Origin of the sequence: Oribacterium sp. FC2011 (assembly GCF_000701645.1) — a bacterium.
Taxonomy (GTDB): domain Bacteria; phylum Bacillota; class Clostridia; order Lachnospirales; family Lachnospiraceae; genus Oribacterium.
On record NZ_JNJM01000015.1, the window covers coordinates 57,672 to 115,342 of the forward strand.

A 57,671-nucleotide genomic window follows, 5' to 3' on the forward strand; every position below is an offset into this window, starting at 1 on the left:
TAATAGCATCAAGTTCTTCTTGCCCTAAAGTAGGCTGCATTACGTTAATCATTATTTTCTAACCTCCAAAATTCACAAAATAACTACAAAATTATTCAAAACACATTTATGTGCAAACACTGTACCCCGTGATATTTCCAAAACGGTCTCCTCCTCACTATGATAGTTCTTTACTGTCTAATGTCTTTGTCGCACACATTCCATAGTACATAGCTGCTAGCGGCAAACTTAACTGTATTCCTGATAACATCACTATTGTGACAGTTATAGTAATTGCTTTTCCCAATCTATGATTCGCATATCCACTGTATATACTTTTCCAAATAGGGATAAAAAAAAGCAAAGAAAACACGCCCAACTCATAAAACACTGATCCAAACCCACTATGAAGAAGATTTCCCCCAGATCCTATTGGTGTAGGTACACCATGTCTAGAAAAAGATCTTATAATGCTATTCAATCTCGAAGAGGCGCTAGCATCTGTCGAGAAGAAAGCCATTGGATCACTTAGTAAACGTAGAATAATTTGCACCATGCGACTGTTCTCCCTAGTTGTCATCAAATAATGTAACAAGATAACAACAACCACTGCCGCAATCAAAACATATAAGATGTGTAATGGTTTTAATTCCAAAACATTTATCGCTGTATATACACCAGCAAATACTACAAAATATAAAAGTGCTGTTGTTGATTGCGAAAACAAAAGTACTTGTATCACTGAAAGTGCACAATATAAATGCTTATGTTCTTTGTAGCTTAATGCAAATATAAAAAAGAAAAAACACATATATCCATAAAACGATGGTTCACTTGCCAGCCCACACACACCTCTATTCGCTGTCGTTCGATGAGAGGGAATCAAAAATAACAGAAAATTACGACTAATAAATGTTTGTACTAAACCCGCAAAAAACCATATCCAATTGTATAATTTTGAAACTCTTTCAAATTGTGTATATTTTTCTCTATCAAACAATGAGGCTGCAACTAAAAAAACAATTATTACACTAACATAACTAAATAATCTCTTTATAATAGCTGCAATAGGTACAAATGCAATACTTATTATTGAAATCATAGTAATGATAATGCTTAAGGAGACTATATATTTTGAGTGAAAAAGTCTCAGTTTTCCTTCAATCAGAATTATCAAAAATGCAAATAGCAACGCAAAAGGCTGCATGTCAGTTCCTTTACCTATGCCTAAGAACGGAAAAAAACAAAAAAATATAAATAAATGATTTACAATAGCGGCATTCTTATACATCTTTTACCTTATTAATCTCTGAAATACTCACATCTTATTTGTTGTATAATTTAATGGTTTTTTCAAACATATCTCTATATTTCTTTTTGATAACGTCCATATGTAGTTTATTTGTATATCTTCTTGTATTATCTACAAGCTGCATATACTGTTCATTATTCATCTGCGCAATCTTTTCTAATGAATCAATAAAGTAACTCTCATCATTAATTGCACAACAATATCCAGCGCCTTCATCCTGCACACTATCCCAAGGAGTGGTTCCCTTTGATATAACAATCGGACAATCATGACATAATGCTTCTACAATTACATGTCCGTAGTTTTCTGAATGGGTGGGATGTAATAAACAATCATACTGAAGATAGACTTTTTCTATTTCTGTAAGAGGAAGAACACCTCGATATGTGTATTTAACATTTTTAGGAGCTTTTTTTATTTCTTTTTCACATTCAGCCCAATAATCCGGATCTTCCTTCGGCCCATAAATATCAAAAAAAATATTCGATTTTAACTGGTTAACAAGCTTTATAGAATAAAGCTGATTATTCTTCTTTTGTATTCTTGATGTTGCAACAATTCTTAAAGTTCCGCTTTTCTTATTAATGTTCTCTTTAAATGCTCTTGTGCATGGAATGTTTTCAACTAAAAAAATATTGCCAGTCTCAACCCCCAACCTATTTATGATATCGTCTCTTTCTGCTTGTGATGTCGCTTGAATCTTAATACCTTTCAACATATTTCTAGTTCTTAGCATCCACAAATATGGTATTTTTTTCCACCACTTGCTCCTGATCCTATCAATGCTCAACTCACCACGAGGAGCTAAGATCATTGGAATTCTTTTTTTCTTTGCTATTGTGAGTAATGGTAAAGTAAGTTCCGCCAAAAAAATGCTTGAAGAGTAAATAACATCAGGCATCTCTGTGTCAATTATCAACTCAAACTCTTTCTTATTAAATCTACTATCATCTAAATAAAGAACTTTCGCTTTTCCAACAGAATTCCATCCATCGTCAATATCTTCATATCTATTTTTTTTCAAGAAATCATGATCTTTACATACTATTTTTACGTCAATCTCTTCGCCAAACATTTCCGAAAAATGATACATACTTGTTACAGGTCCGCCATAACGCTGCCCTGGAATATATCCCATATAAAACAATAATATCTTCATAAATACACCTTTTTACATAACGGATTTACTAACTTAAAATTGCTTTAACTATCTCGATACCAACACACTCAATAAGATATAAAGGACCATACGAATTAACTCTATAACAGTTGTAGCGGTCTCGTACCCTTTCCAGGCTCTTTTTTAAACTCTTGTTATTACTTGTCCCACCCATCATGAAGTTTGCAAGTACCACGTTTTTTATTTTTATCCTCTTACCAGCCCTTCTTACTCTTAAAAAAAATTCAAAGTCATCATGAATCCCTACACATCGATATAATCCTATCTCTTCATATGTTTTTTTCGTCACAAAACTCGTAGGATGATTCCAATGTCGACTCGTAATATATTTGTCTTTTCGGCTATGTTTAACAATTACTTTTCCATCTGCTTTTACTAAATTAATATCCGCATAGAACATATCAAAAGGACTTGAATTATAAGTCAAAGCAACTGTTTTCAACGCATTTTTTTCATACCAATCACCAGAATTTATTATCCCAACAATATCGCCTGTCGATTTTTTAATTCCTTTATTCATAGCATCATATATACCATTATCTGGTTCGGAGGAAATAATATATCTGTACCCCTTTCTTATAAATTGTGATCTATATGATTCCGCTATCTCAACAGTTCTATCCTTAGATGCACCATCAATAATGATATATTCAACATCCCCATAATAATCTTGAGCCAACACCGACTCTATAGTTTTTCTTATTTCAGATTCTGAGTTGAAACAAATCGTAATTATCGAAAACTTAATATTAAAGTCAGATTTTAATTGTTTTTGAAGTTCTTGATACTGATTTAATTCTGTGCGAGCTAAAGAATCTTTCAAACTATACTTTTGATACTTGAAGTCATACTTAGATATCGTCTTGTCGTATGTAAGATTTCCAAATACCTTATTGACCAATCCTCCAATCTTTCCAGATACCCTAGAGGCAATCCTTACACCGAAACCCATAAATTTGCTAAGAACTACTTTGTTACCATGAAGACGCCCTATGTATTTAACCATTTTACTCGTATTCGCGTATGATTCATTCTGCGGCCAAAAAATACCACCTTCACCTCTTATCATCACCTGACATAAAAACTCACAGAGGTTCTCAATGTAGAGCATCGATCTCTCGTTAACCACATCCGGAAACATGAGCACTTTCTGCGCAAATCTAGATAGTTTCGGGTAATTACCTTTACTACCCTTCCCATAAATCATCGGAGGTCTAAGAACTGTAACAATAAAGTCATCTCCTGCAAGTTCTCTCACACCTTTATCAGCTTGCCACTTACTGTCTCCATAGAAGTTGTCTGGGGATGGTTCTGTATCTCTAGTAATCACTTTCTTCTTGCCACATGGAGCAGAGTCGCCATAAATTATAGCAGATGACATAAACACAAACTGTTTCACACCATCTGCTTTTGCCTTCCTGCAAGTTTCTATCGCCAAATTTGTATTAACAGCATAATACATAGCCTTCATAGCCTCATCGACTTTTCCGACATCAACATGAGCCAAACCAGCTACATGAAAAACACAATCATAGGAGCCAAAATCTTCTTCTCTCCATCTCGTATTTGTCATATCTATTGTATCTATTTCGAATTCAGAACTATAATGCTCTTTAACATACTCCTCAAAATTTGTTCCTATATATGAGTTAGCCCCTGTAATGAGCACTTTCTTCATAATATGTCATCTCCAATTTTCGACTTTACATCACTTCTGCCATCAGCAAATAAGAACTATACACGTTTCTAGACAATAACCCTTAATATAAAGGTTGTCAAGTTTTAGCACAAAAAGACAGCATAGCCATTCCGACATGCCATCTTTCTTCTTAAACTATAAGTCCTCATGGTATGTAGGAACTACTTCTTTGACAATTTTTTTTATATCTGTACATTCGCTCTTCGACTCTTCATCAAGCATTCTAAGCTTATCCATAAACTTATCATCATCCATATCTATCGGATGTCCTATATAAATAAGCTCATTCTTTGTTTTCTGCATTCCCTCTTCACCCATAAGGAGTTCTTCATAAAGCTTCTCCCCGGGGCGAAGTCCTGTTATCTTTATAGGAATACCGTTTTCATCAGGAGTAAATCCTGAAAGCTTAATCATATTTCTCGCAAGATCCAGAATCCTCACCGGTTTTCCCATATCAAGAACGAATATTTCCCCCCCATTTGCATAGTGACTTGCCTCAAGGACAAGAGATACCGCTTCCGGTATAGTCATAAAATATCTTATGATGTTTTCATCCGTGACTGTAACCGGTCCTCCTTCTGCTATCTGCTTTTTAAAAAGAGGAATAACAGAACCGTTGGAACCAAGTACGTTGCCAAATCTTACAGCCATAAACACTGTTTCAGGATGCTTTCTACTCATCATCTGTATGATCATTTCGCATATTCTCTTGCTAGCGCCCATGAGGGAGGTGGGGTTAACCGCCTTATCTGTAGAGATGAGAAGAAATCTCTTTACACCATTCTCTGCTGCCGCCTTGGCAGTTTTATAAGTTCCCATAACATTATTCTTGATAGCTTCATTTGGGCTCTTTTCCATAAGAGGAACATGTTTATGTGCCGCCGCGTGGTAAATAACGTCAGGATGATACTCTTTTATGACACTTTCTATCCTTGACTCATTTCTAACTGACCCTATAAGCGTTACCAAGTCAAGTTCAGGATACTTTCTTTTAAGCTCCTGCTCTATAGTATAAGCATTGTTCTCATAGATATCGAATATGATAAGCTGCTTTGGCTTTGCTGCAGCTATCTGTCTACAAAGTTCGGAACCTATAGAGCCCCCTCCACCTGTTACCATGATAACTTTGCCCTTGATAGCCTCAAAAATCTCATCAAGATTGATATGAATCTCATCTCTTCCCAAAAGATCTGTAATCTCAACATCCCTTATCTTAGCTATGGTGACTTCGCCACTTACGAGCTGGCTTATGCCTGGAACAGTCTGTACTTTGCATCCGGTTTCCTTGCATATATTGAGAATATCTGCCTTTTCTTTTGGCTTGGCCGTGGGAATTGAAAAAATTATCCTGTTGATGTCATATTTTTTTACAAGTTCTGGAATATCATTTCTTGTACCTTCTACCTTGTGTCCCTCGAGATACCTTCCCTGTTTAAGAGGGCTGTCATCTACTATAGCTTTAACTATAAACTCCCTCTTGTTGCTTAACTGCTGTTCTTTAAGTATCTCTCTGGCAGCTTGTCCTGCGCCGATAAGAAGTACATTGTCTACACCCATATCTTCCCGAACAAATCTGTCATCATTTACGATATATCTTACAAGCCTATATCCAAAACGTATCATGAAGCAGAAGAATAGACTTATAATATATGCCATAAGAATTACACTTCTTGGAATCCTGATAGGGCCAAATATATCAAACACAGGAAGAATAACCGCAATGACGGCATAAGCTAATATAATATGAGCGACTTCCGATACACTGGCAAATCTCCAGATGCTGTGATACAACCTGAAAATGTAATAAACTACAAAGGTTATGCTTATAGCAAAGGGTATGAAAAGTATTACTTTATTAATCTCCTGTGTAGGTGTATTGGATATAGAAAAGTCAAATCTTATCCATAATGCCAAAAAATAGGAAAGGGCTATAGTAAAAGCGTCTGCAAGAACTATCATAAAGAGTCTCTCTGCGTACTTTCTTTTATTACTGTTTTCTATCATACTATCCATGTTAAACTATCTCTCCCCACAATTTACTAGCCTTAGAAAGGATTTATAAATCGTTATCTTTTTAAACCTAAACAGTATACCATTAACCCAAGTGAATCACAACAAAAATGAGTGTGTTGTTGAGTCTCCTTCAAGATAAGAGCCACCGGAACACATAACTTTTACTTCTATCCCAATGACTTATTACTTACTATCACTCAACAATTTGTTCTTCTGCAAAGTTTCTATCCAAGATTTTTGGATTTTTTTGAAATAATTTCCCTTATCGTTATAGATATACTCTATCATGGCGTACTTTTCCAAAATAATTACAGTATTTCCCTCAGTTCCAAAGTGGTATTTGTGTGTTCTCTTCTTTTTTCTCATTATATATGTAGACTATATCCAGGAAACCACCATCTGGTAATTGGCAGTCTTTCCTCATTAAGGTCATATTGATAATAAAAAATTCTAATAACCAATAATTCTGGTTATTCGCCTGATTATGTATCCTCAATCCTTCAATACCAGATCACTATTAGTAACGCTTTATAGGGTTTTCCATCAATGCATAATACTCTATTCTTATAACTCTGTTTTATCGTTAATTTTTTTCTTTTACATCATCCTCGAGATTCCTCTTATAGGATATTGAACTTATTTCCATTACCACACCTTCTTCAGTTAATACAAGGAATTCATAGTTCTGTCCTCCTCCGCTGAAGGCCACTTCAAAGTCAATGTTTCCCTCATCGTCAAAATCTCTTCTATATAAATCCACAGTAGTCTTCACCTGATTTCCGGAGAAAGCCGATAACCTTAGCGTACAAATCTTGTCATCCTGTAAAAAATCATCCTTTAAAAGCCTCATCCCAAATTTTGCAATAAATCTACCATCGTATAGTTCTATATACGGTCCATGAATAAGTTGATGTTCTGTGCCTTCCAACTTTATATCTCCATCATCCAAGATGTCGACCTCATTCATTTCTGCCAAAGTCATCAAATCAACTTTATATTCATATGAGTTATATTCTTCCAATTTATAACCCTTTTCTTTCAGAGCATTTATAACATTATCATCACTAGTATATATGGCATCTTCCTCCGAAATCTGCAAATATAAAAAGCCTTTTGCTTCTAGGCAATGTGAATTCCAAGAGGCATCTGTTACAACTGTTGCATCATCATATCTTGCAAAGTCTTCGCCACATAAATATGACCTTCTCATGCCCTTAATGTTCCTAATGTATACTTCTGGTAGTTTATCAGCATATACTTTACCAGATGCTACTTTGATTATATATTCTAAAATGTCTCTTTCACTTTCAATCCTCTTCCTGTTATCATTAGTAATTCTAATGATCATTGAATTGCCGGAGATTAGCAAACCAAAGTTAATTACGCAAGTGCAAGCTAGAAGGATAATGTAACTCTTTCTTAACTTCTCATTTGATAATATATCTGTTATTAACCAACTTAAGTTCAAAATAAAAGCAAGAATCATCACAAGTATGAAGGTTTCGACAGCGAACACTATCTTTCCATTTCTATTCCCACCGCCGTATAGTCCATAACTTATAAAAATAGTTCTAAGCCAAGAAAAAATAGTTGGTAATAACAAAAATAATACAAATAGTTGAACCAAACACATCCCGAAAAAAATGAATACACACATTTTGTTTTTCCACCTTTCTCCAATGTTCCTATTTTTTCTTTTAACATCACTTTCTTTTTGCTCAGTGCTTTCGAAAAAGTCAGCAAAAGGAAGAAGTACGAAAACATTGTAACTTAGTTCATACCAATGATGTTCCATAACGAAATCCATTGCAAGTATGGTCATAACAAAAGCTTCACGTCTGTTTCCTGTCTCTAGTGCTTTCCAGATTGTGTATACCCACATTACATTGGCTAATATATAGGTAACAATACCGTATCTTATGAGGATTTGAGGATAGGAAGAATCTATAAAAGTGTATGGATTATCTCCATGAATGGTTGACCCACCGAATCCATGCATTTCAAAGAAGGTTCCAAATGGTTTAAGTCCATGCTCAGCAAGCATGTTAGCTGCTGGCAAAAGTCTATTATGAAAAATAGTGTTTAGAGTTCCAGCAAATGGCACTTCTTTATAATAAGCGTACACCATGGCAATAGTGATGATTCCCAGCACTGGAAACATAAGCATCATAACTACGTCCATAATTTTTTGTCCCCACTTGAGTTTTCCCTTTTTTTTAACAAATTTTTTTTCAAATGCCCTACAAATAAATATCGCTATCAAAAGTACTGTAAGATATCCCGAAGTAGTACATCTGGTCACATAGAAAGAAATAAAAAGAGAAAAAGCGGCAGGTATGACAAAAAGTTCTTCAGGAATATCTTTAAATAAAATCCAAACAAAACATACTATCATCAGAATAGCTGTTCCGAAATCAGTAGGTGATATATGTCCCCAATAGCTTCTGATATTTCTTACACTAGTTGCCATACTATTAATCGCCCCACTAAGTGAAGCCATCATCATAACAAAAATAACAATTGTTGACGGCACAAACGCCGCAATAAATATCTTCCTTATCCTTATTCCTACGCATCCTATGATAAGTGGTGCCAGGAACTGCTGATAAAGGTAGTGCTCTGACGGAAAAGCAAGATAAAATACCAAAGCAACAGGTATGCTAAGAAGGATAAGTTTATTCTCTTTCAATTTCCTTCCCATAATTTCTGTAGTGCTTTGTTTATTACCTGTATCATCGACATCGGATCGGGAATCCTTAGCACTATCGTCCGTCAAAGCCAGTATCACCTTAAAAGCCGCCGCCAAGCAGGCAGCTAGGTACAGTCTTCTATATACACCATAGGGCAGATTAAAGTAAAACGTAGTGAGCCCAATCTGAGTTCCAAAGCACACTACAGCGATAACCATCAAAAAGTAATAATCTATCGCATTTTTCAATACTTCACTTTCACTCATGTGAAAAACCTTCTGTGACATATGTGAAAGCATCTCCAGAAGCTTTGGTAATGCGAAAGCTGCCAGCAGCACTCCTATCACTAAATAACACTTATTGTATGGTAGCTCAATCCCCGCAATTCTCATTGCTATCTTTCTTGCCATAATCATGATAAGGCTCGTTGTTATAACATTACCGGCTATCGCCATACCGAGGTACATAAAGAAATCCCGATTTACAGAAAGCTTCTGTTTTCTCTTTCTGTAGAACAGGATCACTGTCACCATGGGTATAAATATAAATTTTATAAATCTTATCAGTGCATAATACATACTTAGAATCATATAACGTTTTCGTCTTTCATTAATCTCGCATACCTAAGGATAATGCCCTCTGTGGAAGTCACATAATTAAATGATATATACCCAGTTTTCACCCTATCCCAAACTCTTTATTCTTCTCTTCATCCAAAATCAGATTAATGCTGATTCCATCTTCAATGAGTCCATGCCGCCATAATGTATAGGAGAAACGACTTTGTGGCCCCCCGGCATATTTTACTATCGGCCAGTTATCCTCTGTTTCAAACTTCGGAACATGGAGGTCTACCTGTTTAAGCCCCTGATTCTCTGCTTCCACAATTTGTGAAACTATATCTTCTCCCACTCTTTTGCAAATTTCCGGATTAATTGCGATTGTATTGGAAGGCTTGTAAAAGTTTTCGTTATAGGAAGTTAAAGGAATAAGATTTAACAACATTGCCAAAGCCAAGACTGCAAAAACCTTCTTGGAATCAGCAAAGTCTTTCTTCAGACGGATTGTCACTAGACAGAAAACCGACAAAAGCGGGTAGAAAACCAAAACAAGATGTACGTCGGCTCTCCCTATGTACCAGGCTCCGGTTTTTGCACAAACAAGGATGAGAAATAGTGTCACAGGGATAGCGGCAAGCATGATCCAGATAGATTCAGCATTTTCAGATTCCCTTACAGCTTTATTCTTGTTCGAAAGTAGTGGCAATATCAATAGTACTAGCGCAGATGATAGTATTAACTTATTGTAACTAAATACGTTTTTCGTCAGCTCAGTAATGGTTCCTGCCAGGTCGATGGTGTTAAAACCCGCTGCTCTTCCACCGAATATTTCAAATATGATACTTATCAAAAACAGAAGGATGAGATAGAAGCTGTACGCTTTTTGTTTTAACCCTTTAGAAAAACCATACAACACATCCACCCCTGCATAAGCCACAAGGATTATTGCAGGAAACAAATTTGAAAAAACTCCAAAATATCCAAGTATAACCAAGACAACACGACTAATTACCGAAGTTTTCTCATCATTCCGTTTCCTTATCAGGTATAAAACTATGGCTTCGTTCATAATTGCAGGAATAGTGTAATAAAAATAACAGGCTGCAGTGATACTACCAAAAAGCCAGACATTACCTTTATCAGACTTTATCAGCAATGTAAAATGAATAAGTACCCACAGTACAGTTAAAATAAACGAAATCCGCTTGTCGGAATTAAGTGAAATCAAATATTCATACAACTGAACGCACAAAACGGTAAGGAACAACGCCATAACCATGGCATACATAATAACCATAGACCCTATATAGTCACCAGTTATGGGATATAAAGTATATGCTGCCAGAATAGAAACATTTGGCATAAGTATCTCAGGTAGGATCCTGGTAGGATTCCAATCCCCCCAAAGAGGAACAGGGTAACGAAAATATCCCATATAGTACCAGTCATCTGTATCAAATGGCACAATGGGATTTATCACACTGTAAAATATGTAAAACAGTAAAAAAGCGGATAACACTGTTATCGCTTTTTTACTTAATACCCGTTTGCTCATAAAAAGACCTCCCCAGATTAGCTTACATATTACTGCTATATGTATTCTCAGTCATTGGTTTTATCCCTACGATATCTCTTAACTCTATCCACTATTTCCCAAATATTATTTATAAAGAACTCATCCTTCATGATTAGCAACATCCCGAAATAACACAGTGATCCTGAGAAAATCATCAACATCGTATGCGTTACCGATACTGTAAACTTCAGATTTTCCAATCTGAGTACTATAATCATCACTATTCCTGCCAGGAGGTAATTTTTCCCGGATATCATAGCTTCTCTTACATCAAGCTCCTTTCTCACATACCATAACTGAATTCCGGTTATCACTATTTCTGCAATCACTGACGCAATCGCAGCGCCCACCGAATAGAGTTTAGGTATAAGGATGAGATTTATGCAGAAATTGACCGTGGCGCCAATAACAACTGATTTAGTCAGTATATTCTGTCTGTTTGTTGGTATCAGATACTGAATGCCCGTAATCTGACTTATACCAATGATTACCGTCAGAATAGGCAGTATCTTTAGAAGTATGATCACCTTATCATACCCAGTGCCCATAAACCAGGGAACCAGATTGTCCGAAATTCCCATTATTCCAAAAGCAAGCGGTATACTTATAAGCCAGACAAATCGAAAAGCCTTCAACATATATTCCCTGACTTTATCTTGTCTTGACTTTGAAAAATAGTATCCGATTCTCGGAGCCATCACTGCACTAAGGGCAGTTACCACAACTTGTACAACTCTTATTATCTTCATGGCCTGCTCATAGTAGCCATTTTCAAAGTCTGTTTCCGTAAACAATCCAAGCATGGTTTTATCAAAGATAGTATATATTTGGATAGCTATGGTCGGCACAAGGAGGGACAAAATCACTTTTAAATTCCTGAAGGCTCTGATTTCTGTGATTTTTTGTCCGGTGATATACGCCGGAAGGTAACTCCAGAGGGAAACATTACCGGCAATATTCAGTATTGCTGAACCCAATGTATACTTTAAAAGATCTCCCGGGGATTTTATAAATAAAAAAACAAAAAGTAAATACAGTATCTTGAATACTATATTTCTTGTGACTATCTTTTCAAATGCTTCAATTCCCTGAAAAAACCAGCTTACATCAAAAGCCACCGCCAATATGTTTATGGACATAATGGAGAGAAGAACTTTGTTACGCATACATATGATATAAATCATCAGCATCAAAGCCGTAGTTATGAACCTGAAGAGCAGAACCTCAAAAAATACCCTGCTGCGTTTTTCTTTATCATCCTGAACATAGGAAATCTCTCTTGGGGCATAAGTACCTGTACCCAAAATCGCTACCAGCACAAAATATGAAGCAATAGCCTCAGCGTAAGAAAAGGCGCCGATACCATCTGCCCCCAGTACCCTGGAAAGATATGGTGTCGTCGCCAGTGTGCCAAGGATATTCATCAGCTGATTTCCTACATTCAATATGTAGTTTTTCTTTATAGTTCCTTTTGTCACTTATAACGATTCCTTCCTACGCATCATTTTAAATCCAATGGTTAAATGCCCAACATTACTATGCACCATCAACTCACTCTTTTTCAACAGATACCTTTTTTTCATAAGTCCTTTCACTTATGATATATCTTGGTCGCGCTTTTATCTCTATGTATGATTTACCAACATACTCGCCGATTATACCGAGAGCCAGTATGTTTGCTCCACCGAAAAAGCAGATGAGACATATTATACTCGCCCAACCAGCTACGGTGCTGCCGTTGAAGAATCCTATAACCGCCCAAATGATTCCGATGAATGACATAAATGTAACCAGTGAACCAAAACATATGATAAGTCTGATTGGCTTTATAGAGAGACTTGTAATCCCATCAAAGGCCAAGGTAAGCATCTTTGACAAAGGATAATGGCTCTCTCCTGCAATTCTCTCGTGCCTTTCATAGAAAACACTTGTGCTTGGAAATCCAACCAACGGAATGAGCCCCCTAAGAAACAAGTTCACCTCATGAAAGTTGGCAAACTCTTTTAAGACCTTTTTTGAGATAAGTCTATAGTCAGCATGGTTGTATACAATTTCAACTCCACCAATCTTATCAAGCATCCTGTAATAACTCTCCGCTGAGAATCTTTTAAAAAATGTATCTTTTTCTCTGTTCGACCTGACCTCATAAACCACTTCATAACCCTGATAATACTTTTCAATCATCTCATCCATTGCGTTGATGTCATCCTGCCCGTCACAATCAATGGATATAGTTATGTCGCAATAATCCATGGCCTCCATTAGCCCTGCAAGAACAGCATTCTGATGCCCTCTGTTACGACTTAGAGAAATACCTGTAAAATGTTCGTCTTCCTTTGCGTATTCTTTTATTAGATTCCATGTTGCATCTTTAGAACCATCGTTCACAAACATAATCCGGGAGTCATCTCCGACCTTTCCACTGGACACAAGACTGTTTATCTTCTCTAAAAATAATTTTGAAGAAATCGGAAGAACCTGCTCCTCATTGTAGCAGGGTATTATAACATATAGTATTGGCTTTTTATCCGAATTTCTGATATCCATTTATCTGCCTGCTCCCCGGTTATTATGTACCTTTTATATAAACCCCAATATAAATCAGCTGTATACAATATACTTCCTGCCGTTTAAATATATCGCTTTATCTTCTGTTACGTATTGTTTATTATCATATAAATCAAAAAAACTGTCTTGAATTATATACAAGGAATCCCCCTCATTTTCATAGTAATTATCTCTAACCTCAGATAATCTCTCAAAATTTGAGTATAGATCATTTGTAGTCAAATGATCTAAAGAAAACGGGTAATCTTTGGTCGACTGAAAGTCATAAGGTGGTACCGGGAGCGCCCATCTGATCATACAAATAAAATCAGAATCATCCGATGCAAAATATACTCTCTCATAATTTGAAGTATTTAACCGCTCCAATTGCAATTTTGCGTCAGTATTAAATCCAGTATATCTATCTGATGTGAAATATAGTTTTGCAAACCAGGAAAAAAAGATGGTATAGGTTGCCGCGATTGCAATGATGATTTTTTTATCGGAGTTCAACGAAAAATAACATTCTGCAATCCCACATGCGATTATATATAAAACAGGGATATGCAAAAACATCCAGTGATTATAGTTTGGTGTAACTATAATCACAATCGGAATCATGGCAATCAGCTGTGCTAATGTTATCCCATCAAACATGCTTCTTCTTTTAATCAATACGAAAATCCCAATAATAAAAAAAGGGAGAGAGAACATATAATAAGGTCCAAAATTTGCAACACTGTTCCAACTCAAACCGTCAGTTCCGCTTAAGAACATCTTCATGCCGTCATATACATTATGTGCAATATTAAGGATAATGTTCTTATCGAAGACAATAATAGACGCATCTCGCCTTCCTATCGGAAGTTTAGGCGAAGTCCACCATAATATTTGTATGGTCTGATTTAGTGATTCTATGTTGCTTCTGATTGCAAATATAATTATCGGAAGCATTTCTATGAGCATCGTCGTGCCTGTATACATTAATTCCGATATTCTTAATTTCCCGCTCTTTATCAGATATGCGGAAATAACCAGTATATATACCGGCAAAAAAATCCATGATACATTATATGAGTATGTTGAAGCCGCTAAAAAGGAAATTCCAATCATTAAAAGTATTTTTCTTTTTATATGATTTAATTCACTCACACCGGCAAATATAACCATGGAACCTATAGAAATCATATAAATCGCCACATTACAATCCATACTAAATCTTGTCATAGTTAATAAGTAAGGCGATGTGCAGATTGTAAGAATATAAAATAGCTTTTCTCTGACTTTGTATTTACATGATACATAGTAAACCACAACTGTGTTTAATAAAGCAATCATTATAAGCGGAATCCTATACGCCCATATTTTATACCCAAACAGCTTCATAGATAATCCGCCAAGTATTGGATACAGGATACTCTGTCCCTGTCCCCAATAAGATTGTAAGTACACCGGATTCTTTATCAAATGGCTGTCCACACCCCATTGAGCCAGACACCATGCATCATACATTCCGTTTGCTTCATCGATAAATACATTTGGGAACGAGTCGATTTTATATACCAAAAATAACAATTGCACTGATAGTATCATCAGGAATATCATATTGGTTTTATTTCTTATTCTCATTCTTACACCACTTAACGGACAATTATGTCACAGTAATATATTGAAAATCCTTGACTTTTATAGTTACTTTTCATCTTTTCTGTTCCGGATTCATTCCTCACAGAAATACTTCAATTTACTTTTTTTACATTCGTTATATTGCTGTCTGCAATGATATAATGAGGTCTTTTTTTGCACTCCATATAGGTTTTGGCGACATATTTTCCCATGACGCCAAGGCAGAACAACTGAAGGCCTCCAATAAACACAATTATGCATACTGTTGAAGCCCATCCATCAACGGGGTCTCCAAAGCATAGCTTCCTGACAATTATAAATATAAGGAAAACAAAAGAAAAAAATGTCATGACCATCCCAAGCCATGAAGAAATATCCAAAGGAACCTGAGAAAAGTTGATTATTCCATCTACTGCATACTTAAACAGTTTCCAGAAATTCCATTTTGTTTCTCCGGCCACACGCTCTACATTCTTATAGGGGAGCCAATATGTTCTGAAACCTATCCATCCAAAAATACCTTTGGAAAACCGGTTGTACTCACCCATTTCTACCATAGCTTCCACCATTTCACGCTTCATCAGTCTGAAATCACGAGCTCCGTCAACTACATCTGCATCCGATATTTTATTGATGAGTTTATAAAATCTTTTAGCAAACCAGGATCTGATTGGTGGCTCACCGACACGGGTTTCTCTTCTCGTTGCAACACTGTCAAACTCTCCGGTTTCAAGTATTTCAATCATCTGAGGTAACAGCGAAGGCGGATCCTGCATATCTGCATCCATAACAGTAACATAATCACCGGTGGCATTACAAAAACCGGCATACATGGCTGCTTCTTTTCCAAAATTACGGGAAAACGATATGAATCGAACATTTAAATTCTCGCATGCCAGGTTTTTCAATATCTCGAGTGTTTCATCCCGGGAACCGTCGTTTATAAAGATGATCTCATTTTCATAATCCAAAGAAGATAATATTCTATTTGTCTCTTCAAAGAAAATAGGCAGAGCTTCCTGTTCGTTATAACACGGAACTATGATTGATACTTTTTTCATGACACTAACGAGTCCTTTTATTTTTCGCAAACAACAGTTTATAATACTTGTTTCTTTTCCTTCACCATGAATGACCATACGAAAAGAATAATCATTGAGGCAATAGACGCAATCACCCCGGCAGCAAGATATGGTGTATGATACTCCATCCTGATATCATTATCACCATTAACCAAAGGTATAACCGTAAGACAGTCTTCTATCAGCACAGGTTTGATAACCTCACCATTTCTTGTGATGGTCCAGCCTTTAGTATAGGGTATAGATGTGAATAGAGATTCTCCCTCGGATGCACTAACATGGCATGTCATGAGACCATTTTTTACCATAAGGTCATCCGGCTCTGCATTTACGGCATTTTCACTTACTTTCTTAAGAATATCCAGATTCACCAGATATATCTGCGGTTCTCTGAACAGATCCAATACGCCTGAGCTTATTTTTATATAGGCGCCGGTATCCCCTTCTGAAGTAGGAACATAAAAATTCGTCATGCCGTTGACACCAGCATATTTCATACTCAATCTTCCGTTAAGATCAAGTATAGCACCTTCCTTGGGCCACCAGGGTTCTTCTCCTGCCGAAAACCATGGGACATTTCCATAAAGGGCATATCTTCCCTCCGGTATTTCAATATTGAAGATCCTCGAACTTTCACTTTCCTCAGTTACAGAGTAAACGGCTGGAACTATAACACCCTCTGCATCAGAATCGATATATTCCAGTAGTGCATTCTGCCATAGATATGTATTGTCCCCAAAATCTTCAGAGAACTCTTCTACGGAATTTATCTTAAACGCCATGGGCATAAAGTATGGATTTTCATATACTGACTTTCCGTTTCCTTTACCCAAATCTTTTTTATGGATCAAATGCTCATAATCATAAGGTGACAGAACATATTTAACACCAAGAAGCGAATCTATCGGGAGAATAGACATGACCTTTTCTACCAGGATGCTTCTATATACTACATATCCTGACTTTTTCAGAAATTCAACCTGTGTCTTTACAGGCATAGATATATAGTTTTCTATAGCCCAATAACCAAATCCCATGGATTCATTGAGATTAGCAAGCTGGTTTATGGCTCCGGATCTTGCCGCGGTCTGTGTCATTCGATATGCAGAATTATCATTTTCGATGACTCTGTTTACCAGCTTTTCCTGATGGGTCTCATAATCTCTATATGCTTCAGTATCTGTAAGCGATGAATACTGCTCCATAAGAAGTGATGCATTATAGCCCATTTCAAATACTATAAGCAGGCACAACAAAACTGACATCACCTTAGCCCGAATAGTCTTTCCCGCGTTATCAGCTATACCCATCCACAGTGCCAATGCTGCAATCTGAGCAATGACAGTAAAATATATATTTTTTAATTCCGAGTCCGGCTTAATGTAATCAAACAGCAGCAATGTCATACAATATAACACAACAATCACGTATAACAGCTTGTTTTCTTTGTATTTCTTTTCAGAAAAATAATAGCCTGCTATAAAAAGCATCGTCATACAGCAAACATATTCTCCACGGTAATAATAGCTGCTTGCGTCCTGAAATATTGATACCACAAAATATAACGGCTGCCAGTAACAACTGAGTATCCCAATCGTAAGTACTATTCCGACTAACCTTTTTATACTATTCTTTACATGAGTTAATGCAAAAAAACCTATGACTCCCACCAAAATAAGAGCACCACAAAACAGACTTAACTCTCCCCGTCTGCTTGCCATGCCAATAGAATAACCTTTTATTACATTTATAATATTTCCGTGGAAACCCATTCCAAGAGTTCGCCAGTCAACGCTTCCTCTTGTTGCCAGAAGCATCTGAGACAACATGGGGAGGAAAAGTATGCATGATAATCCGACTCCTAAGGCCATTGCGCCACAATAAGATAATGCTTTTTCAAGGAAAGTCTTTGCATTGAATATAGCTTTGTGATTATTTTCAGCTGCAGCATTTTCTCTCTCCAAGGTTTCTGAAAGCCAGATAAAATATTCCATGAGGAACCATAAACCTGAAAACATACAGTCAATGGCAGCGGTATACCAGTTGAAAAGAATCGCAAGACCAACGCTTACCGATAATAACAAAGGTTTTTTCTTCCATACAAGCTTATAAACACCCAATAAAATCAATGGCAGCATATATACTCCATCAAGCCACATTACGCATGCGGCTTTGGAGAAACTATACTGCATGTATGCGAATGATAAAGAAAGAGCTACACTAATGATCGGATCGATTTTTTCCTTAAATCTCTTCTTCAAGAAATAGCAAGCTGTAGCTGCAGAAGTTGCAAACTTAAGGGCTACAATAAGATCAAAGAAATCATGAAAGCTTTCTTTATTAAAAAAAGATATCAACAGATTCCATGGAGAAGAAAGATAATACGCAAAAAAAGCTACTCCCGGCATCCCCAAACCATTACTGAATGAAAATGCCAGATTTTGCTTGCCTTCAAGAAGATCTTTGTAAAATCCAAAGAAATCCATGTACTGCCAGTAACCATCATCCGTTGCCAGCGAACGATTTCCCCATGGAGCATATCCAAACTTGTAATATATAAAATATGTCAAACCTAGTGTCAGCAAGAATGAAAACACTATCGGAATGATACTTTTTAATTTTTTCATTTCTCCCCCAACAATTATCGACCACAGAAAAACCCAGATTTAATACTATTCTGTCCCCTAAAGTCTGGACACTCAACAAAGTGAAAACCTCATTATCGGGCGTCGTAAATTAAATCCCCAAATACTTCTTCCAGCTTTCTTTGGTGGTATACTTTACCAAATCCTGTCTGTAGGACTCCTTCGCCTTATCGAATCTGTCATCTATCGCTTTATTTGCCTTTATCAAAATCATAAAATAATTCCACAGTTCCCTGTAGTCCTTATTGACTACCGCAGCTTTATCATTGGCTAATTCGTAGAATACTACCCTTTTGCTTCTAAAAATTTCAAATAGTTTTTCAGTACATGTATGAGGAACCATATCCTTGTTTGCGGGCAAAATCCAACCGTTTAAGGTAAGAAAATTGAAAATATACTTCTTTTTTTTGTACTTCGCATTGGGACGATAAACATATTCTATTTCATCGATACCATAATTTTTCTTATATTTTTTTATCTCTGCCAATGTTTCCTCAGGAAGTTCCAACTCATCCATCGGCCTCAAAGGAAAGTCTTCTGCATATTCAGCACGAAGCCTGTTATTAAGCTCCTCCGCATTCTGGGTGTATAACCATTCCGGACCTTTGAGAAAGTCTAACAATCCTTTATAAATCAGCTTCACTGCAGCATACTGATAACTGAAAATGTAAACTGTCAGAAGTCTCAATATCTTCTTCTTAACATATGATTTCGTAACTTTACCGGTACTATCTCCTAATACAGCCGTAATCAGTAGATTTCTGGTATCATAGTAGGCATTGGTTCCTATAAAGGTCAGTTCAAAACCCTTGTGCCATACACCGACGCCATTCAAAAATACTGTTCCGGTATCTAAAAACTGTAATTCGAAATTCATGTCATCAGAATGAATAAACAATGGGATAGGCAGTTTATTTCTTTCAATAAGCTGTATTGGATAGCAACAGCACCACCATCCGGAATAATCTGTGTTTTCATTATCTGTACTTAAAATCCCGGGGGTTATACAATTTTCGTATTTACTTATATCAGTAATGAGGTTTTTATTAATAACCTTAAAGTCACCGTAAGACTCCCCACAAGCATGGATAATGTTTTGATAATCCTCTCGTAACAACGTCCCGCCTAGTCTCAGATCCCTGTACTCTTCCTTGACAGTTGCCATAAATCCATAGGCTCTCACGAAAACATCCGGATCAAATACCGCGTCGTCATCCATGAGGAGCACGTGGGTAATCCCGTACTCTTCCTTATGGTTCAGAGCCTCTAGCATGCCTCTTGTAAAGCCTGCTGCACCTCCGTAGTTTTTATTGGGGAAGATGCTGATGATTCCATCGCTCTTCTTCACAAGCTCAGTCATGTCCTGGTGTTGGCTGAGAGTCTGTCCGTTATCCACCAGGAATACTTTGAGATGGTCGGAGACCTCTTTACATCCAAGTGTGTCACCCTCAAGCTTCGCTTTTTTGGCGTCTTCTATCATGGTCATGAGAGACTTCATATTTCTGTATACGTAAGGCTCTCTTCTGAAGGTGCAGATATCCACAACGATATTTACATCTCTCGCAGTAGCGATCTCGCCACCCATGAAGCCTCTTACCTCGAGGTGCTCAGGATCGATGTTGGATTTCTCATCATAGTAAAGCCTGAACCAGAAAACGCCTTCATCATAGTCGGCATAGGGAAAATTGAATACACCAAAAGCTCTGGATCCTGAAGATAAAGCCGTATGATTCTCCTTGGAGCCCCCATTATCCATATTCAGGTTCTGTCCACTCTCAGCTTTTTCATATACCGCCACTTCCTCCCGGTCGTGCATCAAAGCAATCTTTTTAAATCCCGGAGCGGAAAGATACAGCTTAAGCCCAGTGATATCCGTATACTTCTTGTGCTTTTTTATCTGAAAAAGGTTGAAGTAACCGTCAAAATCGATTTGTCCTTCCACATATTTATGGTAGTAAAGGTCACTTATGGGACATATTTCCTTTTGGGGTAACAGTATACTTTGAAGTCTCATTTATTATTTCCTTCCCGGTTCAAACACTCATTGTCTCTACATAATGGCAATCCATTTATCTGTAGGTGGTATCCCAACATCTAAAAATCACCTCCAGAGCTAGCATGTAAGCACTTTTCATTCTATATCCAGATACTTCTTCCAGCTTTCCAGTGTCGTTATGGATTGCTCACCATCCCGATAGCGCTTCGCCACTTGGTCGTAATTTGCTTTTATCCTGCCAACAGCCCTTATAATAAGAATCAGCGAAGCAAAAAACTTTCCGTAATCCTTTTTTAGTATGATGCTCTTTCTATCCACCGGGTCAAACAGCACCACATTTTTTGATCTGAAGGCTTCAAAGGGCGTATCCAGAAGTGTCATTTCTTTATATTTCTTGTTTGTCGGCAGAATCCATCCATTGAAGGTCAGTTTGCTAATTATATGACCTCCGGTCCTGTTTTCTGAGTTGTACTTTTTGAGATCCTCCACTGAATAGTTCTTCCGGTAGTTTTCTATTCTTTTTCTAACAGTCTCCGGAATTTCAGAGAAATCATCCGCTTTCATGGCATCCTTCGAAAACTCCGCCCTCACCTTACTGTTTATCTTTTCTGCATCCGCATTATACAACCACTCCGGTCCCCTGATAAAGTCCGTCACTGCCCTACTGATCAGCTCGATTTCCTTATATCTATAGGAAAGCAAAAGCGCGATCATACATTTCGCAACCCACTTAGCCGCCTTTGTGCTTTTGATTTCCGGCTCATATATAGATGAAGCGATAAGCTTATTTCTTATATGATAGTACTGGTTCGCACCGTAATTCCCGAATTCAAAGCCATTGTGCCAAACGGAGATGCCGTTCAGAAACATTAACCTGTTCTCTGCATGTTCTCTTTCATAGGAAATGTCATCGTCATGTATGAAAAGAGGCATTGGCAATGCTGAATTTTCCACCATATCAAGGGAATAGCAGGCGCACCACCAACCGGAATATAGCTTCTTGTCGTTTCGGTTTTTCAAAAGCATGGCTACAGCCTCTCTTCTGTCGCTAAGATCCACCAGATGACAATCGTTTTGGATAAGGTAATTCTCGCTCCACTCTCCTCTGGCATTCAGGTAGCTGGGGAAGTCTTTTCTTAAAAGCTCTCCGCCCACTCGGATGTCCTTATATTCATCCCGTAATGTGCAGAGATGTCCGTATAAACGCATAAAGAGATCTTCCATGATGGTAACATCGTCATCCATCAAAAGGATGTGAGTGTAACCTTTATCTTTTCTATCCCTGATAGCCTCCAACATTCCACGAGTGAATCCTGAAGCGCCTCCCGCATTCTTGTTAGGAATAATCCTAAGCCATGGGCTCTTTTTCTCCATTTTCCTAAAATACGGATCCTCCGCCAGTGTTTTCCCATTGTCAACAACATACATGCTCAGGTGCTCGGCTACCTCTTCGCTTGACAGCACCTGATTCTCTACAAAGGAGAGGTTCTGCTTTACGTACTCTTCTCTTTTAAAGGTGCACATAGTGATGCAGATGTTGGTTTCTCTTTTGCTGTCGATGAGACCGTAATAGGCGGCTTCAAGGATGTCCCCACAGTCTCCCTCTTCCATATTCAAACTTAAAGCTGGCTGTATTTTACTATCTGAAGGATTTTGGTCACTTTTCTTTAGTTTAAACCAAAACACTCCGTCGTCATATTCCTGATAGGGCAGCTCAATCTCAGCGATTTCTTCATCACCAAGCTTATGCTCTGCTATCAGTTCATCGTCATGCATCAGAAACAGAGTATCGTATCGCTTGGCTCTGATCTCAAGAACAACATCCTTTAAATCTGTATATTTCTTTCTGTTGGCTATATCAAACAAGTTGAAATAGCCGTCGAGAAGGATTTCTCTTTCTTTCTCGTGAAAATATAGTTCAGGATTTTCCTTCCCGAAAACCACATTTTGTAGTTTGATTTTTTCCATTATCTTCTATTTATTCTGTGAGTACTGTATACCGAAAAATCTAAACGACGTCAGTTTACACGTCTAATCCGGCTTCGAAACATGGTGTTCTTTCACTTATTCCTTACTTCTTCAAGTGCTGCACGACCGCAGCCGGATAGTACAACCAGTATCCGCTTGTCCTGAACAGATCCACAACCTTTATAACATTGTTCCTGTATATCTCCGGATACTTCTTTTTCAGATTCTCTTCCATATTTATAAGCTCTTTCCTCGTGGCAGGCGAAATCCTGTCCCAAAGAAGTATCTTGATTCGGCTTGCGTAAACTCTCGATATCAGATGCTCTATATAAAGCCGCTTCTTATCTGATACGCACTCCATAGTCGACGCCTTTTCATAGAACTTAAAAAGTTCCTCCAGAACATGATCATACTGAGTTTTATTTTTCATCATCTGCTGCGGGTTCATGCTTTGGCCCGCCCTGCTGATGCTGTATCTATATAGGTGATCATCCAGAAATACGACTGTATCCACGTAAGGAATCGGATAAAGTATGTATTCAGTATCTACATAGTAGCAATGTTCGTCGATTTTAATGTCGTGTTTCTTGAGTATCTCCGTTCGGATTGTCAGGGAGTGCATCTTGATATAGGCTTTTTCCGCCACTTCATCGAACTTGTAAATGTGCTTGTACTCTACTCCCTCAAATGGCTTCTCAAATTCCGCCTTGTAAGGAGCTGAATCATCATGCCCGTAAACCCAGTAGAATCCGCCGGCGATGATGTCGGGGAGATTATCCGAAAGACTCTTGATATAACTGATCAGATTTTTGAGATCTTCCCCATTAGCCCAGTCGTCTGCGTCAATAACTCTAAAATACAGACCTGTGGCATGTTTTATTCCGGCATTGATACCTGAACCGTGACCGCCATTTTCTTTGTGAACCGGAACCACTGTTCCCGGGTATTTATCAGCGTATCTATCGATGATTTCAGGAGTTGAGTCCTTTGACCCGTCATCAACGGCGATAACCTCCAGTTCATCCAGGATTCCTTCCAGGCATAAGGAGTTCAGATTATATTCAAGATATTTTTCTGCATTGTAGGATGGCACCACAATGGATAGTAATTTCTGCATTTTAGTCTCCATTCCGCCGCTTTCGGCTGACGGCAGGCACTAATAGTGTATTTTCTCACTATTTCCTCTGATTTTATTAAATCAACAAATAAGACTATCGTGCCGTAAAGCTTTATTCTATCTTTACCTACACGACAGTCTCTATTCTACCAAATACTTCAGGATTAACCAATTACCTTACTAAAAGTTCTTCTGTTTGTTTCTAAGTAATATTGTAAATAGTTTTTGTCTCATCCAATTTGGGATCAAAGATACTATAATCCTTTGTACCGCTGATTTCATGAAAGCTATATTCCCAATGAAACCAGTTTGTCTCATGTACCAAAAAAGTTTCACCTGACTTATTCCATACTTTAGTCCTGATCTTCGTTTGTACATATCTGATCCTGCACGCATCCAAAGCAAAGGTTCCTGAATATTGTATCCAGAACATCCTGCCTTTAGCATCCTTACCCAAAGATAATAATCTTCCAATAGATAAAAGTCCTTATATCCTCCAGCTTTTTCCACTTCTTTCTTTTTATACATCACACAAGGGTGATTGAAAGGGTTTCTTTTTCTGGCGAACTCCTTGATCTCTGAGCTTGTTTCTGGCAAAACTCTTCTCGAATTTATGACGTTTTTATCCTCAGTAAACTCCTCTACTGTTCCTGAACAGATACTAAAATCAGGTTTTTTCTCAAAAACTTTTAATTGTCTTTCACATCGATCCGGTCTACTTATATCGTCACTGTCCATACGCGCTACAAGTTCATTTTTACAGTGTTTAATGCCTGTATTAAGCGCTTTTCCTAGTCCTCCGTTCTCACTTAACCGGATAACATTTAACTCTTTATGGTTTTGGAGCATTTCCTCAATAACAAGTTCCAGCTCTTTCGTCAATGCGCCATCGCATACCAAAACAAAATCGTTCGGTTTAACAGTCTGATTCCATATACTATTCATGGCTTCATTAAGGAATTCCGGTTTTTCTTTATAGTAAACACTCATGAGAACAGAGTAATTCATATTTGTATAGACACCTTTGCAGTTCTTTTATTAATATTTCCTAATGATACTATCACAAGATTCGGTTACTTTCTATATTATATACATACAGAGAATGATAGATATCTACAGAAATACAAATCCTCAAATTATGTTTACACTATAAAAAAAGATGACCCTTTCGGATCATCCTGTAATGTTTTCTATGGTTAATGTCGGATCAAATGGTACACTGTCACCCTTTTCGATGTTGTATTCTGTTATAAGTTTATCTCCGCTCTTAACGATCAAGTTGACTCCGAAAATGTTGCAAAGATTTCCAAAATCTTCATTTGTATATCCATCAATACGAAAATCCTGCGTATTAGCTTCATCAACGATAAATCTCATAGTATCTGTTAGAAGAATTTCGATTGCACTATCAGATACGTTATCTTCTATGTCAAAATTTACAATAATCTTCTGAGCATCGTTATCTCCGGTCAGATTAAAATCGTTAATAAACCCATATATTCCTGCTGATTGTATGTCTGTACCGACATCCTCTTCCATCTGTTCAAAATCAAATTTATAAGGAGTATCCTCGGAAGCTTTAGTTACAGCAGGGCTTTCGAGGGGAGATTTATAAGAAGGCTTACATGCATTGAGTATCAATACTTGCAGCATAATAGTAAATAGTAATATTTTATTTATTTTCATTTTTCAACCTTTAAAAAAAGGTTCGAGGAATAAACCCCGAACCTTTTTTATTAGTAAAATCAACTAACTAGATGAACAATAATATCTAATTACTTAATTGTCCACTTAGCTCCTGAAGCAGAAGAATTGATTTCCTTACGAGCAGCGTCAACAAGAGTTCTGAACTGTTCTGCTGACTCAGCACCCATCATATCAGAATCAATTGTAACCTTCTTTGTCTTCTCGTTGTTGTTCTCATCCTTATACTTAACTTCGAATGCATCGTCATAGTCATCAGATGAAGGGAAGTAAGCAAGAACCTTGCCTTCCTTACCAATTACATAGTAAGCATCGTTCTCGTCCTTGAGCTTCTTCTTATTCTTAACCTTTGTTCCTGACTTACCAACCATTACCTTGTCAAGAGCATTTACGCCAAAGCTGATTGTAAGGTGATCCTCATCAACACCACCATAGTTAGAATCATCGTCTGCACCTGGAGCAAGAACAAGACCCATATTTACATACTTCTTGATCTTAGAAACATATCCGTTCTCTGCTCTACCATTAGATGTGTTGAAGTAGAACTGGAATGTACCGTCATCAAGGTTGAGTGTCTGATAGCCCTTCTTCATTGAGCCATCCTTCTCCTCGTTATCTGAGAAGAAGTAAACTTCATCAGTTGTATCGAACATCTCGTCGTACTTAGATCCTCTTGAGTGCTTGATCCACTGATCTCTTGTCCACTTATCTGTATCATCAAGATCTGTGATATCCTCGCCGGCATCCTTCTTAACGAACTGAGTAAGCATTCTACCAAACTCATCGAATGCATACTTCTTGCCACCGATCTTCTTGATCTCGTTGGTTGTCATCTTACCAGACTTGTTGAAGTACCACCATGAATACTCATCATCATCATAGTCGCTCATGTTGTGTGAAGAGCAGAAATCCTCATCAGGAATAGCCCATACCCACTTATTTCTTCTCTCAGCACCATCGCCGTTGAGGTATGAAAGAGAAGCTGCTGTAGCGCCTGAAAGCTCATCAGATGTTCCATCAGCCCAGTCATCAAGCATGTTACCCTTCTCACCGAAGTGATAGTAGAGACCGTTGATCTTCTTACGCTTGTTAGCCTGCTTCTTACCCTTGTTATCGAAGTAGAACCAGTAGTCCTCTGTATCGTCGTCATCTTCTACAGCAAGCTTGATCCATCCTGTCTGCATGTGACCATCGTTCCAGCCGTTGAAGTAGTATGTAGCGTTCTCCCAAGCTGACTGGTTGTCATCCTGCTGATCTACGTTGTCCTTGTCGATCCAGCCATAGAGCATGTGACCTTCGTCATCGAATGCATACTTAAGGCCGTTGATTGTCTTGATCTCAGATGTTGTGAGCTCGTCCTCAGATGTGTAAGCCTTTCCGTCTGCTCCGAAGTAGTACCACCAGTACTCAGCATCAAGGTCTGTATTTGTGCTATCATCCATAGCTACAGCCTTCCATGTGTTTGTAACCATAGCGCCGTACTGATCAACATAGTAATATCTTGTCTTTGTGTTGTTTGTATCCTCGATGAGCTGGTTTGTAGCCATAACTCCATCGCTGTCAAGATAGAACCAATTTCCGTTTGCTGACTTCCAAGTGTCAGTCACAGCCTCACCGTTGTTGTCAAGATATCTCCAAACGCCTGTGGAGTTATCCCAACCAGCTGCCATAGATACAGCTGATACGCCAACAGCGAGAAGTGCTGCAGCTGAAAGTGTTGCGAATACCTTTGTCTGCTTCTTCATAATAAATGCACTCTCCTTTTTGTGTTTAAGAACTTTTTTACATAAAGTTCGGTTTACGATGAGGATTATACCCCTGCCTTTTCGATTATTCAAGTCCTTTTTCTCAAATAATCGGCAGAAGGATGTACGAAATTATGTATCTTCTCATCGATTACAGTGTACATATTAACCTAATGGCCATGTGATGTACATAAATAAAAGTTTTCCATTTCTTACGCAATTCTTAACATGAATATTAATCCGAAATTAAGAAATTCCTAATAATCTTCATTTTTCACTTCGATTTCCCGCCAGACCCACAAAGATCAGGAGCATAAAGACCGGCGTAGTTATAGGTATTGCTATATTGACAACTGCCTGAATTACGTAGGCGAGAACAGCCATACCCGCGGCCTTTACTGTTATTTCCCCAGATTTAAATATTTGCTTAAGGGAGGTAAACATCAAAGCTATGTAAGCTATAAGGCCGAATACACCAACTGTTATGAAATACTCAAAGTATTCGTTATGGGCACTGTCGAATATTCCGTAGCCTGCATTCTGCATTATATTCATGAATCTGTCCATGGTTATGATGTAGTAGGTATCAGGTCCATAGCCAAAAAGCTTTGTAAATAAGATAGAGTCTTTTGTCCAGTACTCCATGCCCAGTCTCCAGGCAAGGCCTCTTCCGGTTCCCCATTCATCATTAAATATGAGCATACCTTTGTAGGATTCCCAAAATTCGGGGTGCCATCCTGTGTTTGCAGCGATAAGGATAGCTATGGCAGTCAGTACTCCGCAGGCAAGAAGAATATTCCATATTGTTTTTGCATGTTTTACGGTTTTTTCTTCATTGGACGGATTTAGGGTATTTACCTTTTTTGCATGTAAGGCAAATACTATTGCAAAAATTAATAACAGTAACAATATATAAGTTATGATACTTTTTCCACCTATTTCTATCTGGGTTCCTGGATCGATGTCGTGCATGGTTTGTATTCCGGCTGCTGATATTGAAGCTGTTATCTTCATTGCGGCAAGGTATGTAAATATGGTGAGAAGGTGCTTCATGATATGTTCACTCTTTTCCCATAGGAAGGGTGTGAAGGCTATGACCGCAGCAGTGGACAGTATGGCATTATCACTTTTCCCCATAATCTGGGCAAAGCTTGCTATGACGAGAATCAACCAGGAGTAAAGTGATTCCCACTTGTTTCTTCCAGTGATAAATAGTACTGCTGCCGCTCCAAAAAGCATGCCGGTGAAGTTTGTGTAATTGTTAATATTTCCTATAGAAGAAACAAATTTATACTTGAACATTTCGTCGGCTCCTTCGAACATCCCCCATGTATATAAGAAGAAATTGGATATTCCCCAGAGGCACACCAGGCTGGCGAATCCCATGTAGGCGTAGATATGCCACCTTTTAAAGCGGTAGAATCTGGTCACAAGGATATAGGTAACGAAGAATACAAGCCACAGGAAGAGGCCCTGGCTTCGGCCGCGGTTACCCCAGAAGGCTTCGTACTGGTACCGGGCGAAGGCGGTGGAGATGCCGAAGATCACTATGAGGGCGAAAAAAGCTATGTCTACTTTACTGATATATCTTTTCCATCCGCCCTTTTTAAGGCTTGCGAAGAATCCGCGGCGGATGGCGGATTTGTTGTAGATGGTGTCTGCAAGTAGATAAAAGAGGCCGAGGCCCAGGAAGACTGCACCGTAGATGAGGGTTGGCTTCCAGTAGAGATGATATCTGAAGGTCAGGATGTCAAAGTACTTTTCGTGGGTGCAGAGGGCAAAGATGCAGAGGTAGAAAAGCACGTAGATGTCCATGAGCCACCTGGTGATGTTGCCGAAGATGCGGTTTAGCTGCTTGGTGGTCTTTCCGGGGGCGGGGGTTGAGCTTGATAAGTCATTCTGCTTTGTTTTAGTTCCGCTGCCGGATGAATCTTTTGACTTTTTTGATTTAGATGTTGTTTCGGGTTTTTGCTTTTTTTCTGCCTTCAAGGCAGTTTCAGGTTCTTCGGTCTTTTTTATTATTTCAAACATCGAATCACTCATGTTTTGATTTCCTCGGTTTTCTTGATATTTTGCAAATTCCGTTACATGATACCACAGGTTTTAGGAGGCAACAAGGAAGCTGCATATCGATTCTGACTTAAAAACCTAAAATAAGACCCCTTAGAGGCTCATAACATACCTATACCTCTAAGGGGGACGATATTTGTTTTGTATTCTTATATTCTTTTAACCCTCAAGTACTTCACATATAGGCAATTAATCTAATCTCTTTGCAGCAGTCAATCAGACTTTCCTCCATGAGCTGGGGCGGGGCCGTAACACAAATCCAACATCGACCGAAACAGGGGTGGGCGAATGGAGGAAAGTCCGTTACAAATATAAATTTTAGTATTGACTGTAGTCTTTGACTACATTATATTTATAGATATATATATATACGCATTGACTACATTTTCCATGGAGTTCGAAGGATGAAAACTGAAATATATTATGTTGAAGGCATTGAAATCGAATATGAAGTTATATCTGATGATCGTGATGATGCAGAACGCCGCAAGATGGCATACGCCTTTAAAATGATAAGGGAACAGTCAGGAATGAACAGAAAAGATTTTTCAGAATGGCTCGGCATACCATACCGAACAATGCAAGAATGGGAACTTGGCCGGCGAGTTATGCCGGAATATGTACTTCGTTTAATAGCATATAAAGTCATGAACGAAAAAAGATTGAAGTCACAGAAGTGATTGAATAATAGATAAGGAACTATATGGGAACAAAAGATACTTTGGCCAAACGATATTTATCACAAAATGAAATATTTGCTGACGCCTTTAATTACTATTTTTTTAAAGGAGAAAAAGTAATTAATCCTGACGATCTTATAGAGCAAGATCCGACAGAATCGGCAATCATAAGGAAAATGAACAAAGTATTCACCAACCAAAAGATCAGGGATGTACTTAAATCATGTACAATCAAACATTCCAGGCATGGCAGCCTGGTTCTTTTGGGAATCGAGGCCCAAGCAGGTATTAATTATGCCATGCCGGTAAGAGACTATTTATACGATGCTCTCAATTATGCTTCACAGGTTGCAGATATCAGTAAAAAGCACGAAGAAAATGATGATTTATCCGGAAACGAGAAAATATCCGGTTTTTCCAAGAATGATCGTATATTACCGGTAATTACACTATGTATCTGCTTTGATAAAGATAAATGGGATGCTCCAAGACGTCTTTCCGATATGTTCAGCATAGTTGATCCACGAATATCTGAGTATATTAATGATTACAAGCTAAATTTAATCACACCACACGAGATAGAAGATTTCTCAAAATTTTCTTCTGAATTGGGCACTATCATGGAGTTTATACACGTTTCAGATGACAAGGCGAAGCTCCGTGATATAATTAAAATGAAGGCTGAAGAAAGTATTCACCTCAATACTGTGGATATGATCAACACTTATGTTGGTACAAAAATTCCTACAAGAAACGTGAAAGGAGGTAAAATGAGAGTGTGTCAGGCATTCCAGGAATTATTGGAAGACGAAAGAGCTGAAGGTCGTGAGGAAGGTCGTGAGGAAGGAGCTGATATGCTTGCTAAACTCCTTAAGGTTTTAACTCCAGGCAGCAAGGATTATGACAAGGCTCTAAACGCCACCGCTAAACAAAGAAATAAGCTTTATAAGAAATACGGCATTATAGAGTGAACATCAATTAAACCTCAGTATAATATTTTCATTTTTTACATAAAAAAACTCGGCAATTGAGCCGAGTTTTTTTCGTTTTCTTATTCTTTTTTCTTTACGCCGGTCCATCGGATATTGCTCCGCCCGGACCAACGCTGTCGTTTGAGCTTGCTCCGCCGGGGCCTTCCAGGTCATCCAGGGAATCGATAGATCCCGGGCCACCTGAATCTGCGGAAGATGATGAGCTTGATGAGCTGCCGCCGCTTGGGCCTGCTCCTGAATCATCTTCGCTATCATCTATAAGGCCGGGTTCGCTAACCTCTGAAGATGAGGTGGTTTCTTTCTTATCGGAAGACTTTGTTTCGGATGGTCCGTCTTCATCATCGTCTTCGTCATCAGCTTCGGTGGTTTCCTTGCCGGTCTTTGACTTTGTGGTCTCGTCTGTGTCTTCTCCGGGGCCGGGAGCTGTCGGTTCTATAACGTTTCCGTCCTCATCCGTTTCTTCGGTCTCGTCCTCGTCGGTCTCCTCGCCCTCTTCGGTTTCGTCGGTCTTGGACTTGGTTTCCTTTACGGATTTAACCTTGTTGCCGGACGGATCTGTTTCGTAGATGTTATTTCCGTCTTCGTCTGTACCCTTGATGATGTAGCCGTCGGCGTCTGTCTCCTTGGAAGATGACTTCTTTCCGGAGCTTTCACCGTTCTCTTCTATAACACTCTCGTCCTCTTCAGTCTCTTCCGTGGACTTGCTTTCCCACTTGCTGCTGCTTGTTGACTTTGTTTCGTCCTTATGGCTCGCATAGTAGCCTGAGTCATCGGCGATCTTCTGCGAATATGACTCTACAGCGTTTGATACCTTGTAGTCTTCATCATCGAAGAGCACGCTGTGAAGCCACTTAACATTGGAAACAAGGGTTACAGGTATAACGCAGTCGCCCTTCTTGCCCATCATCTGATCCTTGAGATCCTTAGGGAAGCCTGTGGACTCCTTGATGTTATATCTGGAGATGCCCTTGGCAAGCTCGATGATGTCTGCGGTGTCTATGTTGAATGCCACCTGCGGGAGAACTACGTCGATGACGGAAGTAAGTGTCGCAAGGTCTGCCTTCTTTGCGTGATCAAGGCACTGGGAGATAACCTCTCTCTGTCTCTTGGTTCTCTCGAAGTCGCTGTCCATGTAACGGAGTCTTGCATAGGCAACTGCCTGAACGCCGTTAAGGTGCTGAGGACCCGGTCCCTTGATGTAGTTGGCCGCCGGGTTCTGTGCGTTGATGCCTGCCTTGACGGAGGTCTCGTGAATGTAGGCATTCATGTAATAGAACTCTTTGTCCGTGATGTCAATGTCTACGCCGCCAAGCATCTCAACTGCATCCGCAACTGCTTTCCAGTTGAAGGTTACGTAGTTCTCGATGTTGAGGTCCAGGTTAGAGTTAAGGGCCGATACTGCCTGCTCCGGACCGCCGATGGCGTATGCTTCGTTGATCTTTGCGTAGCGGCTGTTGCTCTTTCCGGTCTTGAGATATGTGTCTCTGTATACAGAAACCAGTTTAATGTCGCCGGTTGCCATATCTACGTTGCAGATGATCTGGACGTCAGCATTGGCACCGCTGCCTACTCCGCCGTCTCGGGAGTCTACGCCGAATACCGCAACTGTCCAGTAACCGGACATCTTCTGCTTCTGGGTGATGTCAATGTTGTTGTTTTCTACCTTTGATTTATCGAAGGATACATCCTGGGTCATGTGCATGTATCTGTACACTGAGCCGAAGCCTAAGATACATACAAGGGTGATGAGCTCTACGGCTACCATAAGGATGATCCTGGTGCGGAAGGCTTTCTTTTTCTTGTCACGCATCCTGCGCTCGTACTCGAGGTCCCTTTCCACTTCTGTGGTGTGGTTAAGGGTCTTCACCTGGGGACGGTTTTCCATCCTCAAGGGGTCCCCGGGAGCGGTTCTTCTGGGTCTCTCGGTGTTGGTTCGGGGCTCAGTACTCTTGGTGCTGAGGGTTGCGGATTTCTTTATTTCGGAGACTCTCTCTGCGGCATCTCCCGGGAGACGGGTGTCTCTTCCTTCTACGGAATGAGAGACTGGTCTCCTGCTGTCCATCGCCTTCTCCATGAGCTTGTCACCCATGGCTTTGTCATTAACTATCTTGTCTTCAAGTTCACTCTGGTGACTTTCAGCACCCTCCAGGGAGTGTGGTCGTCTGGTGTCCTTGCCGTTATCAAGTGCCATTTGCTATATCCTCATTAATATACTTATATAGTATAAGTTAAACCTTTGGTTGTGTATCTCATAAAACCTAGGAATTTTACCACATATATATCGATTCGGCAAATCTATTCTTTATTTTGCCTTAAAACAACCGGGATTATCAATTGATTCCGTGTGTTTTTCTAATGAATCCTAATCTTTACCGAATCTTTTTTCAATAGGCATTTTTGTTAACAAATCCCTTAAATATGGTGAGGAAAAGTATCTTAATGTCCAATTCCATGGTCCAGTTTTCGATGTACCAGATGTCAAATCTTATTCGTTCGTGGATGGAGGTGTCTCCTCTCAGGCCATTGATCTGGGCCCAGCCGGTCATACCGGGGCGGACCTGGTGCTTGATCATATAGCGGGGGATTTCTTCCTTAAACATTTCCACGAACTGGGTGCGTTCAGGTCTCGGGCCCACCAGGGACATGCTGCCGAAGAGGACATTAAAGAACTGTGGGAACTCGTCGATGGAGGTCTTTCGGATAAATTTTCCGATTTTCGTGACTCTCGGGTCTCCCGGGGTGGTCCAGCCTTTCTGCTCGTCCTCCGGCTTCTGCTCTACCATGGAGCGGAATTTGTACATCATGAAGGGCCTGTTGTGAAGTCCCACTCTTTCCTGTTTGAAGATGATGGGGCCAGGGGAGGTGAGTTTGATGATGATGGAAACTATAAGCATTACCGGGCTGAAGAGTACGATGCCCACCAGGGCTCCGATGATGTCTATAACTCTCTTGGCGGCTGCTTTTACCGGGTCTGTAAGGGGTACGTTTCTGATGTTTATGACCGGAAGTCCGTCCATGTCTTCAGTGACGGGGCGGGAGGGGATGACATTGTTATAATCCGGGATGAACTTTGTGTGTACGCCGGATTTCTCGCATACTGCCACGATGCTGCCGAGTTTTTCGTAGGCTGCCAGGGGCAGGGTGATGGCGATCTCGTCGATTGTGTTTGTGGAGAGGATTTTCTCCAGCTCAGAGATTCTTCCGACGATTTTCACTCCTTTGTAGGAGGTGCCGGATTCTGTGATGTCATCCACGATTCCGAAGATTTTGTAGCCCCAGTCGGGGTTTCTGTGGCAGGCGTCGATGAATTTGTCCGATACGTCGGAGAAGCCTACTAGCATGATGTGTTTCTGGTTAAAGCCTTTGCGGCGGAGTCTCGTGAGGATGAATCTGATGCCGAATCTTTCCACTGTTGTGGCGATGATGTCGATTACGCAGAAGGCGGTGATCATCCTGGTGGAGAAGTTGGCGAAGTAGCCTGATCGCCTGAAGGCGAAGAGGATTGAGGCGAAGATCATCAGGCCGACGACATTGGCCTCTAGTATGTTGAAGAATTCTTTTCTTTTGGTTCTGGTGCGTTTCGGCTCGTAGAGGTGGAACATCCAGTACAAAAAGAGGTAGCCCGGGACCACAGGGATCAGGGCACTAAAATAGACCTGCGGCGGGAGTACTCCGTGGCCTGCAGGGAATATGGGTGATGCGATCACCAGGAACCATGCCAGCGCGTAGGATCCTGCTATGATCAGCGCGTCAAGGACGACATGGAAATTGTTTAGGAATTGTTGGTTGTCTTTTATCATATATGGAAGTATACTCCCGATTTTGAAAAATTCCATAAAAATGAGTTTATTTTTTTCTTAGGATGTCGAGAGGGGAATGGTGAAGAGGCTGATTCTTACTTTCGAGGCCGAAAAAGACGTTTTAAACACAAAGATTGTAACTGAGCTGGTAAATAAATATCTGGGATGACGGATCGGAAAATTAATGTCAGACTTAAGTTTTGATATATGGTAGAAATATGGTAGAAATTCAGACTATAGGATAATTCTGTATCCTGTGCTACAATCTCATCCAGTGCTTGCCAAAGCGGTAGGCGGTTAGCCCTTTCATCACGAAGGGCATTTTGTAAGTCCCTTCAGAAAGGATAAAGTGGGAATCCTCACGGATTCCTTTGAACCGCTCAAAGCCGCGCGGCTCCTTCGATTAAAAATCGAAGGCAGTGGCGCCATGGTAAGTTATTCTGATTTATTCCAATTTGGGATTCTGATAGTTGCTATCATTGGTCTTGTTTATAAGATCTCAAAAAAATAACCGCCCACAAGCCTAACAACTTGGGCGGTTATTATTAACCAAGCAAAGGGCTAACCGTCTATCGGCGAGCACTTTCTACATTTATATAGTAAATCAATATTTAGTATATTACAATATACATTTTTATTGTTGTTTGACCTATATTTTTTTATTGTTGTTTGATCTCAGATTCATACTCTTCAAAGCGAATCAACAATCTTAAGTTCTTGATCTTAAGCTCCTATATGACCCAATCTTATAGTTCTTATATGACCCAAAACTTGCTTCCATCCAATTAAAGTCATACCACGAGACCTTAAGGTATGACCTCAAACCCAGTATTGCTCTTTTTGGGTCATCTACCACTAGGTAGCGGATTGACCTCATATCACGAAATATTCCTTTTGGGTCATCCGATGAGTGCTGTAGACATGACCTCAAGCTTAGTATTGCTCTATTTGGGTCATCTACCACAAGGTGCCTGATTGACTTAATTTCAAGGAATCTTCCTTTTGGGTCATCCGATGGCCGCTGTAAACGTGACCTAAAACCCAATATTGCTCTTTTTGGGTCATCTACCACAAGGTGCTGGCTTGACTTAATCTCAAGGAATCTTCCTTTTGGGTCATCCGATGGCCGCTGTAAGCGTGACCTAAAATCCAATATTGCTCTATTTGGGTCATCTACCACAAGGTGCCGGCTTGACTTAATTTCAAGGAATCTTCCTTTTGGGTCATCTGATGAGTGCTGCAGACATGACCTCAAATCCGAAATTATTCTACTTGAGTCACTCGTCGTAAGGCGATTGCATGCCTCATATCAAATTTCATCCCATTTGAGCTTCCCATTGATTACATATGGTGACTACAAATCCAAGAATATCAGATGCCCTTCAAAAATCATCATTCACCCCCCTAAATATCAGAAAACTTAACCAAATATTCTAAAGAAACGAGGAAAAACTAATGTACAGATTGAAAGAAATGCTATTACAAGAGCAAAAACACTTGGAAGCTATACTGGCTAAGACAAGCAATAACAACAGCTCAACACCTGAAGGAAGGCTCCGCATATCAATGAATCATGGCAATGTCAGATATTACAACTGCACTAATGGTAGAGATGGAGATTATATCCCAAAGGAGAACGAACTTCTTCCACGTCAATTAGCGCAGAAAACTTATAATGATTCTATTCTTAAAGCCGCAGAGGCGCATAAAAAACTGATAGACGGCTTTCTAAAAGATTACAAAGAAAATGAAATCGAAGAACTATTTACATCTTTGCACCCTGAGAGGCAGAAGCTAATTACCCCTGTTGAACCAACCTATGCACAGTTGGAACAAAAATGGTATTCAGAACCATACATAGGAAAAGACTTCAATGAAGGCACACCTGTGATTCTTTCAGAAAAAGGAGAGCGGGTAAGATCAAAGTCCGAAAAGATTCTTGCCGATTATTTCTTCAGGAACAATATTCTATATAAATACGAAAAGCCCCTTACCTTAGCAGGATACGGAACTGTCTATCCGGACTTTACGTTTTTCTCGAAGAAACTTAAGAAAGAAATCTATTGGGAACATGAGGGAATGATGGATAACCCGGAATATGCAACAGCAGCCGTGAAAAAACTTAACAACTATCAACTGAACGGAATCATACCCGGAGAGAGGCTGATTCTTACTTTTGAGACAGAAAAAGACGTTTTAAACTCAAAGATTGTATCTGATCTGGTAAATAAATATCTGAGATAAATTCGCAATAAATCGTCTTTACCGACATAATCCCTTTAAAACACTTAGTGTTTCATATTTATTTTTGTTTTCACCGATTTGGTGAAAACAAAATTAAATGTGAAATATGTATTGTGGCCATAGAGTTTCATTGATATAATTAATTTCACCAAGATAGTGAAAGAGGGTTTAAAGATGAAACAAGCACTTTCGACAGATATGTTTAAAACATTCGCAAATAGCCTGCCTATTATAGAGAGCTGTACAGTGGATGCCAATAATGTGGCCACATTAAGACTTTCCAGTAATGATGAAACAAGCTTTCAGCTTGCTATTTCGAGAGATGGTTATCCAAAGCAGATCAAAACTGTTATTTCTGAAATGGTTTCGGATCTTTATTGCGTGATATTGGCTCCATACATTACTGAACAAACTGCGGAATTATGTAAAAGAGCCGGTTATGGTTTTTTAGATCTAGCCGGTAATTGTTATATTGCGTATAAAACTCTATTCGTAGAGATAAAAGGAAATAAAAACGAAAACACGCCTAAAAGATCCATAAAATCAATATATGAAAGATCCTCGGTAGTTTCTTCTGTTATACTACGGACTATTCTTGAAGATACACGCCAGAGGTGGAAATTGCAAGATCTGGCAAGTGCCGCCGTATGCAGTATAGGTCAGGTTTCAAAGGTAAAAGAGTTCTTGTTGAATCAGACATATATCGAGCAAAGCAAGGATGGCATTTCTGTTACCGATCCTAAGTCGATCATGAGAGATTGGGCAAGAGTATACTCGGATTATACAGAGGAAAAAGTACAATGTTATTCTTTATCCGGTATCACTGATATTGAAGCAAAGATTGCAAAAATGACTAAAGAGACCGGGATCAAGTGTATATTGACAGGTTTTTCCGGAGGAGTACGATACCAGCCCGTCGTGAGATACCAGAAAGTCCATGCGCTGATAGATGCAAATGATTTAGACAAGATTGTTGAATACTTGAGTCTGAAAAGAGTGGATTCAGGCGCAAACGTCATTTTAATAATAAAGTATGACTCATGTGTAGGTGTAAATGCACGAATGATCAAGAATAATATGGTTGCATCTCCGGTACAGATATTCCTTGATTGCATGAGTTTAAAAGGCCGGGGAGAAGAAATGGCGGAAGAAATACTTAGTAAGGAAATATGTAAATGATACATGATGAAGATTTAAGAAGTAGCATTGATTATTCAGAAGATCAGAAACTAGCGGCCCATAGAGTTCTGGTGGAATTGGTTAATCTTTTTAACGAATATCGCGATGATATAAGAATAGTTGGAGGATGGGTTCCGGACTTAATGTTTCCGGATCAGAATCATGTGGGAAGTGTCGACGTGGATGTTTTGATTAATCACCTGACATTGAACGATTCCGGATATCAGACAATGGCAAAGATTCTGTTAAGAAACGGATACAAAGAGCATCCGGAGAAATACTTTTCATTTGTCAAAACAGTGGATATAGATGGGGAAGCATTTACAGTTGATGTTGATATTCTTGCTGGAATCTATGGTGGAACGGCAACGAAAAAGAGGAGCCAGCATGTCCAAGGAATTAAAGCGTTGAAAGCCACCGGAGGGAATTTTGCATTTGAATTTCCTCCTCAGCAAGTTAAGGTTGAGGCAGAGAGGGTTGACGGAGCTATAGATACTGCTGTTGTTAATGTTGTAGCTGTTGTTCCGTTTTTAATCATGAAAACGGCAGCCATGGGAAGAGGCAAGGCAAAAGACGCATATGACATTTATTTTGTAATAAAGCATTATATCGGAGGCGTAGATTCATTAGCAGAAGAGTTCAGGGCTGTAAGGGATAAACAGATTGTAATTGACATGAAAGAAAAGCTTTCGGACAAATTTGCTTCAGAAAAACATGCCGGACCTAAAGACGTTTCTGATTTCATGGATTTGGCGAATGAAGAGGAAATAGAGCTTATCAGAAGAGATGCATATGAGCAGGTTTCAGCACTAATAGAAAAGATTTAAATTATTAGCAAAATGACATCAAGGGAACGGGGCAGCCTATAATGAACTGCACCCCGTTCCCTTTTGCTTTTGTTAAATGTGTTCTGAAAGTAGATTGGAGCGGAAGCTTTTTCAAGAAAACCGTGGAATACCGAAGGGCATCTCATCGAATGTCCTTCGGCTCCTAATATCCCTTAATTATCACAAAAGCTAAATAACTAAACTATTCCATCTAATATGTCCATCTTGAACGGCTTGCCAACTGTTTCCTTCTCCAAATTCTTCAAAGTAAAGTTCGATTTCATGAAAGTGAGCGCCGGATTGTAATAGGGGTCGCCGTAACGGAGGCACTCGGGCCAGCGTTTTGCGAATTTTACTATTTCGCCGTTGAAGCGCTGTACTTTTTCCGGGGTGTCTTCCATTCCGCGTGACTTTGACTCGTAGTGATAGAACTTGGCGTAGGGGTTGTAGACCACCAGCTTACCAAGGGCGCGGACTTTCATGCAGAAGTCTACGTCGTTGAAGGCTACAGCAAGTTCTTCGGTGTAGCCGCCAACTGCATCGAAAAGATCTCTTTTTGTAAGTAAGCAGGCTGCAGTTACGCAGGAGTAGTCCTGGACGCATTTTGCTCTGTGCATGTATGAAAGCTCTGCGTCGTGGGTTCTTACAAAGGCAGCGCCTGCGATGCCGCCCATTCCCATGATGACGCCGGCATGCTGGATGTCTTCGTCCGGGTAAAGGAGTCTTGCTCCGCAAATGCCTACATCTTCTCTCTGTACGTAGCCGATCATTTCGTCGATGGAATCTGGGTCGATGAGTTCGATATCGTTGTTCAGGAACAGGATATATTTTCCGTTAGTGAACTTCACACCGAAATTATTGATGGCGGAGTAATTGAAAGGCCCTTTCCACTTGACTACTCGGACAGTGACCCCAGTAGAACTCTTAGATCCATCAGCATAACCTGTCTCAGAAACGTTATTACCTGACGAGTCTGAGTCAAAAGCCAGTTTAACGACTGCATCTGATTCTGAAGACTGATTTCCAACCTGAATTTGTTCTGAGTCCGAAGCCGCAGAAATGCTAGTATCTGTTCCCGACTGAGCTGCAACTCCGTCTGATTTGGCTTTACCTGTACTTTCAGAGGAAGCATCCGGTATCTCCGTCTGCCCTTCATTCTTTATTTCTTCCGCAGTTTTCTCTTTATATCCCTCTACCGGGTACTGTTTCTGTATCTCGGCATAGTACTTCCAGGTTTCTTCCTGGTCGGAGTTGTTCTCAACTATTATGAATTCAAGGTTCTTGTAATTGCTTCCTGCCAGGGACTGTATCGCCTTGTCGAGGTCCGCGGTGTGATCCTTGTTGGGGATAACCACTGAAATCAGGGGCTGTTCGTTTTCATAAATTGTGTGGTAGAAGCCATAGGTAATGCCTTTTTCCACCTTTTTCACAGGCAGGCCCAGTCTCTTGCAGTGGTCGTATACCGCTCTTGCACCTGCATCGAAGGCATAAAGCTTTGCCTCGGGGTGCTGGGCCGTTGAGGCCTGATGTGAGCGCCAGTGATAAAGGGCCTTAGGTATATGGTAGATCCTTGAGCTGGTGAAGCGGCCTTCCTTAAGAAGCTTTTTGTCAGCATCACTTAAGTTGGCGAGGTCACCGCCGATCTCTTCTCTTTCCCTCTCCTGAGCCTTTTCTGTTGCCCTCAATATAAGGTCATGGTCCTGGGCGCCGTCATAGGCTTTTCTTTCATATATTTTGTGACCTGCTTCGTCAGTCTCGGCGATAGCACCCAGAAGCTCTCTTTTCAGCACCAGAAGATGACAGACATAGTTTACAGATCTGAGTAGATCCGGGTTGTAGTCCGTCTTAAAGTGAGGCTCGAAATAGTAAGTGTCCTCGAAGTCGATCTTGTCTTCGTCGGAGTAGATCACGTCCACCTTCGGGTGCTCATTTATGGCTTTGGCACACTCGAAGAGAGCATTGAGCTCCAGTTCATCGTCATGGTCTGCAAGAACAATGTAGTCGCCGGTGGCCATTTCAATGGCAGCATTAGTGTTGTCGGAAATTCCCAGGTTCTTTTCGAGGATCTCGTATCTGAATCGGGGGTCCGCCTTGTGGAACTCCTCCAGAACTTCTTTTGGAAGCTTTCCGTTTGCCTGTGAGCGGTCATACTTGTCATAAGGTGTTGCATCCGCAACGCAGACTTCAAAGTTCCCGTAGGTCTGGTCCTGGATGGACTTAAGCATTTTCCTAAGGAACTTTTCGGGGGTCTCATAAACCGGGATCACGATGGAAAACTTAGGCTGCACCGGAAGCGTTGTATTCCTCTGCTCCTGAAGCTCCGCCTCTGTCACCTTCTGCTTTTTGTACCACTCGTTATAATCGTAATCCTCCTGAATGCCTTTCAGGCGGTGTACGGTTTTTTTGTAAAGTGCCCTGAAGCCGTGCTCCTTGAAGTAATCCCAGGCCACTTCCACTGTCTCCCAATGAAACAGCGCCAGAAGCTTCTCTCTTTTTTTGTGAGCCACTGAGTTAAAGGCTTCCAGGATCTTGTCGTCGAACTTAATCTTTTTGGTTTTGCCGTCGGCTTTGATAACGAGATACCTGACTTCGCCCTTCTGATAAGGGGTGTTAATGTCATAGCCCAGCTCTCGTTTGATGGGCCCGTGCTGCTTTTCATAATCTTTAAAGAAGGCTTCCACCACTTCGTCTCGTCTCACGGACTCGACGATAGTGCCGGGCACGGAATTTCCCGCACCGTCCAGCACGTCGAATTCCACCGGCGTCTCCGGGTCGCTTCCGAAGGCCCAGCCTAGGAAGGTGATTTTACCCTCTCGAGATACAGCAACATCTACTTTATAACGCATCATATTTTATTCTCCGTTGCTTATTCGGGTTTCACTTCCGGGGTTTTGGGAGTTTTCTCCATGTCTTTTACGCCGCGGTAAATGGGCGCATCCCCAAAGTTGAGTCTTTCTTCCTCTACTACCAGAGGTCTCTTCATTACCCTCTGATTGATGGAGAGGATGTACTCGCCCAGGAGTCCGATGAAGAAGATCTGGATTGAGCCGAGGAAGAGCATACCGATAAGCATTGGCGCCATGCCGGCGGGGAAACGGTCCCACCAGATGAGCTTCATTACGAGGTAGGCTATGGCGATCAGCATGCTGATGGCGCTGCACACGCCGCCGAAGAATACCGCAACTCTGAGGCCGACTTTCGTGTAGCTGGTGAAGCTGAGCATGGCGGCGTCGTAGAGGGAATACCAGTTGTTATGGGTGATTCCGGCTCTTCTTCTGGGCTGGGTGTAAGGGATTTCCTTGCGGCGGAAACCGAGCTCGGCCACGATGCCTCTCAGGAAGGGTGTCGGATCGTTCAGGTTTCGCATGACGTTGATGAATGCCTTGTCATAGAGTCCGAAGCCGGTGAACTGGGCGATCTGGTCAACGGAAGACATTTTCTTGATGGTCTTGTAATAAATGCCTCTGATCCAGTACATGAGCGGGTTCTCCTGGGACTGGGTCTTTACGCCGATGGCGATTTTGTAGCCTTCTTCCCAGGCTTTTACGAACTCGGGGATCATCTCCACCGGGTCCTGGAAGTCCGCCGCCATAAGCATTGTCGCGTCACCGGTTGACTGGAGCATGCCGTAATAGGGGCTATTGAACTGGCCGAAGTTTTTTGCATTGAAAATGGCTTTTACGTCCTTGTCGGTAGCGCAAAGGCCTCTGATCTTCTCGCGGGTCCGGTCCTTTGAGTCGTTGTCTATGTATATGAGCTCATATCTGTAGTCGCTGAGTTTTTCAGCAAATATGGCTTTTATGGCCTCGTAAAGGGGCTCTACGTTTTCTTCTTCGTTGTAGCAGGGTACTACTATGCTGATGGTTTTCAAATTTGTTTTCCTCTGATTAGTAATGCGGGGCTGACTGACTATGCTCACATTGATTTATCGGATTTCTGATTTTCCTTCAATAAATAACGTGGATTAGGCTGACTATCAGCACCTTAAATGTACTCGGTTTAGAATGTATCACCTACGGAAGGCGAATTCATTCTGTTAAACACAGCGTCGATTGTACACTTAGGGGCCGTGTTTAGCAAGCTGAACAGCGATTTGGCTCTTAATAAAAGGGTGTTGGCTTAATTCTTTGTCACAATGATCAGAATTTAACAGCTATTTTTATGGCTTTTCTGTCCTTCATGTCATAGATGGCCTGTTCCACTTTATCGAGGCCTTCGTATCTTTCGGTTATGAACACACCGGGGTGGAGGTCGTGGTCTTTTATGAGGCCAATGACTCTTTCAAGGTTCTCCCGTCCGCCTTTACTGAGACTGAATTTCAGGGTTTTTCCTGCCATTCCGCGGCCCATGGAGAATTTTGGGATGCGGAGGGCGTCGATGGTGGTGTTTCGACGGAGTACAGGCTTAACCTGAGGAACTCCACAGCTTTCCTGATGCGAAGGTTCTGACTCGGTCTGAATGGCTCCGCTGCTTGCCTGCTGCGTGGTCCCGGAAAAGTTTTCTCTGGTCTGATTGTTAATATCTGTCAGGTTCCTGCATTCTTCGTCCTGAACTTCAGTGTCTGCTCCGAAGTACATTACATTAGAGACAATGCCGGTTCCATATTTAACCATGTCGATGGCCTGGGGCAGGCTGTAGTCATTGCCGCCGCAGATGAGAACCTCGTCGGCGCCCTTGGTGGCGGTCTGTTGAAGGACATAATTCACCACCGTGGAACCGGTGGAGTTTGCGAGGGGGTGCATGCCTTCCGGAAGAGGGCATTCTAATGTCTTGTAGTTGAGAACTTCCACTTTGCAGGTTTCGTCGCTCATGGACTCAGCGATTTTGACATTGTCGGGGCGGGAGCCTACGGCGTAGATTTTTTTTGCGCCGGCAAGTTTGCTTCCCATGACGGCTGCGAGTCCGATGGCACCAATGCCCATGACTACAACTGTGTCGCCTTCAGATACTGCTGCCTCTTCCACAGCGGTGAAGCCGGTCTGAACCACGTCAACGCACATGAGGGCGTCTTCAAGGCTCATTCCTTCCGGGATGTGGGCAAGGTTTTTGTCTGCGAAGGGCAGGTAAAAGGTGCTCTGGAAAGCGCCATCTATGGATTTTCCTATCATGTGGGCGCTGAAGTTCTGTCCGGCGTGGGCGTAGTTAATGTCTACGTCGGGCTGGCTCCAGTCGGGGGTTATGGCTGAGACGGCTACCAGGTCGCCGGGCTTGAAGTCTTTGACTTCGGGGCCGATGGCCTTTACTTTTGCGATGACTTCGTGTCCGAGAGTCAGATCGGGGCGCTTGGGGCTGCCCTGCCAGATGGTGTGGACGTCGGAAGTGCAAGGGGATACCAGCACCGGCTCCAGAAGCGCGCCATGAGGGTCGATAAGTGTCGGCTCAGATTTATTAATGTATTCTATTTTTCCTTTTCCTTTTAAAACTAGGGCTTTCATTTGGTCTCCAAGTAATGAAATAAGCTATTATTTGTATTCGTCTATCTTATCGGTTTTTAGAACTAAAATTCTAACGTCTGCACCATACCGCTCTCGGATTATTCCGGCGATTTCGTCGGTGTAGCCGGGGGCGACGATGAGGATTTCGTCTACCGGGTCTGTCATGAAATGGTCAGGGGAGACGATGGGGATATGGGATGCCGGGGCGTATTTTCCCTGCTTGAATTTCGCGGAATCTATGATGTATTTTACTTTTCCGCCGAGTTTTGTGGTGGCTGCAAGGGTGAATCCCTGATGGCTTGCTCCCCAGATGGCCATGGTTTTGTTTTCAGCTGAAAGTTGAGCGAGATGTGCATTCACTTCCTCGTTCAAACGGTCATAGCTTTCTTTTAAGGAAGTAACATCTATGAGTTGTCCGTTGTAGCGAAGATTTGTCAGGTCGTCGGGATCTGCTTTTTTCACGATGATCTCGATGGTATCGCGGTTTACAAGGCGCATGTCCAAAACTTCGAAACCGTTGTCCTGGAAGAGCTTCTGCAAAGTGAACTCGGTGTAGTTTGCGATGTGGTCGTGGAGGAGCTCGTAGTAGCCATTGTACTTAAGAATATATTCAAAGCTTGGCACCGTCACGAGGCCCAGGGCTTTTGGTTTCAGGTTATGCCAGATGTTTTGAAGCATATCTTTCGGATATGGCTGGTGCTCCAGGAAATTGAACTGAACGAAGGCGTCGAAAGGACCGTCGGGATAAGTATAGTCGCCTTCGGCGAAGCCCTCGTATACACAATAGTTAACTTTTGGATAGTGACTTGCTTTAGGCGAGTACTTTACTTCTGGGAAGCACTCTACTTTTTTATCAAAATCCAAATTTCGTGTATTTATAGATGATTTCTGCTGTTCCGCAGCTTTATAATAATCGTCGGCATGAGCATTTGCCTCTTCCACCAGTTCTTTCTTGTGCTCGATTCCGGTGAGTTTAATAGGCATTGCTTTAGGCTGACCAGAAAGGGGATCTTTCTCCATATCTTTCTCGAGCGCCTCTTTTCCTACTTCATCTTCTGAAAGATTCTGCCACATGCGAAGGAACTCGCCTCTGCCACAGCCTACTTCCACTATGTTTCTGCCTTTGATACCATGCTCTCTCATGTGTTCAAGGAGTCTTGCATACTCTTCATGACGAAGTTTTGTCATGGTGCTGGTTCCACCACCAGCACGGATCACATCTTTATAGTAGGATACCGGCTCGCAGTCAAACTGAACCAGACCGCATTCGGTGCACTGGCAAAGATCCAATGTGATAGGGTGGTCAGCATTGAGCTCATCCTTTGCCGGTATATCCTGAGCAGATGCCGGCATATCTTTGAAGGTCATAAGTTTCTTTATTTCGTGCCCGCAGGCTAAACATTTCATTTCCATATATATGTCTCCAAAAAAATCCGATGTGCTACGATTATAACACACCGGATTATATAATCTGTATTTTCAAACAAAAAACTATATTTCCATCTAGGTCATTGTGGATCTATGTAAATCTGCTTCGTCTATAACCCTTATATTTAGGACATTTCTTTAAACTGAAAACCTCCGTCCCGATTTCTTCATATAAGTTCAATTATGTCTTGTTTCTTATTCTTTGTATATCCAAAACCAAAGATTTTTGCACTTAAAATCTTTGGTTTCAGCTTCAATCCAAAGTTTTTTCTTTGGGTTGGAACCGTTTTTTATCTCAAATATATCCTCATTGGCAATCAGGTAGTTTTTGGGTACAATACACGTAGAGAATAATCTTCATTTCGATATATTGACCTAATTTAGTTTGGTGGAAAATAGATTTTAAAACAAGGAATGAGGTAAAATAATGTGCAATGCTTGTTTTGCCAACAATAAGATAAAGACAACGACTACTTTTACAGTAGAATACAACGGAGGCATTATCGTTGTACGTAATGTTCCATGTTTGGAATGTCAAAAATGCGGAGAAATCACTTTTACTGATGATGTAGCCGAACGTTTGGAAAAAATAGTTGCAGCAGCCAAAACCGTTTTACAAGATTTCTCTGTTATAGACTATTCAAAAGTCGCATAAGTAACAAATAAAGCGCAAAAAATACCAAGTCAAGGTTAATCTTACCTTTACTTGGTATTTTTTTATTTAATATCAAAAGGAGCAGTTAACCTCTCCTTCTTCCCTTCAACCGGCTTCGAGTTCCATTCTCTTTTTCTTCACGAGTTCTCCGATGCCTGCTTCGAAGGATATTTCCTGGTGGAAGCCGAGACGCTGGAGTTTAAGGATCTCGGGAGACATGTTTGCGGCGCCTTCAGCATTGTTGCTGCGGGTTCCGAATTCGAGTTCTGCTCCGCCGCCGGCGATTTCATTCATTTCCTGAACGAATTTCTTGAGCATTCTGGAATCACTGCCTGCAATATCATAAACGTCTGTGCGGGTCTCATCCGACTGTAGGAGAATGCTTATGGCTCTTGCACAGTCTCTTACTTCAAGGTAATTCCATCTCTGTGCACAGGGTCCGAGTACCACAGGTGTTCCCTTAAGGGAGCCTTTAAGTACTGTGTTTACAAGGCTTGTCTTGTGGTCTCCGTCACCGTAAACGCTGAAAATGCGTGTGTGAAGGAACTGCATTGGCCTCTCATCATACATCTGGGAAAGGAGGCTCTGCTCTGTTGCCCAACGTCCGAATGCACGTTTTGCCTTTCCGTAAGGGCTTATGGGTCTTGGTGAGCGGTGGTTGCCGTCGCCGTACTCTGCCTGGGATCCTGCGAAGATGAACTTCTGCGCTCCCAGAACCTTTGCCATGATGTATGCTTTCTTGGCATTTTCAATGTTCTGTATCTGAATATCTGTGTTTTCTCTTCCTGCGGATCCGATTCCGTCCCAGGCGAAGTGTACCCAGGCATCGATGATGGGCTCATCGTTTTCGTTTCTTTCAAGGAACTCTTCAAAATGCTCCTCGCCAAGCTCCGCTTCCGGAAGCTGGTCAAAATCCATGTAAACTGTCTGATACTTTGGTTCTTCGGTGATGCCTCTTTCCTCAAGTACATCCTGATTTTTGCTGTCAGGTCTGACTGCTCCTATCACCTCGTAACCTTCGCTCAAAAGCTGTTTTGCTGTGTAAACGCCCAGAAAACTGGTGACGCCGGTAATGAGTACTCTCATTCGCTACTCCCCTCTTTTAAACATTAGCCCCTTATTTTTCGCAAAGCGAGAGACTAATGCCTATGCCGGATATCCACACAGGACCTCTCCAAAATCCAATATCCGTCATATCCCCTCTTTATTCGCGGATTTAAATCGCTCATATGAACTTAATAATAATCATTTATGCGAGTTTGACAAGTAAAAATTACAAACTCAACAACTGACATTCAAAATTTGTGCTTTGCCGTGGAGCTTCATGTTTTCGCTGCCGGCGGGGATGAAGATGCAGTCGCCTTTGAAGAAGTTAATGCTGAAGTCATCTCCGTAGAGGACGCCGCAGCCGTCGGTAACTAACAGGGCATGAAAGCTGTTCTCTTCTGCGCGGAATCCGGGCATCTGGCGGCCTTCGGTGTTTAGAAGCCAGCGCTCTACCTGGAAATATTTGCAGCGGGTGAGAAGCTCGCTGGCGCGGCCGTTCTCGTACTTCAGAACTCTCATGGGCTGGCGCGGCTTGGAGCTTGCCTTGAGGTTTGCCACCTTCAGGGCCTTGTCAATGTGAAGAGGTCGCTTGTTTCCGTCCTTGTCCACGCGGTTGTAGTCATAAAATCTGTAGGTAAGGTTGCTGCTTTCCTGGATCTCCGCTATCAGGGCGCCGGCGCCGATGGCATGTACGGTTCCGGATTCTATATAGAAGAGGTCGTTCTTGAAGATCTTCACATGGTTAAGGTGTTTTTCTATCTTTCCGGTTTCGATGCCTCTTCTGACCTGGGCCTCCGTAACGTCATGGCTGAAGCCGTAAACAAGCTTTGCCCCGGGCTTTGCGTCGAGAACATACCACATTTCGGTCTTACCAAAGGAGCCGTTTTCATTGGCAAATGCATACTCATCGTCGGGGTGAACCTGCACGGACAGGTCCTGCTTCGCGTCTATGAGCTTTATAAGGATGGGAAGCTCCGGCTTGCCGCCCATGGTTTCCAGGGGGTGGGTGCCGAGATATTCCGGGTGCTCACGAAGGATTTCCGTCAGCGGCCTGCCGTCCTCGAGGGTCGAAGGGCCGTCGGGGTGCGTGGAGCAGACCCAGGCCTCCGCAAAGGGGTTAATGTCTATATTTAGATTGAAATCGTCATTTAGTTTTGTGCCGCCCCAAAGGTAGTCCTGTGCGGCCGGCTTCAAAACAAATGGTGTTTTTTCTTTCATAATCGTCCTCATACCACCAAGTTACATCGATGGCATAAATAGTGATGGAATATATCATTCAGATTAATCCACTCATCTACAAATGCATGGTTTGTACCGTATCACGGATGTCAATCTAATCGGCTCTGTAAATGCATGTTTTCGCAGTTTATCTCTGACAGGAAGATGCATATCTAAATGGCTTCATTCCAACGTTTAGTGCCTCAGCACATACATAGATGAATGCCAATATCCCATTACAATTCATATTTCTTCTTATCGCCGACATTGATGTCCTTGCCGAGCTGGACTTCGATGAGCTGCAGACCTTCGTCGCCGGCGATGACGGTGTGCTTCGTGCCTGCTGCCATGGTCACCACGTCGCCGGGCTTGATAGGCTGCTCCATGCCGTCAACGATGGTTTTGCCGGTGCCCTGAATGACGTTCCAGATCTCGTCGCGGTGCTCGTGGGAATGATAATTCATCCTATGACCTGGCTTGAGGGTCGCCTTGATGGTCAGAGAATTTTCCTCCACGTCAAGGATTCTGTAGGTTCCCCAGGACTTGTCCGCGAACATGATCTGCTGGTCAATGGCGTCCACGTATGGCTTGATCTGAGCGCTCTGCTCCTTGTCGGACACGAGGATGCCTTCGGGGCTCGCGGAAATCACCATATCCTTGAGGCCCATGCCGAGGATCGGGATGCCAAGTTCGTTGATGATGTGAACATTGGCACACTGATCGTTCACCTGACCGTTTCCGATAATGTTTTCGTCCATTACTTCGGTGAGGGTGTTCCAGGTTCCGACGTCCTTCCACTCGCCTTCGTAGCGCACCACCTCGATGCTCTTTTCGTTCTCAACGACTGCGTAGTCAAATGAAATCTTCCTGAGGTTCTCATAGTCCGAGAAGAGCTCGGCGTAGTCTGAGGTGCCGAGAAGTTCCTTCGCCTTGTCGAGAACGTAGGAAAGCTTGTAGGCGAAAACGCCGCCGTTCCAGAGGGCGCCGGCCTCGATGTATTCCTTCGCCTTTTCCTCGGTGGGCTTTTCGGTGAAGGCGTAGGCAGCATTACCCTCCTCGTCTTTTATGGGCTTAATGTAGCCGTACTTGTCGCTGGGGTAGGTGGGCTGAATGCCCATGAGGACCAGGTTCTTGTCGCCTTTTTCTGCCTTTTCGTAGAGCTTGTTCACGCACTCGAAGTATGAGAAGTCAACGTAAGGGTCAACGGGGCACACTACTACTGCCTCGTTTTCCGGCACCTGCTTTTCGTCGTGAAGGTAGGCGGTGGCCAGAGCGATGGCTGCAAATGTATCTCTCCGGCATGGCTCCACACTGATGCCAACGTCGTGGCCCAACTGGTTATGAATGGAGGATACCTGGGATTTGCTGGTGGCGATGGTCACTTTGGCCTCGGGGTCTACGGTTTTGATCTGGTCGTAGATGCGCTGGACCATGGAGGCGTACTCGCCGTCTGATTTTTTGAAGATCTTTATAAACTGTTTGGAGCGGATGTCGTTGGAAAGGGGCCAGAGGCGCTTTCCGCTGCCGCCGGATAATAAAATTATATTCATGTGTGGTTCCTTTAGTCTTTGATAACAGACGGAAATGCAAGGCTTGCGCAACGGCCCACGAGATTGAAAGTACATCCTGTTCCGAGTGTTCGCCCCCGATCACACTGACGTGTGTCTGGGTCGGACACTCAGAACAGGATGTTCTTTCAATGGGCAAGGAGAAAATGCCATATAAATGCGCTTCGCGCGGGCATTTTCGTTTGATTTCGGCTTACGCCGAAACAGCCTCGCCGCCTGGGGGCATCAGCATTTCTTGCGAAACGCTGATAAGGCAAGCCTAGTTACACATCCCTTGCATTTCCTGGTTATTTAAATGGTTATTGGTAAACAGAATAATAAAACTAATTTACCCTTTTAACAAGCATAACTTTGTTCATCTCATCGTCAGACAAATAGGGGTCCATGTCCTCAAGTGGCGGGCTGACGATGGAGCCGTCGGGGAGTTTCTTCGCGGCGGACTTCGGGAGGAACTGCTGGGACATGGTTACCATGATCTCGCAGATCACGGGGCCGTCTGTGTCGAAGGTTTTCTGCACTGCGGATTCCAGGTCCTGGTTGTGCCATACCCTCATGAAGGGGTAGCCGTAGGCATGGGCCAGCTTTTCCATATCCGGGAAGCTCAGGTCGTTAATGCCTTCGACGCCGGAGTCAACGCCAATTCCTACAAGGGGCTCTCCTTTGAACAGGTTCGACTGGGTCTGTCTGATGGAGTGGTAGCCGCCGTTGTTGATGAGGAATATCTTTATAGGAAGCTTGTGGCTAATTATGGTCTGAAGCTCCTGAAGGTTCATCTGGATGGAGCCGTCGCCTGTGAGAAGGATGATGTCATGCTTCTCGTATGGCGGGTAGGTTTCTTCTTTTCCGGTCCAGTACGGGTCGCGTATTTCTGCCTGAAGACGCTCATCCACGGTTTCATGGTAGGATGGGTCGCCGGAGGCATTAACGGAATGGACAGCTACTGCTGCGCCGATGGCTGCCGGGAGGCCGTATCCCATGGAGGCAACGCCGTCCTGTGAGATGAAGCGGGTTCCGTTTTTAATGATGTAGGCCTGGCCGCCGGCTACACAGGGGGAGCCGTTGCCAACTACTGTTACCTGGCCGGGCTCTGCCATGCGGGAAATGACGTCCACAACGGCGTAGACATTGGCACGGTTCTCAGGGTCGTCCTGTTTGTCGGGAGCTTCGCTGTTTGGTGTGAAGTGCTCCGGAAGGACGGTGGGGTAGTTTTGTCTATAGAAGGCGCAGGTCTCGAGCCAGGTGAGGTTGGAGGCAGCACCGCCAACAACTTCCTTTGCTTTTTCTGTGTGGCAAATGCTTGCGGCATCCTCGCGGTTCATGCCTTCGCCGCCCTTGAAAAGAGGGTTGTCTCTGGTGACGCCCATTTTGTCAAGCTCATGGAGCAGAGCCTTGAGGAGCGCTCTTGCATCTGCGTGAACCGGGAGATCGCAGTGAACTGATGGCTTTCTGAGCTCATCTGCGTCGATGTCGTTTACGATAACGTAGGCTTCTCTTGCCCAGGTCGTGAAGTTGTAGCCTACCTGACGGATGTTGAGTCGGGAGCCAATGCTGAGAATCAGGTCAGAATTCTGTACTGCGATGTTTCCGGGGCGATCGCCTCGTCCACCGGGGCGTCCAACGTAAAGCGGATCCTCTGTGGGGATGATGTCGGGGGCATTCCAACCGACTACTATAGGGATGTTGAGTCTGTGAGCAACCTCAAGGAAGAGGGTTTCTGCTCCGGCGATGCGGATTCCGTTTCCTGTATAGAAGATAGGGCGCTTTGATGCTGCCACCTTCTCCAGGATCTTCTTCGGGATAGTCGGGTCAAGTGAAGGTACCGGCTTCTCGCGGTCTGCGGTGTTTCCGTCTTCGAAGCGGAGGTGAGGGTTATTGTCAAGTACCGCTTCGCCATCCTGTACTTTACTTTGAGATAGCGCTGAACTTTTATCCAGAATTTCGGATTTACGCCATCCGTCGCCGCCTGCCTCGTAATCCTCGGGATCGAAACCCACGAGGTCGTCTGTCTCGATGAAGGTGCCCTGAACGTCAACAGGGATATCCAGCCATACCGGTCCGGGGCGGCCTGTCTGTGAGAGATAGATGCATTTTTCTACTGCGTAGCGGACTCTCATGGGGTCGCTGAGCATCTCGGCATACTTTGTCATGCAGGTGATGGACTTGGTAATCTCAAATTCCTGATCACCCATAGCCCTAAGGCGGGTACCGTTCTGTTCATGTGCCCAGCGGGCGGTATTGTCATAACGGACCTGACCGGAAACCACGATCATGGGGATGGAGTCGAGCCATGCGCCCAGAACGCCGGTGATGGCATTGGTTCCGCCGGGGCCTGAGGTCACGCAGAGAAGAGCCGGGCGGTTATATATACGGGCATAGGCTTCTGCTGCCATGGCGCAGGCCTGCTCATGATGCTGGTAGAGTGTGTGCATGCCTTTCTGGTGTCCGAAAGCATCATTAAGGTGCATGGCGCCGCCGCCTGTAACAGAGAAGTTTTGGGTGATACCGTTTTTTACAAGTGTTTCAGATATGTACTTCGCTAGTTTTATCCTCATTTTGTTCTCCATTCTGCTGCTTTTCGGGCAGCTTTATTTTCCGATGTAATTCATTCATTCCATTTTAAGATATGGGGCCTCTGTGGCGCAACCTTAAAATTTATACATAAAATAATGCAAAGGATCTGTAATTGGGTGATCTCCCTTTTTATCCTTATTCTTATTAATTTAAGTTAAGCCATAAATTTTTAGTTTCTAATCGTTATCTTAATATACGAACTCAAATATTTTGTATTCAATCGCCTTACAACGGGTGACTCAATTAGAATAATTTCGGATTTGAGGTCATGTCTGCAGCACTCATCGGATGACCCAAAAGGAAGATTCCTTGAAGTTAAGTCAATCAGGCACCTTGTGGTAGATGACCCAAAAAGAGCAATATTGGGTTTTAGGTCACGTTTACAGCGGCCATCGGATGACCCAAAAGGAAGATTCCTTGAAATTAAGTCAATCAGGCACCTTGTGGTAGATGACCCAAATAGAGCAATACTAAGCTTGAGGTCATGTCTACAGCACTCATCGGATGACCCAAAAGGAATATTTCATGATATGAGGTCAATCCGCTACCTAGTGGTAGATGACTCAAAAAGAGCAATACTGGGTTTGAGGTCATTTCTAATTATAGTTGTCCAAAAATTGGGGCAACTAAAATCTTTTGTGTCCTTGACAAGGGGTACAATTCAAAAAAATAACTCAAATATTTTGTATTAACTCAAAAAGGAACTCAAATGATTTGAGTTCCTTTTTGAGATTTAAAATTTATAGAATGTTTTCTGATGAATTTCTAGTTGGATTTGCATCATACAATATGCTCTACGCCGATTTTTACAGCAAGCAGCATCAGTACAATCATGATGGACGGACGGACGAGTCTGATGCCGTTTTTCATCATGAGGCCGGCGCCGATGTAGTTGCCGAGCATGTTGCAGAGAGCGCAGGGGATGCCGAGGGCGAAGAGGGTGTTGCCACTCATTATAAATATGACGAGGGAGGTGATGTTGGTGGTGAGGTTAATGGCTTTGGTCTGGCCGTTAGCACTCTTTACGCCGAGTTTAGCAAATACTGTGAATGCAATTATGAGGAAGGTTCCTGTTCCGGGGCCATAAAGTCCGTCATAGAAGCCGATGATAAGGGCTGCCGCAACGGCGGTGATGTAGGTTCGTCTGTCCGGAACTGCTTCAGTGTCTCCGTTATCTTTGAAGAGATTTTTGTTAATAACGATGAAGGCTGTCACCGGCAGCACAAACATGAGCACGGTAACCAGTACCTTCTCGGGTATATGGAGACTAAGTCTTGCGCCCATTGATGAGCCAATGATTGCTGCCACTATGGAGGGCACTGCGATTTTCCAGTTGATGAGGCCCTGCTTAATAAATCTCGCGGTGGCGACTGTGGTTCCGCAGGTGCTGGACAGCTTGTTAGTGGCTATGGCCATGTGTGCCGGGAGTCCCGCCAAAAGGTAGGCCGGGAGGGATATAAGTCCGCCGCCTCCACCGATGGAATCCACAAATCCCGCAATAAATAGAAGCGGGCAGCAAATCAGATAGGTTGTTAAAGTCAATTCCATAATCGTTTCCCTTACTCTTATATTAACGATTTTTAATTATATTTTTTGACGTACAGATGCCGATCTAATCGGCTTTCTTGTGTTATTGAATTATTTGCCAAGAACATTAAAAAAGCGGGGGGGTAATCCATTCAGACAAATTTTATGTTCTATACTTACCGAAGAAACAGCTTCCATATCCTCGATTTATCAAATAGCACGATACACACATCCATGAACAGATGGGCAATGAGGGTGCTGACCAGGACGCCATTGGCCTTAAGCAGGAAGCCCGAATGGAATCCATACCAGGTAACTCCGGCTGTATACGCTCCCATTAGTATAACGAAGGGGAAGTTTTTTACAATACCTGTGATGTCACTTTTGAAGCCTTCCCAGGTGACATCGAAGTAGAAAAGACGGCCAACTACCAGCATTACGAAGTATATGATGAGGCTTTCGTAGTTGTAGCTTTCGTAAATGAACCTTATATATAGAAGGATAAACACCACGTAGATGGAGCTTACGAGTCTCATGGAGGCTCTCTGCTTGGCATCGATATGGCGCATGGGCACTAGGATCCGGTCAAGGATTCGATTCAGAAGCATTGACAGAAGCAGGAAAAGTAGGAGCAGCCAGTCCTTGTAGTCGTTCCACATGGCGTTAATGCTGTCCACGTTTATGCGGTCGCCGATGATGTAGTACAGCGACAGGAGCAGCAGGATCGATGTGCTGGCGAATACCAGCTCGTAGAAGGATTCGATGAATTCCAGCGGGCGGCGATACCTGAAGTCCGGGGTTCTGCGGCGGGGTAATCTGCGGCTTTGATTCATACCTCGGCTTCGGCTAATGTTTCGGCCTCTACTTCTGCTGACGCTCCGGCCACCCTGATCCATATTTCGGCTTCTGCCTGAGCTTACACCGTCTCTTTCGCTTCGGCCTCTATTCAGACTCTGACTATCGTCAATGTTTAAATCCCGAATTCTTTCATTAGTTCTTCCAACTCTTCTTCCGATGGTTTCTCTATGTCTTTCTTCGCCATCTTCCATACCAATATCAGATTCGGAAACCCTGGAGATGCTTCGGTTTATGCAGGCCAGGTTTCTGCGATTTGTTTTAACTTCTGAATCTTCCTCGTCGTAGAAATCATCTGAGTCATCATAAATGTCATCCTCATCTGATTCCAAATCATCACCAATTGTATTTCTTTCAGATACATGGCGTGAAACCCGTCGAAGATTTCCTTCAGAAATTTCATCAGGGTCATCTAATTCTTCCTGATCTTCTTCCGGTATCTCCTCCGGGTCTATTTCCTGCCAGATTCTGGCCGTCATAAATATTATCCCCATAACAATGACAAGTCCGGCCAGGGATACAAGGAAGAAGGATATGGCCATGTCCTTATCAAAATAGTGCTGCGCGTAGTTTAAATATTCCATTTAATTTCCTCAAAAATAGAGCTCTCAACCTACAACTAAAGTACTTATATTTTGAAATAGTCTTCTTATAAATAAGCAGCTAGTGTTTTCACATCGCACAACCCTAACACTTGGACCGTTCCCGGTCAATGAACTTTAATTAAAATTCAGTTAATTTTCATAATCTGGGTAACAGTTCAGCCGGCAATGGTTCGCGAAGACCGTGGTCGACTCTTTTCCCCACCATCCGGAGTTATTGGAACCACTGATTGACCTTAAAACTCAGAATTCAGAATATAAGTCAATGTAACCCGCCATTCAGGATGACCCAAATCCTGATTACCTGAAATTGAGTCAATGTAACCTGCCATTCAGAATGACCCAAATCCTGATTACCTGAAATTGAGTCAATGTAACCTGCCATTCAGGATGACCCAAATCCTGATTACCTGAAATTAAGTCATTATAAGCTGCCATTCAGGATGACCCAAATCCTGATTACCTGAAATTAAGTCATTATAAGCTGCCATTCAGGATGACTCAAATGCTGGTAACCGGAATATGGGTCAATGTAATGCCTTGTTCACTGCAAAAATAAGGCATCCTGGCTGAACTGTTACTAATCTGGAAGTGTCTACTTTAAGTCCGGACTGTCTGAATTTATTCCATTGCTGTCTATTTTTATTCCATCGCTGTCAATTTCAATTCCATCAAGGGCAAAAACTGGCTAAAAATTGTCCTTGATTTTTGCACCGGTTTACTGGCTAAAATACGAATTGGTTTTATTTTTGTCAAAAACTTCGCTAAAGACTTTGTTTTTTTGTCATTTTTTGCATTTTTGCATTGTATTTTTGTCATATCTTTGTTTTTTTACATTGTATTTTTGTCACCACTACTTTATCATATTTTATACAAGGAGTAAAAACCATGGAATTAAGAAGAAAAGTAAGTGAAGATATCAAAAAATGGTATAAATCAAATAATAAGGCACTGCTGATAAAAGGTGCCCGTCAGGTAGGCAAAACATATGTTGTCAGAAATGTTCTGAAAGAGCTTGGAAATAAGTACTATGAAGTTAACCTGATAGAGTCTCCGGAAGCAATCGATGTGATCATGAAGACTACTGATATTGATGACTTTATATTAGGATTATCTGCAATTAAAGATATGCCTTTAGTTAAGAAAGAAACTGTAATATTCATCGATGAGGTTCAAAAATGCAAAGAACTTGTTACACGAATAAAGTTTCTGGTCGATGAAGGCAGCTTTAGATATATATTGAGTGGTTCTCTTTTAGGTGTAGAGCTTACAAATCTGGAATCTGCTCCTGTGGGATATATGACAACTATTGATATGTTCCCGTTGGATTTTGAAGAATTCCTGCAGGTAACAAACATTACACAAAACATTATGGAACATCTTAGGGAATCTTTTTTTAAAAGAATGCCCATAATGGATACAGTACATTCAAAGTTAATGTCTCTGTTTCGACAATATCTTGTGGTCGGAGGGATGCCTGATGCAGTAAGTACATTTGCTGAAACGCGCAACCTGAATGATATAATACGAATTC

At 41.7% G+C, this 57,671-nt stretch carries 39 protein-coding genes and 1 pseudogene (2 of these 40 cut by a window edge); 8 read left to right on the top strand and 32 right to left on the bottom strand.

The features are described 5' to 3' along the window. The 19 genes from T357_RS0112845 to T357_RS20395 form a co-directional block, all read right to left on the bottom strand. On the bottom strand, positions 1 to 52 hold the beginning of the coding sequence (locus T357_RS0112845) for a DegT/DnrJ/EryC1/StrS aminotransferase family protein (RefSeq protein WP_031553339.1). It extends 1,079 nt beyond the left edge of the window; the window shows 52 of its 1,131 coding nt (coding positions 1-52); it begins with the start codon at positions 50 to 52; its stop codon lies off the left edge, out of view. A gap of 105 nt (positions 53 to 157) precedes the next feature. After that, positions 158 to 1,270, bottom strand: a complete 1,113-nt coding sequence (locus T357_RS0112850) for a hypothetical protein (protein WP_031553342.1) — start codon at positions 1,268 to 1,270, stop codon at positions 158 to 160. A gap of 34 nt (positions 1,271 to 1,304) precedes the next feature. Next, complete coding sequence (locus tag T357_RS0112855; RefSeq protein ID WP_031553345.1) at positions 1,305 to 2,450, bottom strand: glycosyltransferase family 4 protein; 1,146 nt, start codon at positions 2,448 to 2,450, stop codon at positions 1,305 to 1,307. Between the two features lie 28 nt (positions 2,451 to 2,478). After that, positions 2,479 to 4,149, bottom strand: a complete 1,671-nt coding sequence (locus tag T357_RS21805) for a glycosyltransferase (protein ID WP_242840112.1) — start codon at positions 4,147 to 4,149, stop codon at positions 2,479 to 2,481. A 156-nt stretch (positions 4,150 to 4,305) separates the two neighbouring features. Then, on the bottom strand, positions 4,306 to 6,183 hold the full coding sequence (locus T357_RS0112865; RefSeq protein ID WP_031553351.1) for a polysaccharide biosynthesis protein: 1,878 nt from the start codon (positions 6,181 to 6,183) through the stop codon (positions 4,306 to 4,308). A gap of 583 nt (positions 6,184 to 6,766) precedes the next feature. Beyond that, complete coding sequence (locus tag T357_RS0112875; RefSeq protein WP_155991435.1) at positions 6,767 to 9,451, bottom strand: hypothetical protein; 2,685 nt, start codon at positions 9,449 to 9,451, stop codon at positions 6,767 to 6,769. A 100-nt stretch (positions 9,452 to 9,551) separates the two neighbouring features. Next, positions 9,552 to 10,988: a hypothetical protein gene (locus T357_RS0112880; protein ID WP_031553359.1), complete on the bottom strand. Its 1,437-nt coding sequence runs from the start codon at positions 10,986 to 10,988 to the stop codon at positions 9,552 to 9,554. Positions 10,989 to 11,035: 47 nt separating this feature from the next. Next, positions 11,036 to 12,487, bottom strand: coding sequence for a flippase (locus T357_RS0112885; RefSeq protein ID WP_031553362.1), 1,452 nt, complete (start codon positions 12,485 to 12,487; stop codon positions 11,036 to 11,038). 73 nt (positions 12,488 to 12,560) lie between these two features. After that, the gene (locus tag T357_RS0112890; RefSeq protein ID WP_031553364.1) at positions 12,561 to 13,556 is read right to left on the bottom strand and encodes a glycosyltransferase family 2 protein; all 996 of its coding nucleotides are present in this window, start codon (positions 13,554 to 13,556) and stop codon (positions 12,561 to 12,563) included. 54 nt (positions 13,557 to 13,610) lie between these two features. Then, on the bottom strand, positions 13,611 to 15,185 hold the full coding sequence (locus T357_RS0112895) for a hypothetical protein (RefSeq protein ID WP_031553366.1): 1,575 nt from the start codon (positions 15,183 to 15,185) through the stop codon (positions 13,611 to 13,613). 110 nt (positions 15,186 to 15,295) lie between these two features. Next, the gene (locus tag T357_RS0112900; protein WP_031553368.1) at positions 15,296 to 16,243 is read right to left on the bottom strand and encodes a glycosyltransferase family 2 protein; all 948 of its coding nucleotides are present in this window, start codon (positions 16,241 to 16,243) and stop codon (positions 15,296 to 15,298) included. 38 nt (positions 16,244 to 16,281) lie between these two features. Beyond that, positions 16,282 to 18,891 (bottom strand): YfhO family protein, encoded by a 2,610-nt coding sequence (locus T357_RS0112905; RefSeq protein WP_031553370.1) that lies wholly within the window; start codon positions 18,889 to 18,891, stop codon positions 16,282 to 16,284. Positions 18,892 to 19,000: 109 nt separating this feature from the next. Then, positions 19,001 to 20,923 carry a glycosyltransferase family 2 protein gene (locus T357_RS0112910; protein WP_031553372.1) on the bottom strand — a complete coding sequence of 641 codons (1,923 nt, stop codon included), beginning with the start codon at positions 20,921 to 20,923 and terminating at the stop codon, positions 19,001 to 19,003. Between the two features lie 117 nt (positions 20,924 to 21,040). After that, positions 21,041 to 22,873 (bottom strand): glycosyltransferase family 2 protein, encoded by a 1,833-nt coding sequence (locus tag T357_RS0112915; protein WP_031553374.1) that lies wholly within the window; start codon positions 22,871 to 22,873, stop codon positions 21,041 to 21,043. 103 nt (positions 22,874 to 22,976) lie between these two features. Next, positions 22,977 to 23,990: a glycosyltransferase family 2 protein gene (locus T357_RS0112920; protein WP_031553375.1), complete on the bottom strand. Its 1,014-nt coding sequence runs from the start codon at positions 23,988 to 23,990 to the stop codon at positions 22,977 to 22,979. A gap of 180 nt (positions 23,991 to 24,170) precedes the next feature. Further along, positions 24,171 to 24,998 (bottom strand): glycosyltransferase, encoded by an 828-nt coding sequence (locus T357_RS0112925; protein ID WP_031553378.1) that lies wholly within the window; start codon positions 24,996 to 24,998, stop codon positions 24,171 to 24,173. A 165-nt stretch (positions 24,999 to 25,163) separates the two neighbouring features. Then, entirely contained in the window at positions 25,164 to 25,676 is a 513-nt protein-coding gene (locus tag T357_RS0112930; RefSeq protein WP_155991438.1) for a hypothetical protein, read from the bottom strand. An 89-nt stretch (positions 25,677 to 25,765) separates the two neighbouring features. Next, positions 25,766 to 27,439, bottom strand: a complete 1,674-nt coding sequence (locus T357_RS0112935) for a PspC-like choline-binding domain-containing protein (RefSeq protein ID WP_049962415.1) — start codon at positions 27,437 to 27,439, stop codon at positions 25,766 to 25,768. A gap of 267 nt (positions 27,440 to 27,706) precedes the next feature. After that, positions 27,707 to 29,482 (bottom strand): O-antigen ligase family protein, encoded by a 1,776-nt coding sequence (locus T357_RS20395; protein WP_031553386.1) that lies wholly within the window; start codon positions 29,480 to 29,482, stop codon positions 27,707 to 27,709. Positions 29,483 to 29,913: 431 nt separating this feature from the next. Between T357_RS20395 and T357_RS0112945 the strand changes: the two genes are divergently transcribed. Continuing rightward, complete coding sequence (locus T357_RS0112945) at positions 29,914 to 30,189, top strand: helix-turn-helix domain-containing protein (RefSeq protein ID WP_330373128.1); 276 nt, start codon at positions 29,914 to 29,916, stop codon at positions 30,187 to 30,189. Between the two features lie 23 nt (positions 30,190 to 30,212). Next, positions 30,213 to 31,160, top strand: coding sequence for an Rpn family recombination-promoting nuclease/putative transposase (locus T357_RS0112950; RefSeq protein ID WP_049962416.1), 948 nt, complete (start codon positions 30,213 to 30,215; stop codon positions 31,158 to 31,160). A gap of 94 nt (positions 31,161 to 31,254) precedes the next feature. Here T357_RS0112950 and T357_RS0112955 read toward each other — a convergent pair whose 3' ends face one another. Together T357_RS0112955 and T357_RS0112960 are read right to left on the bottom strand one after the other, a co-directional pair. Then, positions 31,255 to 33,372: an LCP family protein gene (locus tag T357_RS0112955; RefSeq protein ID WP_049962417.1), complete on the bottom strand. Its 2,118-nt coding sequence runs from the start codon at positions 33,370 to 33,372 to the stop codon at positions 31,255 to 31,257. A 193-nt stretch (positions 33,373 to 33,565) separates the two neighbouring features. Then, positions 33,566 to 34,981, bottom strand: a complete 1,416-nt coding sequence (locus T357_RS0112960) for an undecaprenyl-phosphate glucose phosphotransferase (protein ID WP_031553396.1) — start codon at positions 34,979 to 34,981, stop codon at positions 33,566 to 33,568. A 427-nt stretch (positions 34,982 to 35,408) separates the two neighbouring features. On the opposite strand from T357_RS0112960, the gene T357_RS22225 reads away from it, so the two are divergent. The 4 genes from T357_RS22225 to T357_RS0112980 all read left to right on the top strand — a co-directional run bounded on the left by T357_RS22225 (position 35,409) and on the right by T357_RS0112980 (position 39,231). Then, positions 35,409 to 35,492: a putative holin-like toxin gene (locus T357_RS22225; RefSeq protein ID WP_242826603.1), complete on the top strand. Its 84-nt coding sequence runs from the start codon at positions 35,409 to 35,411 to the stop codon at positions 35,490 to 35,492. 944 nt (positions 35,493 to 36,436) lie between these two features. Then, the gene (locus T357_RS0112970) at positions 36,437 to 37,225 is read left to right on the top strand and encodes a hypothetical protein (protein WP_031553400.1); all 789 of its coding nucleotides are present in this window, start codon (positions 36,437 to 36,439) and stop codon (positions 37,223 to 37,225) included. Between the two features lie 174 nt (positions 37,226 to 37,399). Then, positions 37,400 to 38,404 carry a type IV toxin-antitoxin system AbiEi family antitoxin gene (locus T357_RS0112975; RefSeq protein WP_031553402.1) on the top strand — a complete coding sequence of 335 codons (1,005 nt, stop codon included), beginning with the start codon at positions 37,400 to 37,402 and terminating at the stop codon, positions 38,402 to 38,404. Further along, a complete protein-coding gene (locus T357_RS0112980; protein WP_031553404.1) occupies positions 38,401 to 39,231 on the top strand; it encodes a nucleotidyl transferase AbiEii/AbiGii toxin family protein in 831 nt (276 codons plus the stop codon). The genes T357_RS0112975 and T357_RS0112980 overlap by 4 nt, the downstream gene beginning before the upstream one ends. 197 nt (positions 39,232 to 39,428) lie before the next feature. Here T357_RS0112980 and T357_RS21810 read toward each other — a convergent pair whose 3' ends face one another. From T357_RS21810 to T357_RS0113000, 5 genes and pseudogenes are all read right to left on the bottom strand, one after another. Next, on the bottom strand, positions 39,429 to 42,077 hold the full coding sequence (locus tag T357_RS21810; RefSeq protein WP_242840114.1) for a glycosyltransferase family 2 protein: 2,649 nt from the start codon (positions 42,075 to 42,077) through the stop codon (positions 39,429 to 39,431). A gap of 20 nt (positions 42,078 to 42,097) precedes the next feature. After that, a complete protein-coding gene (locus tag T357_RS0112990) occupies positions 42,098 to 43,102 on the bottom strand; it encodes a glycosyltransferase family 2 protein (RefSeq protein ID WP_044916933.1) in 1,005 nt (334 codons plus the stop codon). Between the two features lie 268 nt (positions 43,103 to 43,370). Beyond that, entirely contained in the window at positions 43,371 to 44,339 is a 969-nt protein-coding gene (locus tag T357_RS0112995; protein ID WP_242840115.1) for a zinc-binding dehydrogenase, read from the bottom strand. Between the two features lie 6 nt (positions 44,340 to 44,345). Further along, positions 44,346 to 44,666: pseudogene (locus T357_RS22350) on the bottom strand (alcohol dehydrogenase catalytic domain-containing protein); the annotation flags it as partial. Positions 44,667 to 44,693: 27 nt separating this feature from the next. Continuing rightward, a complete protein-coding gene (locus T357_RS0113000; protein WP_049962419.1) occupies positions 44,694 to 46,079 on the bottom strand; it encodes a methyltransferase domain-containing protein in 1,386 nt (461 codons plus the stop codon). Positions 46,080 to 46,521: 442 nt separating this feature from the next. Between T357_RS0113000 and T357_RS0113005 the strand changes: the two genes are divergently transcribed. Then, positions 46,522 to 46,749 carry a type II toxin-antitoxin system MqsA family antitoxin gene (locus T357_RS0113005; protein ID WP_031553418.1) on the top strand — a complete coding sequence of 76 codons (228 nt, stop codon included), beginning with the start codon at positions 46,522 to 46,524 and terminating at the stop codon, positions 46,747 to 46,749. 105 nt (positions 46,750 to 46,854) lie between these two features. On the opposite strand, the gene T357_RS19355 is transcribed toward T357_RS0113005, so the two are convergent. The 6 genes from T357_RS19355 to T357_RS20405 form a co-directional block, all read right to left on the bottom strand. After that, complete coding sequence (locus T357_RS19355; protein WP_044916936.1) at positions 46,855 to 47,835, bottom strand: NAD-dependent epimerase/dehydratase family protein; 981 nt, start codon at positions 47,833 to 47,835, stop codon at positions 46,855 to 46,857. 195 nt (positions 47,836 to 48,030) lie between these two features. Next, a complete protein-coding gene (locus T357_RS0113015; protein ID WP_049962420.1) occupies positions 48,031 to 49,026 on the bottom strand; it encodes a type I phosphomannose isomerase catalytic subunit in 996 nt (331 codons plus the stop codon). Between the two features lie 224 nt (positions 49,027 to 49,250). Beyond that, positions 49,251 to 50,564, bottom strand: coding sequence for a sugar phosphate nucleotidyltransferase (locus T357_RS0113020; RefSeq protein ID WP_031553426.1), 1,314 nt, complete (start codon positions 50,562 to 50,564; stop codon positions 49,251 to 49,253). Positions 50,565 to 50,905: 341 nt separating this feature from the next. Further along, positions 50,906 to 53,134: a thiamine pyrophosphate-binding protein gene (locus T357_RS0113025; RefSeq protein ID WP_031553430.1), complete on the bottom strand. Its 2,229-nt coding sequence runs from the start codon at positions 53,132 to 53,134 to the stop codon at positions 50,906 to 50,908. A 799-nt stretch (positions 53,135 to 53,933) separates the two neighbouring features. After that, on the bottom strand, positions 53,934 to 54,701 hold the full coding sequence (locus T357_RS0113030) for a sulfite exporter TauE/SafE family protein (protein WP_031553433.1): 768 nt from the start codon (positions 54,699 to 54,701) through the stop codon (positions 53,934 to 53,936). A 155-nt stretch (positions 54,702 to 54,856) separates the two neighbouring features. Beyond that, positions 54,857 to 56,119 (bottom strand): hypothetical protein, encoded by a 1,263-nt coding sequence (locus T357_RS20405; RefSeq protein WP_049962421.1) that lies wholly within the window; start codon positions 56,117 to 56,119, stop codon positions 54,857 to 54,859. A 906-nt stretch (positions 56,120 to 57,025) separates the two neighbouring features. Here T357_RS20405 and T357_RS0113045 point away from each other — a divergent pair. Then, positions 57,026 to 57,671, top strand: partial view of an ATP-binding protein gene (locus T357_RS0113045; protein ID WP_044916938.1) — the 5' end (the start) only. Its footprint extends 701 nt past the window's final position; 646 of the gene's 1,347 nt are visible here — the first part of the coding sequence; it begins with the start codon at positions 57,026 to 57,028; the stop codon falls past the right edge of the window.

Bases quoted from the DNA above. Each gene is read 5' to 3' on its own strand.
- T357_RS0112850 (WP_031553342.1), bottom strand. From the start codon at position 1,270: ATGTATAAGAATGCCGCTATTGTAAATCATTTATTTATATTTTTTTGT.
- T357_RS0112855 (WP_031553345.1), bottom strand. From the start codon at position 2,450: ATGAAGATATTATTGTTTTATATGGGATATATTCCAGGGCAGCGTTAT.
- T357_RS21805 (WP_242840112.1), bottom strand. From the start codon at position 4,149: ATGAAGAAAGTGCTCATTACAGGGGCTAACTCATATATAGGAACAAAT.
- T357_RS0112865 (WP_031553351.1), bottom strand. From the start codon at position 6,183: ATGGATAGTATGATAGAAAACAGTAATAAAAGAAAGTACGCAGAGAGA.
- T357_RS0112875 (WP_155991435.1), bottom strand. From the start codon at position 9,451: ATGTATTATGCACTGATAAGATTTATAAAATTTATATTTATACCCATG.
- T357_RS0112880 (WP_031553359.1), bottom strand. From the start codon at position 10,988: ATGAGCAAACGGGTATTAAGTAAAAAAGCGATAACAGTGTTATCCGCT.
- T357_RS0112890 (WP_031553364.1), bottom strand. From the start codon at position 13,556: ATGGATATCAGAAATTCGGATAAAAAGCCAATACTATATGTTATAATA.
- T357_RS0112895 (WP_031553366.1), bottom strand. From the start codon at position 15,185: ATGAGAATAAGAAATAAAACCAATATGATATTCCTGATGATACTATCA.
- T357_RS0112900 (WP_031553368.1), bottom strand. From the start codon at position 16,243: ATGAAAAAAGTATCAATCATAGTTCCGTGTTATAACGAACAGGAAGCT.
- T357_RS0112905 (WP_031553370.1), bottom strand. From the start codon at position 18,891: ATGAAAAAATTAAAAAGTATCATTCCGATAGTGTTTTCATTCTTGCTG.
- T357_RS0112910 (WP_031553372.1), bottom strand. From the start codon at position 20,923: ATGAGACTTCAAAGTATACTGTTACCCCAAAAGGAAATATGTCCCATA.
- T357_RS0112915 (WP_031553374.1), bottom strand. From the start codon at position 22,873: ATGGAAAAAATCAAACTACAAAATGTGGTTTTCGGGAAGGAAAATCCT.
- T357_RS0112920 (WP_031553375.1), bottom strand. From the start codon at position 23,990: ATGCAGAAATTACTATCCATTGTGGTGCCATCCTACAATGCAGAAAAA.
- T357_RS0112925 (WP_031553378.1), bottom strand. From the start codon at position 24,998: ATGAATTACTCTGTTCTCATGAGTGTTTACTATAAAGAAAAACCGGAA.
- T357_RS0112930 (WP_155991438.1), bottom strand. From the start codon at position 25,676: ATGAAAATAAATAAAATATTACTATTTACTATTATGCTGCAAGTATTG.
- T357_RS0112935 (WP_049962415.1), bottom strand. From the start codon at position 27,439: ATGAAGAAGCAGACAAAGGTATTCGCAACACTTTCAGCTGCAGCACTT.
- T357_RS20395 (WP_031553386.1), bottom strand. From the start codon at position 29,482: ATGAGTGATTCGATGTTTGAAATAATAAAAAAGACCGAAGAACCTGAA.
- T357_RS0112945 (WP_330373128.1), top strand. From the start codon at position 29,914: ATGAAAACTGAAATATATTATGTTGAAGGCATTGAAATCGAATATGAA.
- T357_RS0112950 (WP_049962416.1), top strand. From the start codon at position 30,213: ATGGGAACAAAAGATACTTTGGCCAAACGATATTTATCACAAAATGAA.
- T357_RS0112955 (WP_049962417.1), bottom strand. From the start codon at position 33,372: ATGGCACTTGATAACGGCAAGGACACCAGACGACCACACTCCCTGGAG.
- T357_RS0112960 (WP_031553396.1), bottom strand. From the start codon at position 34,981: ATGATAAAAGACAACCAACAATTCCTAAACAATTTCCATGTCGTCCTT.
- T357_RS22225 (WP_242826603.1), top strand. From the start codon at position 35,409: ATGGTAAGTTATTCTGATTTATTCCAATTTGGGATTCTGATAGTTGCT.
- T357_RS0112970 (WP_031553400.1), top strand. From the start codon at position 36,437: ATGTACAGATTGAAAGAAATGCTATTACAAGAGCAAAAACACTTGGAA.
- T357_RS0112975 (WP_031553402.1), top strand. From the start codon at position 37,400: ATGAAACAAGCACTTTCGACAGATATGTTTAAAACATTCGCAAATAGC.
- T357_RS0112980 (WP_031553404.1), top strand. From the start codon at position 38,401: ATGATACATGATGAAGATTTAAGAAGTAGCATTGATTATTCAGAAGAT.
- T357_RS21810 (WP_242840114.1), bottom strand. From the start codon at position 42,077: ATGCGTTATAAAGTAGATGTTGCTGTATCTCGAGAGGGTAAAATCACC.
- T357_RS0112995 (WP_242840115.1), bottom strand. From the start codon at position 44,339: ATGATAGGAAAATCCATAGATGGCGCTTTCCAGAGCACCTTTTACCTG.
- T357_RS0113000 (WP_049962419.1), bottom strand. From the start codon at position 46,079: ATGGAAATGAAATGTTTAGCCTGCGGGCACGAAATAAAGAAACTTATG.
- T357_RS0113005 (WP_031553418.1), top strand. From the start codon at position 46,522: ATGTGCAATGCTTGTTTTGCCAACAATAAGATAAAGACAACGACTACT.
- T357_RS19355 (WP_044916936.1), bottom strand. From the start codon at position 47,835: ATGAGAGTACTCATTACCGGCGTCACCAGTTTTCTGGGCGTTTACACA.
- T357_RS0113015 (WP_049962420.1), bottom strand. From the start codon at position 49,026: ATGAGGACGATTATGAAAGAAAAAACACCATTTGTTTTGAAGCCGGCC.
- T357_RS0113020 (WP_031553426.1), bottom strand. From the start codon at position 50,564: ATGAATATAATTTTATTATCCGGCGGCAGCGGAAAGCGCCTCTGGCCC.
- T357_RS0113025 (WP_031553430.1), bottom strand. From the start codon at position 53,134: ATGAGGATAAAACTAGCGAAGTACATATCTGAAACACTTGTAAAAAAC.
- T357_RS0113030 (WP_031553433.1), bottom strand. From the start codon at position 54,701: ATGGAATTGACTTTAACAACCTATCTGATTTGCTGCCCGCTTCTATTT.
- T357_RS20405 (WP_049962421.1), bottom strand. From the start codon at position 56,119: ATGGAATATTTAAACTACGCGCAGCACTATTTTGATAAGGACATGGCC.